Raw genomic sequence first — 57,671 nt, forward strand, 5'->3', positions numbered from 1 at the left:
GTTCCTGTTTTATGTGATATTGACGATACATTAACTTTAGATCCAAAAGCTGTCGATGCTGCTATAACCCCAAAAACCAAGGCTATTATGCCCGTGCATATGTGTGGCTCTATGGCCGATCTTGGTGCAATAAAAGATATCTGCGACAAACACAATCTAATTTTATTAGAAGATGCTTGCCAAGCTATTGGCGGGAGTTACGACGGTAAACCTTTGGGTAGTTATGGGGATTTAGGTTGTTTCTCTTTTGATTATGTCAAAACTGTTACTTGCGGTGAAGGCGGCGGGATTATTACAAACTCTGAAAAATATGCAGATCGCGCCCATATGTACCATGATCATGGACATGATCATATTGGTAATGATCGCGGTGCAGAATCTCATCCATTTTTGGGATATAACTATAGAATATCAGAATTAAATGCTGCTGTTGGTATTGCTCAACTTAGAAAATTGGATAGCACTATTGCAACGCAAGAAAAGAATTATACCATACTAAAAAATGCTTTACAAGAAATTTCTGAAGTCACTTATAGAAGAGTGCCTAAAACAGGTATAGAGAGCTATGCCTTTCTTAATATATTTTTACCTACAGAAGATCTTGCCAGAAAAGCTCATAAAGCATTAGGTGCCCACGGAGTGGATGCTTGTTTCTATTGGTTTGACAATAACTGGCACTACTACAAAAAATGGGAACATCTTTTAGAACAAAAATCTCTTAGTAAACTTTCTGAAGAGGTACGATCCGGCTTACAAAAGAACAATCGATCTTTTGAAGCTAGTGATGCCTGGATGGGTAGAACCGTTTCTTGCCTTATTAAGTTAAACTGGACAGAAGCCGAAGTTACAGAAAGAGGTACAAAAATGGTAGAAGCAATAAAAAGTGTCTTATAATAGAATCTCTTTTTAGTATTCTACATATTCAACAATCTCAAGGCCATACCCTATCATCCCAACACGTTTTTGTTGTACTGTGTTTGATACTAAACGAAGTTTATGTATGTTGATATCGTGTAATATTTGCGCTCCGATGCCAAAATCTTTGGTATCCATTACTATTTTAGGAGCTTTCTTAATATCTTTTCCATTTTGAAGTTCTTTTAGCCCTTTTAGGCGACCTAAAAGATTTAGAGATTGGCTTTCCTGATTGATAAAAATAATAGCACCTTTGCCTTCATTATTGATTCGTTTGAACATTGCATCCAGACGTTTATCGGCATTGTTTGTAAGCGTCCCGAGGATATCGTTATTAAACAATGTAGAATTCACCCTGGTAAGCACAGGCTCATTATCATCCCAACTCCCTAAAGTAAGTGCTATATGAATTTGATTGTTCGTGGTCTGTTTGTATGCTCTTAATCTATATTTACCAAATCGTGTAACGATATCAAAATCTTCTTTTTTCTCAATAAGTGAGTCGTGTTGCATTCGGTAAGCCACAAGATCTTCTATAGAAACCAGTTTAAGATCAAATTTTTTCGCTACCTCAACTAATTGCGGAAGACGTGCCATACTTCCATCCTCGTTCATAATTTCTACGATCACTCCTGCAGGTTTCAGGCCAGCAAGTCTAGCAAAATCGATAGCAGCTTCGGTGTGACCCGTTCTTCTTAAAACTCCACCCTCTTTTGCCTTTAACGGAAAAATATGTCCTGGACGCGCCAATTCATGCGGTTTGGTCTCCTTATCTGTTAACGCAAGAACAGTTTTTGCACGATCACTTGCAGATATTCCTGTGGTAACTCCTTTACCTTTTAGATCAACAGAAATGGTAAATGCAGTTTCCATCGGATCCGTATTATTGCCTACCATCATATTAAGTTTCAATTCATCGCAACGATTTTCGGTAAGTGGAGCACAAATAAGCCCTCTACCATAAGTAGCCATAAAATTGATCATTTCTGGTGTAACTTTTTCGGCAGCTGCAAGAAAATCACCTTCATTCTCACGATCTTCATCATCAACCACAATAATTACTTTTCCTTGTCGAATATCTTCTATAGCCTCTTGAATAGTATTCAACTTAATTCTTTTTGTGGTTTCGGTAATCTGCGACATAATTCTTAATCTTAAAAGTTATCTGCAAAGATATTTAAAAAGAAATCTATTTTTTGGATTTGGACGCTCGTTTTGCGAAGAAATCCCTGACTGGCTGAATAAAATTATCAAAACTAAAGATCCCTTGGTCTGTAGTAGCTCTACGAGTTAAGAAAATACTTAATGGAAATATGATAAAAGTAGAAAGCCATGATCCAATAAACGGTGGGATGCCTCCTTCTTCAGCACTATTTTTGGCAAAGATTCCTATAAAGTGATATGTCAAAAACAACACAACCCCGATTACGATTGGCAATCCCAAACCTCCTTTTCTAATTATTGCACCTAGTGGAGCCCCCACAAAAAATAGTAGTATGCAAGATATCCCAAGAGCATACTTATCGTGTAAAGACATTTCATATTTGTTTAGAAACCTTCTTTTTGTCGTCGTATTTTTTTCTAGTGTATTTATTTTTCTTGTAACCCCATCGGTATTGGTAATCGCGCTTTTATAAATTTGAATTTTTTGTGTGGTACTAAAAATGCTCATTAAATCCAAAGTGTCTTTGGATTCATTTTTTGAAACTTGTACCGTATCAATTTTCATGTTTCTATTTAATCCTTCGTATCCTATCCTTCTATTTACTTCTTCCCCAGTGCCTCTTATTTCATCATTTACTTGCATAGACAATGTATCAATCTCATGCCTTAGCCCATTTACATTAAGCATATTGTACCCCTTACTATACTGTTGTGCATCCATATCCACATTACCTAAAGAAGATAGGTCTATATTCAGAATATATTTTTCAAAATGCGTTTTGGCAAATGGTAATTTGTTTCTTCGCTTTGGAGACCTTTGCTGAATTTCATCATAATAGTTACCATCATTTAATACGAGTGTAATAAGATCTGAATTCACACTACCTTTTAACTCACCTTCTACTGCTTTAATAACTGTAAAGTTACCTGGTCTTGCAGCTTTTTTGTGTATAATAACATCTTTTAAGAACTGATCATTATCTCCATATTTTTCAGAAACCTTAATATTGATATCACCCAGATCATTAAACTGGTTCGGTGTAATTACCATAGCCGGTTTCACCTTTACAATATTCTTTCTTAGGTTAATAAATCTTTTTTCTGAACTGGGGATTACAGTATTAGAGAAAAGAAATGCGCCAATCCCAACAAAAAAGATAAAAATAGATAATGTACGCATGGCTCGTTGCAACGATATTCCAGAAGATTTCATTGCTGCAAACTCATAATTTTCTGCAAAATTTCCGAAAATCATAATAGAAGTAAGCAAAATCGTGAGTGGAAGTACCATTGGAATCAACCTAGGTGTCGCAAAGGTCAAAAACTTTATGATAACAGAGAAATCAAGATCTTTACCAGCCAGCTCAGAAATAAACAACCAAATGGTCTGCAATAAAAGAATAAACATAATAATTATAAAGAGCGGAAAAAACGTTCTTAGGAAAGAGGTTAAGATATATCGATCAAGAATCTTCACGTATTTTGTTTTTGAAAATTACTTTTTTGTAAAAGTAGTTTAAAATTAAAAGAACGCATGCAATTGAGCACCCGTTCTTATTATTTATAAGGAAAATATTATAGCTTTTTATATAAATAACTAATCTAATCTATTAATATAATAATTCTCATATTTTGACTCATCAAATACAAACAATGTCTCAGATAAAGGCTGATTGGTTTTAAAACTACTTACAGTAATTGTAACGTTAGTACCATTATTTTGCTTTTGAATCATTTTATAGATATGCTTGGTTTGTTTATCGACACCAAGTAATATTTCCTTCAGATCACTTTTAGAATCAATAGGAGTTAATTTTACATACTGTATTTTTCTTCCATTAACGCTCTGCACAATATCCATTTTATAGGTATATCCATCTTCATAAAAGGTCAACATTTTTGAAGGAGTAATACTATTTTCATCCTCTTCGCTTTGCGTAGAAATATTAATTTCTTCATCCTCAGGAACAATCACATGTAGTTTTTTGCCATCATACATTTGTTCGGTCCCCATTAGATTAAGAAGATATTTATTTCCTTGTAAAGTGACGTCTCCTCTTGTTTCTTGTGAAACATTTTCTGCTGGGTTATTAAGAGAGTACTTAAAGCCTATTACAATGTTATTATAGCTTTTCACTTTTTTTGAGACTTCATTAAGTAGTTCTTTTGCCGTTTGCGCTTGAACGGAAGTTAAACCCAATACAAATATGATTAATAGTGTTTTTTTTATCATTGTTTATTTTCTTCTTTTACTTTTCATTATCTAATAATTGTTGAAGCGAAACCAAATCATTAACAAGTACTTGTCTGGCCTTACTACCTTCAAAAGGCCCTACTACACCAGCTGCTTCTAATTGATCAATCAATCTACCGGCGCGATTATAGCCCAATTTCAGTTTTCTTTGTAGTAAAGACGCCGAACCTTGCTGTGCTGTTACAATAACTTCTGCTGCTTCATTAAAGAGTTTATCTCTATCCTTTTTATCTATATCAAGACTTGTGCCACTTTCTTCGCCAACGTACTCTGGAAGTAAATGAGCATCGGGATACGCTTTTTGGCTACCAATAAACTCTGTAATGCGTTCTACTTCTGGTGTATCAACAAAAGCACATTGTATCCTTATAATTTCATTTCCTTGAGTAAACAACATATCTCCTCTACCAATAAGCTGATCTGCCCCTCCTGTGTCCAAAATGGTTCGAGAATCGATTTTGGAAGTTACTCGAAATGCAATTCTTGCAGGGAAATTTGCCTTAATCATCCCGGTAATTACATTCACCGATGGTCTTTGGGTAGCTATAATTAAATGTATTCCTATAGCTCTTGCCAACTGCGCTAATCTGGCGATAGGAGTTTCTACTTCTTTACCCGCAGTCATTATAAGATCAGCAAATTCATCTACGACCAATACAATATAAGGTAAAAATCTGTGGCCATTTTCTGGATTTAATTTCCTGGCTTTAAACTTCGCATTATATTCCTTAATATTACGTACCATTGCATTTTTAAGGAGGTCGTATCTGGCATCCATTTCAATACATAACGAATTAAGCGTGTTAATCACCTTTGTATTATCGGTAATAATAGCTTCTTCTGTATCTGGTAGTTTGGCCAGGTAATGGCGTTCAATTTTGTTGAATAATGTAAGTTCAACTTTTTTGGGATCTACAAGAACAAACTTTACTTCAGCCGGATGTTTTTTGTACAATAATGAAGTTAAAATCGCATTAAGTCCAACAGATTTACCTTGTCCTGTTGCACCAGCCATAAGAAGGTGCGGCATTTTTGCCAGATCTACCACAAAAGTCTCGTTAGAAATTGTTTTACCAAGAGATAGAGGTAATTCCATTTCAGCATTTTGAAACTTCGAAGAGGCTATCGCAGATCTCATAGAAACAATAGTAGATTTCTTGTTTGGAACCTCGATTCCAATAGTTCCTTTACCAGGTATAGGGGCAATAATGCGAATTCCCAAGGCCGCCAATGATAAAGCTATGTCATCTTCAAGGTTTTTAATCTTGGAAATACGTATTCCAGCTTCAGGAACAATTTCATAAAGTGTTACAGTAGGACCGACCGTTGCTTTTATTTGTGCAATTTCAATTTTGTAATTCTTAAGGGTTTCTACAATACGATTTTTATTCTCTTCGAGCTCACCCTGATCTATTGTAATACTACCCGTTTGCCCTGTATAATCCTTTAATAAATTAATTCCAGGAAATTTATAGTTACCCAATTCAAGTTTAGGATCGAACTCGCCAAAATCCTTAACCAATTTTGCACTCAAATCTTTATCTCTAACCACTTCTTCTTCAGAAACTTTTTCGACCTCCATGGCAATATCCTCTGGGTTATCCTCAGATTTTATAATTAATTTTTCTGGGACGTCATTGTCTCTATTTTCGGGATTTCCGTAAAAATCATTGATTGTGGGGTTTAAAGTAATTTCATTCGTCTCAGATTCCTTTTTAATAAGGTCTTTCTTTACAACCTCTTTTTTCGGCTCTTCTTTTTTACCTATATCTTTTGATCTGGCAATAATTGCATCAATTCTTTCTTTAATACGACTAGATCCAGATTCTTCTTCTTGTTTTTCGGTTACTTTATGTCCATTATTATTAACTGTATTACTCGTAGATGTTGGTGTCGATTCAAAATCCCTAGCGATATCTTTTTGTGTACTTTTAATAGATGCAGTTAATCTTTCTGGAGTATATCGCAATCTCACCACTATATAAACAATAGCAAAGAAAGCCAATATTAATACTGTACCTATAAACCCAACATAATCTTGTAGAAAATCATTGGTTTCATATCCTACAACGCCGGCTAATAATCCACTTTCCTTTTTAATAAAACCAAGAACAACAGATATCCAAATCATTACCAATGTTCCCCAAAACCAAAACCCTGCAAGTTTTTTCTTGTTTAGGTCAAAAAATAAATAAATCCCGGTTAGAGAGGTCAAAACAGGTAGTATGAGTGATGATACGCCAAACCCCTTAAAAATAAAGAAATGACTTACCGTTGCCCCAAATTTACTGAGCCAATTTTTGGGTGAAGAAGCTCTATCATAAAATTGTGAAATTTCACTTTGATCTATCTTCCAATTGAAAAAAAACGAGATAAAAGCAAAGAACAATCCTATCCCCAAAAAGAACAAAAAACTTCCCAAAACTACTTTTTGTTGTCTTGATAAAGCTAATTTTTGTTTTAACGGAGTCTTTGGTTTTTTTGTTGTTTTCCTTTTTGTACTTACTCTTTTTTTAGCCATTTTTTGGATGTCTTATCGCAAAAATACGAATATCTATATTGGAACGTAAAAATGATGCAAAAATTTTCTTAATGCAAAATCGACTAAAAACATAAATAAGCGTTATTTCTGAAATTTTAGCACTTAATTTAATAAAGAGTTAACTATATAATTGATTGAAAATCATTATTTTAACAACGAAAGAACGAGAATCATTCCTACCTACACCAACGCACCAATCAAACAAATATGTTATTGTATTAACTATTCTGATTTTGAATAGATTAATTGTTCAAGTATTATCTGTAAACACAAGTCTAATTTGCTAAAATTAAATTAAAAACCATGAAAAAGATTCTATTATTACTAGTGATGTCTATGACATCGTTACTTTGTTTATCTCAAGATTCCTGGGATATTATCACCTTAAAAAACGGAAGTGTAATTGTAGGGAAAATTACTGAATTTAACTTTAATGAAAACTTAACCGTTCAGACAAAGGATGGTTATGGATATAGATTCAGAATGCAGGATGTTCAAAGCGTCACAAAAGAAAAGAAACAGGAACAAAACAGATTTAATAGAGTTACGCCAAATAATCAAAATATAAATCAAATTTCTTCAGGGAATCGATCAAATTACAATCAACAAAGCCAGGTACCCAATTACCAAAATGCTACAACCTTTTCTTCGGTTCCTGCGAATGTACCCTTAAACAATGGTAGCGCATTATCATCGCAACCACAAAATAACACCAATACCTATGAAACTTTGAATAGCAATCAAAATCTACAAAGAAATTATCAAGGAAATCCGAATAATTCCTTTAATAACCCATCACAGTTTCAAAACTATCAAAATACACAATCACAAACTCAATACCCTCAACCTATAACTAATCAAAACACTTCTAATCTTAGAAACAATCAATACCCTAATTCTAACTATAATAACCAACAAAACCCCAATAATCAAGCTGTAAGTGGCTATTATACCAATGACCCTGGCAACTCTCGTCAACAGGTTTTCTCGACTACAGCTACACCAATTACAGCTCCAATCCAGGCTAGAAAAGTACCCGAATCTGATATATTTACTAATGTTAACAACTATAGTAATTTAAAAAATGTTACTCCAAAGGTAGATTGTAATCAAGGGTTTGGAAATTTTGGTTTTGTGAATAGAACAAATAAAAACATTCTAGTGAGTATTCAGAAAAAACAAAAAGATGGATATTTTGCCGATTATAAAGAGATTTCTATAGGCCCAAACTCCAAGGGGTACTTTAACAATATTAAGGCAAATGATTATCCCTTTTTAGTAAAAACCAAAAAACGGCTGGTAGGAACCAATCAAAGTGAATATGTAATTTTGGGCAAGGGAAGCATACTAATACAAAAATGTAGAACCGAACATCTAAGTATCCAGTAATGAAACTAAAAAACATTAGTTAAACCTTTATTAAAAAGTATTCGAGAGTTTATAAGCTCTCGAATACTTTTTTTATCCAAAAAAATACGGAATATAGATTATGAATCCAATAATCATTGCAGTTATTGCTGCTATAAAAACAGCACCCGCTGCGACATCTTTTATAAAGCCAATTTTATCATGAAAATCAGGGTGAATAAAATCTGCTATGGCCTCTGCGGTAGTATTTACTCCTTCGATGCTCATAACCAAACCGATTGCAAAAATTTGCAAAATCCATTCGGTTGAAGTAATATCAAAGTAAAACCCCAGGACTGTCATAATTACAGCAATTCCTGTTTGAACCTGTATGCTGGGTTCTGTTTTTAAAAGTAATAATGCACCTTTGAAGGCATAACCACAACCACGTAGCCTGCCTATAATAAACTTTGAAACTTTACTCATTAATTTTAAGACAATATTTTTAATGCAGCCGTATAATCTGGCTCTTGAACAATTTCAGGAATTTGTTCTGTGTATAAAACGGACCCTTCTTCATCTAGGATAACAACTGCTCTAGAATGCAACCCCTGCATTGGTCCATCAATAATTTCTAAACCATAATCTTTACCAAATTGTCCTGTTTTGAAATCTGAAAGATTAATTACATCTTCTAGTCCCTCGGCAGCGCAAAAGCGTCCTTGTGCAAAAGGAAGATCTCTAGACACACACAAAACTTTTGTATTGTTTAAACTACTAGCTTCTTTATTAAAAGTTCTTGCAGAAGCTGCGCAAATACCAGTATCGATTGAAGGAAAAACATTCAATATCACTCTGGTTCCTTTATAATCTGATAATTTAGATATAGACAAATCGCCACTCACTAATTCAAAATCAGGTGCTTTTTGACCTATTTCGGGCAATGTACCATTGGTATGTATTTCGTTTCCTTTTAAAGTTATTGTAGCCATAATAAATGATTGTTATATTTTGAGCTTTAAAATTAATAAGATTAAATGGTAATTTTCATAAAGTTTTAAGAAAATAAAAAACCTTCCAGGTCGGAAGGTTTTACTTTTTCTTTTTCATGTATCAATGGATCCTAGAACCCTTTGCATAAAACTATTCAGAGCTTCTTTCTTTGGCGTTCCCTGTTTGATCATTTTATCAACTTCAAGGGCTCCATACATATTAGAGATTAACTCTCCAATAACATCCAACTCTTTATCTTTAAGTGAAGGCACCTCTGTTAATGCCTCTAGAGTTTCTATAGTTTCAACCACAAAATCTTCATCATTTTCTTCTATGAAACTGGTGAGGTGCTTAATTACTGGTAACTTCATCTACTAACTCTTTAAGAATATCAAATTTGTTTGTTTGTACCTGATTCATAAATGCTCCATCTTTAAAAGCGGCAAAAGTTGGAAGATTATCTACTGTAGCCATTTTTCTGGATTCAGGGTACTTTTCGGCATCCACAACAATAAAAACTGTATCGTTGTTTTCTAAGGCCAATTTTTTAAACTTTGGTTTCATAATTCGACAATTTCCGCACCACGATGCAGAATATTGCACCACTACCTTATTATTATCAGCAATAAGTTGAGAAAGATTATCTTCTGTTAATTCTTGAACCATTTGATCTTTTGAGTTAAATTAGGTGTAAAACTTCTTCAAGTGATATTCCTGAAGAAGTTTATAAAATCATTTTTATTAGTTTGAAGCTAAATAAGAAGCTACTCCTTCTCTATTAGCATTCATTGCCTGCTTTCCTTCTTCCCAGTTTGCAGGACATACTTCTCCATTTTTCTGAACGTGAGTATATGCATCTATAAGTCTTAAAAACTCCGCTACATTTCTACCAACTGGCATATGGTTCACACCTTCATGAAAAACCGTTCCTTCTTCATCGATCAAATACGTTGCTCTATAAGTAACATTGTCTCCTTCAACAGTAACAACCCCTGTTTCTTCGTTATATGTTTCATTGGTAATATCAAGAATACCCAAAGTATTAGATAAGTTACGGTTAGAATCTGCAAGAATAGGATATGTTACACCTTCTATACCTCCATTGTCTTTAGAAGTGTTCAACCAAGCAAAATGTACTTCAGGAGTGTCGCATGATGCACCAATAACTATAGTATTTCTTTTTTCGAATTCTTTTAACGCTTCTTGAAATGCATGAAGTTCTGTCGGACAAACAAAAGTAAAATCTTTTGGATACCAGAAAAGCAATACTTTTTTGTTTTTGTTCTTTGCTTCTTCAAGAACATTAATCTTAAAAGTATCCCCCATATCATTCATTGCGTCTACATCTAGATTAGGAAATTTTTTACCTACAAATGCCATGTTTTTTTAAATTTTGATATAATTAACTTATTTGTTTTGACGTCGCAAATATACATCTACTTATAGAACAAAATAGGGTGATTAATTTTTATTATTTATGTTTCAATAGTTTTTTCTAATCACATATTATTTTCCTATAAATCATACTTTATTCTTACAAATAGTTGTTTTTACTTACAAGAATTACGGATAAATTGCACTTTTTTTACGGTGAATTACACTTTCTTTAATCTATTTTTGTATTTTCGCCTATAGATACGATCCATTAATTATGTAAAAGTTGAAAAAAAATATTCAACATATAACTTTCTTATTTCTAATTGGTTTTACCCAAATCATTCAATCTCAATCTTCCCTAATTTCGGATAGCATATGGAGCTATATTAAAAAAGCCGAAAAATTACAAGAGGAGTATAAGTACGAAGAATCTCTAGAGATTGCTAAGGCAGCATTGCAAAATGCTCAATATAATAATGATGATAAAAGTCTTGGGTATATTTATAATATCATCGCAAAGAATTATGAAATTAATGACGACGATACTAAAGCAAGAAGTAATTATCGTCGAGCGATGACTCATGCAAGAAGTTCTAAGAGCGAAGTCCTTGAAACAGATTTATATAATAATCTTGCTCGTGTATACACAAAACATAATCTAACAAGATCCAAAGGTGTTGGGTATTACAAAAAGTCTTATGAATTTGCTGTAAAACTAAATGATACAGCCAGAATGATTAGACCACTTCTTAATCTGGGACAGTATTATATCTCAAGAAACGACTTTGATAGCGCTTATGAGTATCTAGCGCCTGCCAGAAAATTAATTCATGAAAAATCTCCCAACTTGGTTAAAACAAAACTAAATGGACTTTTAGGAAAGTATTTCCTGAATGTAAGGAGATATCAAGTTGCTGAAGAATATATAGACAGGGCAATTTCTTATGCAATTGGAGAGACAAAAAACAAAAAGAATAAAGATGAATTGACATCAACTTACTATGAAGAACTAGCATCAGCATATGAAACAAAGTCTGAATTATATCGCAAACAACAGGATTATCAAAATGCTTATTATTTCCAAAAAAAGCAATTTCAAAATATCCTACGGGCAAAAGAATTTAAACGATTAATAGAACTTCAACGTGCAAATATTGAGTATGAGGTTGACCAATATGAAGCAAAAATTAAAAAGGCCGAGTCTGAAAAGAAAGAAAGCGAATCAGAAGCATTAAAATGGAGGATTAGTATTATCCTTGGTGTTATTCTTATATTAATTTCGTTGGCTTTCCTTATTAGTTCATATAAAAATAATCTTCAGAAAAGAAAGTTGAATAATGACTTAATTGAAAAGAATAGAGAACTGATTAGTGCCAAAGAAACGGCAGAACAAGTATCTACCTTAAAATCTCAATTTATATCAACCGTAAGTCATGAACTTAGAACACCGCTTTATGGAGTTATCGGACTTACTTCGCTATTAATGGAGAATCCCGATCAAAAGAAAAAAAATGAGTACCTAGAGTCTCTAAAGTTTTCGGGAGACTATTTGCTGGCTCTTATTAATGATGTTCTTCAATTAAGTAAAATCGAAACTAATGAGGTAAAACTTGAAAAAGTTACTTTTGACATCAGGTCTTTGATTGAAGGAATCGTTAATTCGTTACATACAAAACAAAAAAGTAATAATAATACCGTACATATTGATATAGACAAGAAGATCACTACCACCTTACTAGGAGATTCTGTAAGATTGTCTCAAATTCTAATTAATCTTATTGGTAATGCTCTTAAGTTTACCAAAAATGGTAATATCTGGGTATCTGTAAAATGTATGCAAGCCAATGATGACAGTTATTTGTTACGATTTATTGTGAAAGATGACGGAATCGGAATCCCTAAAAACAAACAACAAAGTATTTTTGATAATTTTGCACAGGTAAAAAATGAAAATCAGGAATATGAAGGTACTGGTCTTGGACTGGCCATTGTTAAAAAACTAATTCATCTTCATAATAGTGAGATCAAAATAAAAAGTCAGGAAGGAAAAGGTTCTGAATTCTACTTCGATCTTAACTATGAAAAAGCAGTAAAGGAAGAGGAAATTTCTTTACAAATGGGAGAAACCTTAAGTATAGGAACAAGCAACTTCAATGTTCTTATTGTTGATGATAATAAAATTAACCAAATTGTAACTCAAAACATTCTAAAAAAGAAAGGATATACCTGTAATATTGCCAGTAATGGTATGGCCGCTATCGAAATGTTGAAAGTCGAAAAATTTGATCTTGTACTTATGGATATCAATATGCCCGAAATGAATGGACTCGAGGCAACCAAGGTTATTAGAACTTTTAATACTCACATTCCTATCATTGCATTAACGGCTGTTGAAGAAGGAGAAATTAGAAACCAGGCATTATCGGTAGGAATGAACGATGTGATTATAAAACCTTATGACACACAACAATTCTTCCAGACGATTATGAGAAACATCTCTAAAGTGAAAATGGCATAATTCCTTTAGTTTTCTGAGCACTAAAATTCTTAATATTTAACTTAATCTGTTAAATGCTGTTTCTTTTCTTTTGAATGTTTTAATTTTAGGAGCTAAAACTTCAAGGTTACCTAATATTATGAGTTCAAAAAAAATAGGTTTTAATACCATTTGTACTCATCTTGGCGAAATAAAAGATGAGCAATTTAAAGGAGCAGTTTCACCCATTTATTTATCTACATCCTATGCTTTTGAAGATGTCAACATAAAACGATATCCAAGATATTTCAACACTCCTAATCAAGAGGCATTATGTAAAAAAATAGCAGCTCTAGAAAAAGGAGAATCTTCATTGATATTTGGAAGTGGAATGGCCGCCATAAGTACCACCCTATTCGCTTTTCTAAAAAAAGGTGATCATGTAATATTACAAAGAGCAATTTATGGTGGAACGGCTAATCTGGTAAATGAAGAATTTGAAAAACATGGAATCGAATTCTCATACGTCGATACTCATTCTACTGAAAGTTTTCAAGAAAAAATCCAACCGAATACCAGGGTAATTTACATAGAAACACCATCCAATCCATTATTATCAATAGTAGATATTAATGCCGTCGCGATTCTTGCCAAAAAACACAGAATCACAACAATGATCGACAATACTTTTGCTTCACCGGTAAACCAAAACCCTATTGAATTAGGCATCGACATTGTCTTGCATTCTGCTACCAAATATCTTGGTGGGCACAGCGATATTTTGGCTGGCGCAGTAATTTCTACCGAAAAAAAAATAGATCAGATATTCCAAGTAGCCAAAAATTTTGGAGGTAGTCTAAGCGATTTTACAGTTTGGATGCTCGAACGTAGTATAAAAACTTTGGGGTTACGGGTAAAACGCCAGAATAAAAATGCAATGAAATTAGCCAAATGGCTTAACAAATTAGATGATATAACTACCGTTTACTATCCGGGTTTAAAATCTCATCCCGATCATAAAGTTGCCAAAAAACAAATGAAGGGTTACGGAGGCATGTTATCTTTTGAACTAAGGGAAGGCTTGGATGCGAGTAAGTTTCAAAAAGAACTACGACTAATAAAAAGTTCAATGAGCTTGGCTGGTGTAGAAAGTACAATTCTATCCCCTACTCTTACCTCTCATGCTCTACTTACTGCAGAAGAAAGAGAGTTACAAGGTATTCGAGATGGATTATTGAGATTTAGCGTAGGAATAGAAGAAAAAGAAGATTTAATGCAAGACATACTACAAGCTCTCGAAAAAATAAAAATTACAGCCCTTCAACACTAGAAATTTATGAAATTGGATATTCTTGCCATTGGAGCACACCCCGATGACGTAGAGTTAAGCTGCTCTGGGACAATAGCAAAAGAAGTAAGTAATGGTAAAAAAGTTGGAATACTAGACCTTACAAGAGGGGAACTAGGCACTAGGGGAACCAGCGAAATAAGAGATCTAGAAGCAAAAAGAGCTTCTGAAATTCTTGGTGTACAAATTCGAGAAAATCTTGGTTTTAAAGATGGTTTTTTTATCAATGACGAAAAGCATCAGTTAGAAATCATTAAGATATTAAGAAAATACAAACCCAATGTTGTTTTATGCAACGCTGTAGATGATCGACATATAGACCATGGAAAAGGAAGCAAATTGGTAAGTGATGCCTGTTTTCTTTCTGGGTTAAGAAAAATTGAAACTTTTTTGAACGGCAAACAGCAAGAAGCCTGGAGACCCAAACATGTTTATCATTACATACAATGGAAAAACATAGAGCCCGATTTTGTGGTAGACATTGGTAATCATATCGAAACGAAAATGGAAAGCGTAAAAGCATATGCTTCACAGTTCTATGATGCAGATAGCACACAACCTTCGACTCCAATATCCAGCAAGAACTTCTTGGATAGTATTAGGTACAGGGCAGCCGATTTAGGAAGAATTATTGGTGTAGATTACGCAGAAGGCTTTACCGTAGAACGCTATGTAGCAGTCGATTCTATTTTTGATCTAATTTAATTCAAAAAAATGTTTGCATAAATAGAGAAATACTTTATTTTTGCAAACCAAAATTACATGGTGGTTGTAGCTCAGTTGGTTAGAGCGCCTGATTGTGGTTCAGGAGGTCGTCGGTTCGAGACCGATCTTCCACCCAGAAAGTAAAGCTTCCCAGAAATGAGAAGCTTTTTTTGTATCGACTCGTCTTGATACATATTAAAAAATGTGCTAAAAAATAAGAAAAGCCCTTAAAAAAGGGCTTTTCTTATTTTAATCTGTTAAAGTGATCACTCTCCTTCGCTATCCGCGCCATCTACAACAATCCTTTCTAGTCTATTTGCAACTTCCCAAGCTGTATAGAATATTAATTGTGCACGTTTGGCCAGTAATTCGTATTCTATTTTATCTGGAGTATCTGTAGGCTTGTGATAATCCTCATGAACTCCATTAAAATAAAAAATACTTGGAATATTATGCTTAGCAAAATTATAGTGGTCGCTTCTATAATAAAATCGATTAGGATCATTTTTAGCATTGTATTTATAATCCAAATCCAAATTAACATACTTCGTATTCATTTCCTCACTAATATTGTGCAAATCTGTACTTAATCGATCACTTCCTATTAGATAGATATAATTGTTTTTATCCTCAGGTTCATGACTCTCGTCTATTCTTCCGATCATATCGATGTTCAGATTTGCAACGGTATTTTCAAGAGGAAAAACTGGATTTTCATCTGTATAATATCTAGAACCGTATAGCCCCTTCTCTTCTCCAGTTACATGTAAAAATAAAATTGATCTTTTTGGTCCCATTCCATCTTTCTTTGCTTTTGCAAAGGCTTGAGCAATTTCAAGTATACTTACCGTACCAGATCCATCATCATCTGCACCATTGTAAATATTTCCCTTATTATCTATTCCAACATGATCGTAATGTGCAGAGATTACAATTATTTCGTTTGGTTTCTCAACTCCTTCAATATATGCCAATACATTTTCAGAGGATTTTATGCCACCTCTAAAATAGCTTTCAGGGATTTCCTGAAAATAATCATCTTCGCCAAGCGGAGAAGGAATCCCCATTTCTTTATACTGCAACTTAAGATATTCTGCAGCTTTTTTTTGTCCCGGTTCTCCTGTATCGCGCCCTTCAAAATCATCTCCTGCAAAAGTGTATAAATATTCTTTTAATTCTTCGGCAGTAATAGTTTGTGCATAAGATGTCACTACAGATTCTTTGGTGATATCAGTATCCAACTGGGGTACCGAAGAAGAATTTTGAGAAGTACCACAACAAGAAACAACAAATGCACTAATTAGCAATAAGATATTTTTCATGTATTTTTTTTATTTATAAAGGCACAAGATACTGATTTCATCCCATATGATTTCAAGAATATTTTGCAACCATTAAAAAACTCAAAAATTATTTTGAAAATATTCTTTTTAGATACAAAAAAGGTTTTATATTTGCACCCGCAAAGGAGAAATGGCAGAGTGGTCGAATGCGGCAGTCTTGAAAACTGTTGAGGGTCACACCTCCGGGGGTTCGAATCCCTCTTTCTCCGCAAAAAGCCTTGTAAACATCTAGTTTACAAGGCTTTTACTTTTAATAAAAAAATACAAGATGAATATCTTGTCCTAAATACTTTGTTTTATTTTATTTTCAGTTTTTTCTTTAATAAAATAGAATTTACTGCATTTACGGTTTCCCGCATAATAAATTGCAAATCATTTTGTAACTTTAAGTAAAATTCCCCCTTTTACGCTAACAGAAACGACCCAATATTATGCCTTTTACTGCAGAACAATTCGGAATATTGGCCGAAAAAACCTTGCACTTTCTTCTTATTTTAAAAAAAAATGGACGAATAATCGCATTCAATAATAGATGTGGTATTCTTTTCCCTATTGAAAAAAATCAAAAAGCAGCCAAATATATTACAGACTATATCATAGATGAAGATGTTAAAGTTTTTAATCGATCAATTTCGTCTCTTAATGAAAAAAATTCGATTCTTAGTGAATCATTTAGTTTCGTAACTGAAGAACAAGGTGTACTCTCTCTGAAATTTAATCTAACCTTGTATAATGATTTAATTTATGCTGCTGGAATTGACACTACAGAAGAGTACAAAGAACACAGGGCTTTAATGACTATTTCAAAGCTTACCAAAACTGGCGCTTGGTATTACAACCCAAAGAACAATGAAATGTTTTGGTCTAAAGGATGTTATCTAATCAAAGATTTGGATCCGAAAACAGAAATGACTAGAGAGTTAGGAGCAAGTTTCTATCCCAAAGAAAATAGAGGACGCGTAGAAAGCTATCTTAGTAATCTTATTAAGACCAAAAAACCGTACCAATATACCGAGAAGATTATTACTCATAAAGGCAATGAAAAATGGGTAAAAGTGGTTGCGCACCCGGTTATCTATAAAAATGAAGTGATCTATGTAAACGGAACCATTGCAGATGTTACAGATCGCCACAATTATATAGAAAAACTGAAATACAATGAAGAAACCAAACACTTGGCACTAAAAGGTATTCGGTCAGGATTATTTGACCATCATATCGAAAAAAACGAAGTTTTTTATAGTGCAGATTTTAAAAAAATGCTTGGGCTACCACTAGATCAAGATTTTGTTCCGGAGGAAAAATTCAGAAAAATGATTCATCCGGAAGATGTAGATAATGCGCTTAAAAGACATTTAGACAATCTAAAAAAAACGGGATTTCAGTACTATAATTATTATCGGCTAAGTGATAAAAAAGGAAATTATAAACATTATGAAGTCCATGGTTTTCGAAGAAAGAATGAAAATGGAGAAACCATTAGAATGATTGGAAACCTTATTGACGTGCATCAAAAAAAAATAAATGAAAAAACTATTTCGGAAAACAAAAATAGATTACAAGCTATTGTCAATAATGGATTTGCCTACACCGTGTTGCTAGACATTAATGGAAAAATTTTAATTGCAGATAAAAAGTCTTTAAAAATTATTAAAAGAGATTTTAACGTTGACCCCACTCAAACCGATTGTCAATTTATCGATGTAATGCCTATAAACTTCAAAAGTTCGTTCACTCATAACTTTAATGAAGCCTTAAAAGGAAATACTATCAAAAAAGAAACAGAACGAATTACTGCCGAGGGAAAAACCCAGTGGCTAGAAACAAAATATACCCCAATTTTTGATGACGAATACAAAATCAACTCAGTATTAATAAGTTTTCATGATATTTCTGAGCGAAAACATGCACAAAAAGCGATTACTGAAGCCCATATACGCGAACAAGAGCTTAGCAATCTAAAATCCAATATCTTATCAAATTTTAGTCATGAGATAAGAACTCCTCTTAATGGCATAATGACCATCAGCAATTTAATACTTGAAAACAAATTCTCTGAAGATAAAAAGAAGTTACTTAAGTATCTTGAAGAGAGTAAAGATCGTCTTTTGGATACCATGAACAAGTTATCCAACTTTAGTGAAATACATGCGATACATGCTAATCTTAATTTTGAAGAAGTTGATATTAATTATGTGGTAGAAACCTCTTTTAGAGAACATAAATACATTGCAGACAGCAAAGGTTTAGACTACCAATTAAAGCTTGATTCCAATAGTCCGCAAGCAAAAATCGATGTTAATCTCTTCCGCCCTGCCCTAAATAATATTATACACAATGCTATCAAATACACCAAAAACGGACGTGTCAAAATAAGCATCAGTTCTGAAGTTTCGAAAAAAAACGTTTATATTTATGTTAAAGATTCGGGTATTGGAATAGATAAAAAGGATTTTGACAAAATTTTTGAACCGTTAATACAGGGAAGTTCAGGAATAAACAGGGAATATGAAGGAACCGGTATTGGACTAAGTTTATCTAAAAGGTACATCGAAATTTTAGGAGGGAGAATAAAACTGAAGAGCAAATTAAGTGAAGGAACAAAGTTTATTATAATAATTCCAAAATGCCTATGAATATTCTTTACGTAGAAGATAATAAAATAAATGCAATGGTAATGGACAAGATGTTGTCCAAAGATGATTCTAATGTTATTATTGCAGAAAATGGTTCGCAGGCACTTAAAGTTGTAAAAGAAAAAAGCCTTGACCTTATCCTTGTAGATATTAACTTGGGCCTAAATCAAATGGATGGTTGTGAACTGTTACAACGCTTCAAAAAGCTTGAATTACTTCAAAATATCCCTGTATTTGCAGTTACAGCATATGCCATGCCCGGGGACAAACAACGTTTCTTAAATTTAGGTTTTGACAACTACTTCTCTAAACCCGTAAACTTTGACAAATTATTATCGGTTATCTCCAAAATACGAAACAATTTGGGGACTACACAAATGAATTAAAAATTGAAAAATATAATATTTTAATTATCTAATCTGGCTAAATCGTATCCCTAATTGTTTTTCCAGATCTCTAATTATCTTTACCTCAGATTTTTGTACAAGAGCCAAGGACAACCCTGTTTTTCCCGCTCTCGCGGTTCTCCCGCTACGGTGCGTATAATATTCAATTTGATCTGGTAATTGATAATGAACCACAAATGCAAGATTTGCCACATCTATTCCGCGCGCTGCTACATCTGTAGAAACCAATAATTGAAGAGTTTTGTTCCGGAAAGCCCTCATAACTTTATCTCTTTCTTTCTGAGTCATTTCTCCCTCTAGTAAACCCACTTCATAGTTTTTGGCATTCAATTGCTTCGAAAGAGTACGCCCAGCTACTTTTGTCCTTGTAAATATAATTCCCCTGCTCCCCTTTTGCGTTTTCAGGAAATACGCAAGTGTATCTAACTTTCCAGATTCTTCACCTACTACAAATTGATGATCTATACCTTTATTAACAGCATCACTTTTATCTATAGAAACTCTAATAGCACTCTTGTTAACGTAAGTATTAATTATTTCGTTTAAAGATACAGGCATCGTAGCCGAAAAAAGCCAAACATTTCGATAACCTGTAGTTTTACTTAGAATTGTTGTCAAATCTTTTTTAAACCCCATACTTAACATTTCATCTGCTTCATCCATAACAATGGTTTTTATTCTTGAAATATCGACTACCTTTCTATCCACAAGGTCTATAAGTCTTCCAGGGGTAGCAACAACAATATGTGTAGGTCTGCTAAGTCTTGAAATTTGCCTTTCTATTTTTTCTCCACCATAAACCGACTCGGTAAAGATTCTATCTGTATATTTTGTAAACTTGAAGAATTGCTTAGCTATTTGCTGACCTAGCTCGCGAGTTGGTGCCAATACTAACGCTTGTATATGATTTTTATTGATGTCAATTTTGGAGAGTAAAGGAATACCAAAAGCCGCAGTTTTTCCGGTACCTGTTTGTGCCTTACCAATAAAGTCGACATCATTATTAATTAAAACAGGGATCGCCTGTTCCTGAATTTTTGTTGGAACCGTAATTCCTATTTCCCTAAGACCTTTGTTAAAATCCTTGGACACCCCTAACTCTAAAAATGTCATAACTTTATTATTTAAGTTGCAAAAATAACCGAATATCTTAACAACCTAAATAAACTTGAAGATTACTAACATTTTTAACAAGTAATGCTCATGAAGTAAATGAAGAACTGACGTTTAAGAGTTAATCCTTTCTTATGATAGTGATGTTTATTCATGCAAAAGCCTCCAGAGCAATTAAAATCTGTACCTTCATCCGAAGAAATAATATCAATTAACGCTAACTCTTCGTCGTGATCATTATCGTAATCCAGGTACAAATACTGAAGTTCTTCTTTGTTTATATCAGAAATGTACGAAAAATCCTTCTCGTTCGCTTCGCCCAGGGTTTCAAAATTTAAGTTTTCAGCATCTGATAAAAATTCTAAATCATGGTGTTCAGCGTGATATACATGCTCAGACTCAAGCTGAGCATTCCCTAAATGAGTTATTAAGAAAAAAACCAGTAAAAATGAGGAGTGTAGAAGTTTAGTCATATAAATCAATTTAAGTCTTGGGGTAATCTTTATTTTAGTTCAAAATTATAATCTTATGCAAGAAAAACAGTAAATTCCTACAATATGTTTCTTAATTTCATCGCTAAAATACATATATAATCGTTAAAAAGCAACACAAATTTGGTTTTTAACACTTAAAATTGAAAGATAACCTTCTTCTAATTAGAGAAATACCTTAAAACAACTTGATATCGGTTGCCGAATGATCAGGAAGGCGAAGTGAGGTTCCTAGATGTTGATTCAATTCTGTAATAAGATACCTTGATAACAGCGGGGATTCTTTTTCTATGTTTTGATGAACAAAAAAGTGAATATGGTTGATCCCTTGATCTTTCCATTTTTTTAATCGTTTAACCCAATCATCCAATCTGCTATAATCTGTTTCATGATTTGCTCCCACATATCTTACAAAAGCTTCATCATTGGTAAGTCTCATGTGAAGTAAGTCTCTTCTTCCAGCGGTATCCGTTATGATATTTGAAATAGTATTCTCTTCTAAGAGATTATATAATTCATTGGCAATAGTGTCGTCATTAAACCAATCTGTGTGTCTAAATTCTACAGCCAGTCTTACCTCTTTGGGCCATTTTTCAACAAACTTAACTACTCTATCAAAGTTTTTGGGCGCAAAATTCCCATGCATTTGTAAAAAAATGGTCCCTAATTTCTCTTTAAGATGAAGCACATTCGTAAGATACTGATCTACATAAGGTTGAACATCATCATTTAATCGTTTCAAATGAGATATATTCTGAACAAGTTTTGGGAAAAACTTAAAGCCTTCTGGTGTTTTGTTATACCATTTTTTAAATTGCTCTTCAGGAAAGATTCGATAGAAGGTCGCATTGAGTTCTATACTATTAAATTGTCTTGAGTAATACTCAAGTTCGTCCTTTGTTCCTCTTGGATAAAACCCTTTTAAATCTTGTCGATTCCATTTGGCACATCCCACATACACAGACAACCTATCTGTTGCATTCTTTTTTAATACTTCAGCAGTATTTGGGTGATCTGCCGGAATTGTAAAATCTACTTGTTCTGGATATTCTACTTTACCAAATTTCATACTTTTAAAGAAAAAGGTTAATTATATGTAACAAAAATATGATTCGATTGACTAATTTTATACTAACATCATAAAAAAATACGATAATGAACGTTTTAAAATCTATTTTGGTAGCTACGATTTTGGCTATCTCAACTTCTTTTTACGCACAAACGGCGGACGAAATTATAGACAATTACTTTGAGAATACTGGAGGAAAAGAAAATTGGGAGAAATTAGAAGGCCTTGAAATGATTGGTGTCATGAAAATGCAAAACATGGAAATACCCTTTGAGCAAGTTGCTACCAAAGACGGAAAACAAGTTGTAACTATTGAGCTTCAAGGAAGCCGTATGGTATGGTCTGCTTTTGATGGTGAAACGTCTTGGCAAAGAAATCAAATGACTATGGAAGCTGAGAAAAGTGACAATGAAGCTACCGAAAACATGAAAAAACAGACTAAAGATTTTCCAGACCCTTTCTTAAATTATAAAGAAAAAGGATATACAGTCGAACTTATCGGAAAAGAAACTATAGATGGAACTGAAACTTTCAAAATAAAAATTACTAAGGATCCTATTCTTATCAATGGAGAATCAAAACCAAATATCTCTCATTACTATTTTGATACTGAAAATTTTGTTCCAATAATAGTAGAATCAGAAATTAACGAAGGGCCAATGAAAGGCCAACTGGTAAAATCATCTCTAAGTGATTACCAAGAAGTAAATGGGGTTTATTTTCCATTTACGATAAGTAATGATTTCCAAACTCTTGGTTTTAAAGAAATCAAACTTAATCCAGAAATAGATGCTTCAGTTTTCGCTTTCCCTGAAAAAGCTGCTGAAACAAAAAAAGAATAAGTATTTAAATTGTAAAGATCCCCAGAAACGATTTTTGGGGATTTTTTATTCACAACAAATCAATCAAAGCAATCATGAATAAAAAAATTTTTATTGCAGTCTGTGGTATACTTTTTTCACTAGGCATGCAAGCTCAAGATATTGTTCTTAAAGGAAAAGAACTATTTGGTAACTTAGAGGCTCGACAAATTGGTCCGGCACTTATGAGCGGTCGAATTATTGACCTTGAAAATCATCCAACAAACAACAAAATAATATATGCCGGTACTGCAGGAGGTGGTGTTTGGAAATCTGAAAATGCGGGCGCGTCTTTTGTTTCTGTTTTTGATGACCACGCACAATCAATTGGTGCTGTTGCTATCGATCCCAGTGATCCAGACAATACTGTTTGGGTAGGTACCGGAGAAATTTGGACTAGAAATAGTGTTTCTATTGGTGACGGATTGTATAAATCTACAGATGGTGGTGCCAATTGGAAAAAGATAGGCTTCGAAAATTCTGAACGCATTAGTAGTATTGAAATTAATCCAAAAAACCCTAATGAAGTTTATGTAGGCGTTTTGGGAGCACTATGGGGTGATAGTGAAGACAGAGGAGTTTACAAAACCACTGATGGTGGTAAGACATGGGAAAAAATTCTTTATGTTAACGAAAAAACCGGGGTTAATGATCTTCTTATGGATCCAACAGATCCAAATACCTTATATGCAGCTATGTGGGAGTTTAGAAGAACAGCCTGGGGCTTTAATTCTGGTGGACCTAGTAGCGCATTATACAAATCTACCGATGCAGGAAAAACCTGGAACAAAATTCACAATGGGTTTCCAAAAGGTGATCTAGGAAGATTTGCTATTGCCATAGCTCCATCTAACCCAAAAACAGTATTTGCGGTAGTAGAAAGTAAAGAAGACAAAGGATTATACCGTTCTGATGATGCAGGTGCGAATTGGAAATTGCTAAATGGGGATTTTGGCCTGGTGGTAAGACCTTTTTATTTTTCAAGATTGGTAGTGCATCCAAAAAATCCTGATATCTTGGTAAAAGGTGGATTGTTTGGTTCTATCTCAAGAGATGGTGGAAAAACGTTCAAAAACCTTGGAAATATGCACGCCGACATCCATGATATAGTTTTTGATATTGACAACCCTGAAGCTATGTATGTAGGAACCGATGGTGGTGTATATAGAAGTTGGGATGGTGGAGCTACCATGGACATGGTTGATAATTTACCCTTATCGCAATTTTATCATATTAGTGTAGACAACGAAGAACCTTATAACATCTATGGAGGATTACAAGATAATGGATCCTGGTGGGGGCCTTCTTCATCACCAGGAGGAATTGAAGCAAGAGATTGGAAACGTGTTGGAGTTGGAGATGGTTTTAGAGTATTAAGACATCCAACCAAAAGAATTATCTATTCTGAAATGCAGGGAGCCCAAAATGTTTGGCGATATGATATCGATAAAAATTACACAAAAAATGTACAACCCTTATCCATAAAAGGTGAAGCCGATTTGCGCTTTAATTGGAACGCTCCAATGGCGATAAGTACTCACCAGCCGGATCGATTTTATATGGGTAGTCAATTTCTGCATATAAGTGAAGACATGGGAGATAACTGGAAAAAGATATCTCCAGACCTTACGACAAACGATCCGGCAAAACAAGATAAAGAATCAGGAGGAATCTCTACAGATAAATCTGGTGCAGAAACTCATACCACGATTTTTACCATAGCAGAATCACCGTTAGATGAAAAAATTATCTGGGTAGGTACAGATGATGGTAACGTGCAAATAACCAAAGATGGTGGTAAGTCATGGACCAACACGGTTGCAAATATTCAAGGGTTACCAAAAAACACTTGGGTTTATCACATTGAAGCAAGTTCTCATAAAAAAGGTGCAGCTTATGCCGTTTTCGATGGACATGCCTCGGGTGATATGAATACCTATGTTTACAAAACAGAAGATTTCGGACAGACCTGGAAATCTATTGCAACAGATGATATTGTAGGTTTTGCTAGAAATATCCAAGAGGATTATGTCAATGAAGATCTTCTATTTCTTGGTACCGAATTTGGTTTGTTTATTACTATAGATGGTGGAAAAAACTGGTCTCGTTTTACCAATAATATGCCTGCAACTGCTGTGCATTTTATTGATTTACAGAAAAAAACCAACGATTTGGTAATGGGCACACATGGCCGTGGGGTGATCATTATAGATGATATCTCACCACTACGACAAATGAGTCAAGAAGTACTTGCCAAAGATGTACATTTTTTCGATACCAAACCCTTCGTCATTAAAGAAGAAAGTGGTTTTGGTGGCGGTAGTACAGAACTTCAATTTGTAGGAGACAACCCGGGGTCGAACGCCAAACTTATTTACTATCTCAAGAAAAGACATACTTTTGGAAAAATGACATTAGTCATACAAGATCAAGAAGGTAACGAAGTTGCCAGCCTTGTCCCTGGAAAGGCCAAAGGAATTAATGTAGTAGACTGGAATTTCAGAAAAAAAGCACCAAAAGTGGCCGCTGGTAAAACATTTACCTTCGGCGGATTTACGGCACCGCGAATTATGGCTGGAGAATATAAGGTAGTACTTAAAAAAGGGAAAAAAGAGTTTGTAAGTTCAATAACTGTTCAGAATGATCCAACTTCCTTAATTTCTGCCGAAGAAAGAATTGCCCATCAAAAAACTACAAAAGAGTTATTTGATGATATGGAAGATCTAGCATATTTGGTGTATAGAATCGATCAAAACATCAAGAAATCTGAAGAACTGGCCAAAAATGATCCAGCTTCCAAAAAGGTAACCGCTGCCGTTATTGAAGAATTAACTTCATTGAAGGAAACTTTGGTGGTTACCACAGGAGATAATTATGTAAACGAAGCCGAACCTCAATTAAGAGAAAAGCTTTCTGAATTGTATGGTGAAGTTGCTGGTCAATTTGAAAAACCTTCTCGTTCACAATTAGAAAATCAAGAGGTACTCGAAACCAAACTAAGTGAAGCGAAGGCTACTTATGAAAAAATCACTAGCAAACAAGTTGCCAAACTGAATAAGTATCTTGAAAAGAACGGAAAAGCTCCTATCGAGCTTTTAGAAAAAGCCAAATTTTTAAGTAAATAAATTAGAAAATAAACTTCTTAAAAAGCTCCCAAAACGGGAGCTTTTTTTAATATAAAGTTAGTATTAACTTAATTCTAAGTATAAAAACAAAGCGTACTTTGAATCGAAGTTTACAGATTGTTTATAAGTAGTTCAAAACTCTAATTGTCCCCTTGAAATTTCAATTCAACAATTGCGTATTTTTAGTAAACCTTCTTTATTATGGAAAACAGGGAATCGAATTTGTTGGCTATGCGCCCACACTTATTAAATGCAAGAGTTTCTGAAAACATGACTAATGATGAACAATTTCAGAACAAAACCATTAGACCCATTGTAAAACTTCAAGGAGATTTATTAATTGCAGTATTTAAAAACTACATTAAAAAAAGGAAAAATACTTTTTACGAATTATCACTTGAAAAGAAATTGGCTTTTATAGAAAATGCCATACAAAAGGATATGAAGTTTAGGAATAGTCTTAAGGGAATGATTATCGGGCAATTTACTGTAGAAGAGTATGTAACGTATACTCAAAATTCATCGGCTTTAAATAAGAGAATGATGAATATTGTTAAAGAGCGCCTGCAAGACAACGTACAACTTTTGGAGTACCAGGTCGCTTAAAAAAAAAAGAAGCGTTGATTTTATCAACGCTTCTTTTTTTTTAATATCATTACGTACGCAAAATGTTTAGCCTTTTAAATATTCCAGAACATTTTCTTCTATTCTTTTCTCTACTTCAGAAACGTCTGCTTTTTTAAAAGGTTCTCCGGTAATGTTTTCATAAAGCTCGATGTATCTTTCAGAAACCGAATTAATATATTCATTAGTCATTTCCGGAATTTGTTGACCTTCTTTACCTTGAAAACCATTGCTTATTAACCATTGTCTTACAAATTCTTTAGATAATTGTTTTTGTGGCTCTTCATTTTGCTGCCTTTCTTCATAACCTTCAGCATAAAAATAGCGTGAAGAATCCGGAGTATGGATCTCATCTATTAGAACAATTTTACCATCTTTTGTTTTTCCAAATTCGTATTTGGTATCTACCAAAATCAACCCTCTTTCAGCAGCAATTTCTGTACCTCTTTGAAAAAGTTTATGTGTATAATCTTCAAGAATTACATAATCCTCTTCAGAAACAATACCCTTTGATAATATTTCTTCTCGAGATATATCCTCATCATGCTCTCCATTATCGGCTTTGGTAGAAGGCGTAATTATTGGGTCTGGAAACTTATCGTTCTCTTTCATACCATTTGGCATTGGTACACCGCATAATATTCTCTTTCCCAACTTATATTCTCTGGCAGCATGTCCCGATAGATATCCTCGTATAACCATTTCAACTTTAAAAGGCTCACAAAGATGTCCAACAGCCACATTGGGGTCTGGAGTAGCCACCAACCAATTAGGAACCAAATCCTCGGTGGCTTTCATCATTTTTGTAGCAATTTGGTTTAATATCTGCCCTTTAAAAGGAATTCCTTTGGGCATCACAACATCAAATGCAGACAATCTATCTGTCGCAATCATCACCAAAACCTCATCGCCTACATTATATACTTCTCGTACTTTTCCTTTATACACCGATTTTTGATTAGGAAAATTATAATTAGTACTTGTAATTGTATTCATTTATATGCTTTGTAAGTTTTTTGAATGGGTAAATATTTTAAAACATATTACTTTATCGTAAGGTTTTAAAATTATCTTGCCCCAATTTATCCATTTCTGTTTTCAATTTCTTTATAGGCCGCAATAACCTTTTTCACAAGTTTGTGACGAATTACATCTTTGTCATCCAAATGTATAATTCCGATCCCCTGAATATTTTTAAGTACCAAGATTGCTTCCTTAAGTCCCGAAGTAACCCTTCTAGGCAAATCAATCTGACCGGGATCTCCTGTAATAATAAATTTGGCATTCTTACCCATTCGAGTCAAAAACATCTTCATTTGAGCATGCGTGGTATTCTGGGCTTCGTCGAGAATTACAAAGGCATTATCAAGGGTTCTACCTCTCATAAAAGCCATAGGTGCAATCTGAATAATTCCTTTCTCGATAAAGCTCTCGAGTTTCTCACTTGGAATCATATCACGTAAAGCGTCATATAAAGGTTGCATATACGGATCCAGCTTTTCTTTTAAGTCCCCAGGTAAAAAACCAAGATTTTCACCGGCCTCAACTGCGGGCCTGGTTAAGATAATACGCCGCACTTGCTTTTCCTTCAGCGCCTTTACGGCCAAGGCTACTCCAGTATATGTTTTTCCGGTACCGGCGGGGCCTATGGCAAAAACCATATCATTTTTATTAGATGACTCTACAAGCTTTCTTTGGTTTGCAGTTTGAGCTTTTATAATCTTCCCCCCTACACCGTGTAATAATGTTTCCCCGCTATTTGCAGAAGTTTCATAATCTGCTTTACTTTCACTAGTAAGAACACGTTCAATTATGTTTTCATCAAGTTTATTGTATTTCCCAAAATGTTCAAGAAGCATATTAAGACGAGTATCAAACTCTTCGAGCATGTCTTCATCTCCATAAACTTTCATTTTACTACCTCGTGCTACAATTTTTAACTTCGGAAAGTATTTTTTTAACAATTGAATGTTGCTATTCTGAAGTCCGAAAAACTCTCTCGGATTAATCTCTGTAAGTTCAATTATGAGTTCGTTCAAAAGCTATATTAATTTTAGTATGAATTGTTTTTTGGATTGACTAAGTTTGTTGTCCCGAAAGCATTCGGGCATATTTTAGATTTTTCAAGGGGAAACAAAAACGAAAATTTAAAACAAATCAAAATTATATGTATGATTATAGTACTGCCTGCAATAAAAATGTAATATTAAACAGTATTATTTTCTTTTTTGAAGCCAAAAGAAAAACTTTTAATAACTTCAAAACAAATTTACATATTTTTAAGCGCTTACAATTAAAAGATATTAACAATTATTGTACATGCCGATTATCACATTAACTACAGATTTTGGAATCAAAGATCATTTTGTGTCTGCGGTTAAAGGAGCAATTTATTCGGAGTTACCCGATGCCAAAATTGTCGATATCTCGCATGAAATCTCTCCTTTTCATATTACAGAAGCTGCCTATATCATTCAAAATGCTTACAAAAGTTTTCCGAAAGGAAGTATTCATATAGTTGGGATCGATAGTGAACTTAATCCAGAGAATAAACATATTGCCGTAAAACTAGATGATCATTATTTTATTTGTGCTAATAATGGATTGATCTGTTTAATAACTTCCGAATTTAATCCCGAAAAAATAGTTGAGATTAATATTCATGATGCTATTGTCTCAAATTTCCCCGTGATGGATGTATTTGTAACAGTAGCATGCCATATAGCCCGCGGCGGAACACTAGAGGTAATAGGAAAAACAATTTCTGAGATAAAAACGATTAAAGGGATTACTCCTATCGTAAATGTGGGCAATAAACAAATTGTAGGTAGTATAATCTACATAGATAACTATGGAAATTTGGTTACCAATATTACCCGTAAACTTTTTGAAGAAATAGGAAAAGGAAGAGACTTTAAGATTACAGCGCGAACAGCAGTTTTCGAAAATGTTTATGAACGCTATAGCGATGCAATCAATTTTAATATTGAAAAAAGTAAACGAGAAGAAGATGGAAAAAAATTAGCGGTTTTTAATTCTTCAGGATATCTTGAATTGGCGATTTATAAAAGTAATCCTAAAACGGTTGGAGGTGCTTCAAGCCTTTTTGGTCTTCATTATCGAGATACAGTAACTATAAGTTTTGAATAAGCACAAAGACAAACGTATAAAATGATCACACGAATTGTAAAAATGGGATTTGTCCCAGATAAAATAGAAGCTTTTTTGGAAGTTTTTGAGCAAAACAAAGATAAAATAAGAGGTTTTGATGGTTGCATGCATGTCGAATTATTGCGAGATATACACCAATCGAATCAATTTTTCACCTATAGCCATTGGGAATCTGAAGAACACCTCAATAACTACAGAAACTCTTCGTTATTCAAAGGTGTTTGGGCGAATACAAAAAATAAATTTAGTCAAAAACCCGAAGCATGGAGCGTAAACCAAATATAAACTCAAAACCTGAAAAACTTTAAATATATATGTTCGCATTAATACGAAAAGAAATAAATACCTTTTTTGCTTCTGCTGTGGGATATTTGGTGGTAGCCGTATTTCTAATTCTTAACGGACTTTTTCTTTGGATATTTAAAGGACAATACAACATTCTAGATAGTGGTTTTGCCGACCTCTCCCCTTTTTTCCAGATAGCTCCATGGGTATTATTATTGCTAATTCCGGCAGTAACCATGAGAAGTATAGCCGAAGAGAAAAAGCAAGGCACACTAGAATTACTTCTTACAAAACCAATAAAGCCTTGGCAACTGGTTTTAGGCAAGTATCTTGGGAGTTTAGCTTTAATCATTCTTACCTTAATTCCGAGTTTTCTATATATAATTACAATTCATCAATTAGGTAAACCCATTGGAAATCTTGATATTGGCAGCACAATTGGCTCCTATATTGCTTTGATTTTACTTGGTGCTTCTTACACGGCTATTGGTATATTCGCTTCATCAATTACCAAAAACCAAATCATCGCTTTTTTAATCGCTTTGTTTCTATGTTTTACAGTTTACTTTGGTTTTGGAGGCCTTGCAGACTATGTTGACTATGTTTTGGAACAACTAGGCATGCAATTACATTTTGAACGTATGAGTCTTGGTGTTATTGATACTCGCGATGTTTTTTATTTTCTTGGAATTATATTTTTATTTATAGTACTTACCATAATTTCAATTAGAAAAATTACAAAAGGTAAAAAGGTAAAAGTTATTGTACTTACATTGATTGCAGTTGTAGTTTTGAATCTTATCGGAAACTCCTATTATAGTCGTTTTGACCTAACACAAGATAAACGTTTTACCCTTTCTGAAGCGACCCAGAATCTGGTTTTGGAAACTCCAGCTCCAATAGTAATCGAAGTGTTACTAAAAGGCGATTTTCCATCAGAATTTAAGCGCCTTCAATCTGAAGTAAAACAACTTTTGGAAGAGTTTAATGCCATCAACCCTAATGTTCAATACATCTTTACCAATCCTTTGGAAGAAGAAGTGTTACGTGACGAAACAATTAATCAATTACAGCAATTTGGGCTTACACCAATGGAAGTTAGTGTTCAGGAAAGTGGAAAAACAGAAATTGAAACTATTGTACCTTGGGCAATTCTTAGTTTTCAGAATCGAAGCGTAAAAGTTCCTTTAGTCAAAAACACTATTGGTGCTACTTCTGAAGAAAGAGTAAACAATTCTATACAACAACTAGAATATGTTTTTGCCGATGGGCTTACCAAATTATTGAATCCAAAAAAATATAAAATTGCAGTATTAAAAGGTAATGGTCAATTACCTGATGCCAAAATTGCAGATTTTATCAGAACGCTACAAGAGTACTATTTTGTAGGTGCTTTTACACTGGATTCTGTAGCTGGCAGTCCACAAAAAACATTACAAGGTCTTCAAAAGTTTGATATGATTATCAATGCCAAGCCCACACAGGCCTTTTCAGAAAAAGAAAAGTATGTCCTGGACCAATTTATAATGCACGGTGGAAAATCGCTTTGGTTACTAGAGTCCACAACAATGGAGATTGATAGTTTAATGAATCCCGAAGGATCTTCAGTTGCATTAATGCAAGACCTTAGACTTGGTGATGCCTTATTTTCATATGGGCTAAGAGTAAATCCTGTTTTGGTAAACGATCTTTACTCTGCTCCTTTGGTATTGGCGTCTGGAGAAGGAAATGAAACCCAATTTACACCTTATCCCTGGTTTTATGAATCCTTAACAAAAAGTAGTAGTGATCATCCCATTGTGAAAAACATTGAATCTGTAAAATTTGAATTTTCAAATCAGATTGATACATTAAAAAACAATATAAAAAAGACAATCCTACTCACAAGTTCGGAAAAATCTAAGCTAGAAGGTGTTCCCAAAGAAATTCGTCTGGATATTATTCGCCAGAAACCCGACATGAACAGCTATTCTGAAGGAGCGCAAAATCTAGCTGTATTACTAGAAGGCAGCTTTAAATCAACCTATAAAGACCGAATAAAACCTGTAAAAATTGATTCTCACAAAGACAATAGTATTGAATCCAAAATGATTGTTATTGCCGATGGAGATATCATTAAAAACCGAATTCGAAAAGGACAACCATTAGAATTAGGTTATGATCCCTACCTCAACCTAAAATATGGGAACAAAGAATTTTTGCTCAATGCCGTAAACTACCTTCTTGATGACTCTGGTCTTATCGAAGTGCGAAGCAAAGAGATAAAAGTACCATTTTTGAATATTGAAAAAGTAGTAGATACAAGAGTATCATGGCAAATAGTTAACATCCTGGTACCCTTATTATTACTTGGGCTATTTGGATTTGTGTTTTCTTTTCTCAGAAAAAGAAAGTATAAAGAAAGTGCTTAAATTTCTATTTTTTATATTTGATAAGCACTAAATCTTAAAAACAAAAAACCTATCAATCCTGAAAGTTTAAATATTGTTCTAAAAACAGAAGATCTTTCTATTGGCTATCATACCAAAAAGGAACTTAATGTAGTCGCTGCCGATATTAACCTTAAACTATATGAAGGAGAATTGGTAGGATTGGTTGGAGCCAATGGTATAGGAAAATCTACTTTGCTTCGAACATTATCCAGAGTACAGCCCGCTTTGCATGGCAATATCCATTTGGCAGAAAAGGAACTTACCTCTTATAAACCTCTCGAACTTGCTTCAAAGTTGAGTATCGTTTTGACCGAGCAAATTGCTTCAAAAAATATTACTGTTCAAGAATTAGTTGCCCTGGGCAGGCAACCTTACACCAATTGGGTTGGTAAAATGACCGAAGATGATATTGATAAAGTTAGAAAAGCCATAGAAGTTACTCATATTGAAGATCTGGTAACCAAAAGGTGTTTTGAGCTTAGTGACGGACAGCTTCAAAAGGTATTAATTGCTCGCGCCATAGCCCAGGATACTCCTTTTATTATGCTAGATGAACCCACTACTCATTTGGATGTATATCATAAGGCTTATATTTTAAAACTATTAAAACGTCTGGCATTCGAAACCAAGAAAACCATACTTTTTTCTACTCACGAAATTGATTTTGCTATTCAGCTTTGTGATAAAATGATTGTAATGAATAAAGAAGGTTTTGAATTTGGTCGTCCCAAAGAACTGGTTCAGGCAAGGGCATTTTCTGGGCTTTTTCCCGAGGATTTGATCATTTTTGATCATAAATCCGGCAGGTACAAGGTAAGAGGATAACAAAAATATGTGAAAAAACCGTGTTTTTGAGCATTTCATCGATCAAATTCGCATATTGTGGAAAAACTGTAAAAATTTGCTGTGTTATACTTAACTGTTTTAATGGTGAAAACAATACTTTTACCCAAATTATTAAAACCAATTCTATTATGAACAAAATCTCGAAAATCAAATCGATCTTATTAATACTTGTAGCCTCTACAGTTATTTTTAGTTGTAGCTCTGACGATAATATGGATATTGAAGGAGGAAGTGGAGAAACTGCTTATGAATTAATTGTAAATACAACCAATGTGGGTAATACCGCAGAACGTGATCTCAAAATCACAACAACCTCACTTAATGCCAGTGAAAAAGTCAATGTAACTTTTACGGCAGACGAACCTATGAGAAGATTATACATTGCCAAAAGTGAAAATGGCGGTGCTATAGAACCTTTTGTATTTACCAACCAAGAAGTAGATGAAAAAGCAGATGGATCTGTAGATCTAAAAAGTGATAACAAAACGACATTTACCTTTAATATTGATTTTGACACCCCAACTACTACCGATGGAACAATTACTTATATCCTGTGGGCTACTACCGGAAGAGGTGATTTTAGAGATGTAACAAAAAGAAATGCAATCGGAGATTTCGATTTTGGAACAATCACAATTACAGCAGGAAACGGAGCAGTTGGAAATGGTGTAAAATCATATACACAAACAATCCTAGCTGCACCTCTTGACAATGAAGCTTCTGAGACTTTTATGTCTGTGCTAGATGGTAAAAAATACAAGATTTTAGATGGTGAAGAATATGCAGCTCTTTGGGATTTTGGATACTACTATGGAGCTAGCGGAAAAGCTTCTTTCGCTTCTGTAGCTAATTACCCAGCACTTTTTGACACAAATGGTGATGGGCTAGCAAACGCTGCTGTTTCTGAACTTACCGGCGTTGCTCAAGAAGAATTAAATAATTTTTATATCAAAAAGGGTAGTGCATTAGATTTTGACACAGTAACTTCAAGAGAAGATTTAAATTCTATTGCTATTCCAACTACAGAAAGAGTTAATGATCTGGCAATAGGAGATGTTTTAGAATTTGTAGATAACTATGGCAACAAAGGACTTATTAAAGTTACTGCCCTTACACCTGGAGACGGAAGTAATGGTAAAATCACATTTGATATAAAAGTACAAACATCGTCTATAACCGATTTCAAACCATAACACTTTTTTAGTTAACACTAACCGTTAATTACTATTTGAAGCTATCTGTAAAAGGATAGCTTCTTTTTTGTTTAGGAGTCAATTTAGAATCTTTATCTTTGAATAAACAAAAGATTACATGTCAGAATACACACCAATCCTTATTTCTGTTGGCGTAATTATAATATCTGTTTTAGTAGGTTTTTTTATTGGTAAGTATGTTGCTTCCTTAAAAATAAAAAGTGAACAAAATGCGATAACCGAAAAAGCAATATTACTTCAGTCGCAGTTTGAAGAATTTAAAAAAAACTCAGAAAAAATTGTTTCTGAAATCACCCAGGAGCGTGAAGAAATTCGAAGAGAAAAAGATTTTTTAAATACCGAACTTACACGCCGTAACGCCGAGTTTGAAAATCTACAACTCAAAAACAAGGAACAGAAAAATGAAGTAGAAAAACTTCAGGAAAAATTCTCGAAAGAGTTCGAGAACCTTGCTAATAAAATATTGGATGAAAAATCAAATAAGTTTACAGAGCAAAACAAAGAAAACATCAAAAACATTTTAACCCCTCTTCAGGAAAAAATCAACACCTTCGAAAAAAAAGTAGAACAAACGCACAAAGAAAGTATTGATTATCATGCAGCCTTGCGTCAACAAATTCTTGGACTCAAAGATCTTAACGAACAAATGAGTAAAGAAACCACCAACCTTACAAAAGCCCTAAAAGGCGATAGCAAAATGCAGGGGAACTGGGGTGAATTGGTACTTGAACGCGTACTTGAAAAATCGGGCTTAGAAAAAGATCGGGAATATTTTGTCCAACAAAGCTTTACAAAAGAAGATGGCGAACGCGTTTTACCCGATGTAGTAATCTATCTTCCAGATAATAAAAAAATGGTGATCGATTCAAAAGTAACCCTTACCGCTTATGAACGTTATGTAAATGAAGATGATGAAAACAATAAAGCGAATTATTTAAAGGAGCATATTAATTCTTTGAAACGACATGTAGATCAACTTTCTAGTAAGAATTATCAAGATTTATATGATATAGAATCCCCAGATTTTGTATTACTTTTTGTACCTATAGAACCAGCTTTTGCTATAGCAATTAATCAAGATAACAAATTGTATAACCAAGCTTTCGAAAAAAACATTGTCATTGTTACTCCCTCGACTTTATTGGCCACATTGCGAACCATTGATACGATGTGGAACAATGAAAAACAGCAACGAAATGCCATTGAAATTGCCCGTCAGGCGGGAGCTCTATATGATAAATTTGAAGGTTTGGTCAAAGATCTTACAGGTGTTGGCAAAAAAATAGACGATGCCAAAAAAGATTATTCGGCAGCTATGAATAAATTAGTCGAGGGACGAGGAAACCTAATTACTAGTGTCGAAAAACTTAAAAAAATGGGGGCAAAAGCTAAAAAATCGTTACCAGAGGCCATTATAAAACGGGCCACCGAAGACAATGAAATTTAAGGTATTATGGAACCTAGTTTTACAGAGATTATCTATTACATTTTTTTTGGACTGCTTACCTCATTGGGGCAAGTATTTATTCTTGCAATTTGCCTGTACTACACATTTAAAATTGGAACCAAACCGGATAGCATATTATTATTACTAGGCAGTGTTATTTGGTTATTATGCAGTATAACTACTCGTGTTGGTGTCCTGTATGCCAAAGTATGGGGCAGTGAATTGTATTTAACATTCACCTATGTCTTGCAAGGTTTTTTATTTTTGGGGTCTCTTCTTTTTGTAATCGGTTTCTTTTTATTAATTAGAAGAACCTTATCTGGCTTAAAAAATGAAAATTAAAGAACTTACATTATACACCAATCACCTGGATGAACAGTATGATTTCTACATAAAAAAAATAGGTTTAGAAATGATTCATAAAAGTCCAGAGAGATTTGAGCTGCAAGTAGGAACTTCAATCCTTACTTTTATAAAAAGTAATCATTGTACTCCATATCATTTTGCCATCAACATTCCTTCAAATAAAGAGATAGAGGCACTTAACTGGTTAAAAAAAAAGGTTACCATTTTAAAGGATAATGATGATGAAATTATAGATTTTACTGCCTGGAATGCAAAAGCAATGTATTTTTATGATTATGACAAAAATATAGTGGAATTTATTGCACGCAAAAACCTTAATTCATGTTCAGAAGAAGTTTTTGGAAGCGAAAGTCTCTTAGAAATTTCAGAAATTGGTGTAGCTACGACTAGCGTAATCGAAAAGTTTGATTTTTTAACCAAACAAATCTCACTTTCAAAATATAGTGGGGACTTAGATCGATTTTGTGCCATTGGTTCAGAAAATGGTTTGTTTATTTGTATCGATAAGAGCAAAAAAGATTGGTATCCTAATAGCGATAAAGCCTTTTCCTCAGAATTTGATATTGCAATCGAAGTCGAAGGTAAGCCGCTAATTCTAGAATATAAAAATGATCGCTTCACACTACTTAATTCATAGTATCATGATGAAAACAAAAAACAACTTACTTTTTCTTGTTTTACTTATCACACATGTTTGTATTGCGCAAACTATTTATTTTCCTCTTCGCGGAAGTTGGGAAGAAAAAAAGCCTTCAGAATTTGGTATAGAAACAAAAAAACTTCAAGATGCCGTAGTGTTTGCAAAAAACAACGAATATTCTGGGGCCAAAGATTTAAGACAAGCCATTCTTAAAGGATTTGAGAGAGAACCCTATCATCAAATACTTGGTCCGACCAAAAAAAGGGGAGCTGCCGCAGGTTTAATTATCAAAAACGGGTATATCATAGCAAAGTGGGGAGATATTGAACGTGTTGATATGACTTTCAGTGTAACCAAAAGCTATCTATCTACGGTAGCTGGTCTTGCTTTTGATAATCAATTGATCTCTTCTCTGGACGCTCCAACTTACAAACATCTTTGGGATCGCACTTTTGATGGTAACCACAATAGGAAAATAACATGGCGCCATTTACTTACTCAATCATCGGACTGGTCTGGTCAATTATGGGGAGGTTATGATTGGGCAGATCGCCCGCCTAAGGAAGGAAACATAGACGATTGGAAAAATAGACCCCTTAATGAACCAGGAACTGTTTTTGAATATAATGACGTTAGAGTCAATCTATTGGCGTATTGCTTGCTAAATGTTTGGAGAAAACCACTACCACAAGTACTAAAAGAAAAAATTATGGACCCCATTGGTGCTTCTACAACTTGGAGATGGTTTGGATATGAAAATTCGTGGGTAAACATTGATGGAATAAAAATGCAATCGGTAAGTGGTGGTGGACACTCTGGAGGCGGATTGTTTGTGAACACCTTAGATCATGCCCGATTTGGTCTCTTATTTTTAAACAACGGTAACTGGAATGGAAAACAATTGTTATCTAAAAAATGGATCGAAGAAGCAACAAAACCGTCACTAGCAAATTCTAACTATGGGTTTATGTGGTGGTTAAACCAAAAAGGAACTAGACATTGGGAAGGGCTTCCCGAACATTTATATTATGCAGCAGGTTTTGGTGGCAATTTTATCGTAATTGATCATAAACGAAATCTAGTAGTCGTTACAAGGTGGCTAGAACCAAACAAAATAGATGAATTCATCACCAACCTTTATAAAGCTTTATAATTCATGAAGAAGATTTTGGCCATAATCATAGTTGTAATCCTAGCATTGTTTGCCGGATGGTATGCGTTTGTTTACTTTGCCAGTTATAGTAAAGGTACACGAAGTGGTGAACTAATAAAATTCAGTAATAAAGGAGTAATTGTTAAAACCTGGGAAGGAGAAATTAGTCAGGGAATTTCGGGAGCGCAAATATTCAGTTTTTCTGTTGAAGACAAAGAAAAAGATGTAATCAAGAAGTTAGAAAAATTCCAGGGAAGATATGTTAAATTAACCTATATAGAGCGTTTTGCAAAAATCTCCTGGCTTGGGGATACCAAATATTTTATTGTTGATGTTGTAGAAGAAGAATCACCACATTTTAGAAATAAATAATATGAGCAAAAAAAAACACAAAACCAATAGAGAGTCGAGAGTAATCATATCAGAACTTATGCTTCCTTCTCATTCTAATTTTAGCGGAAAAATACACGGAGGCTATATATTATCCCTAATGGATCAAATAGCCTTTGCTTGTGCATCAAAACATTCTGAAGCGTATTGTGTTACTGCAAGTGTAGATAAAGTCGATTTTCTAAAACCTATAGAAGTAGGTGAACTAGTGACTATGAAGGCATCGGTAAATCACGTAGGAACCACGTCTATGGTAGTTGGAGTGCGCGTAGAATCAGAAAATATTCAGACTGGTGTAATCAAACACTGCAACTCCAGCTATTTCACTATGGTTGCCAAAAACCCCGAAGGGAAGAGTATTCCAATACCTGGCCTTATTCTGGAGAACAAAACTGCTATTCGACGTTTTGTAAGAAGCATTATTCGTAAAGAAGATGCCAAGGCCAGACGAGACCGTTTTAAAGCCTCAGAATTTGAGCTTGAATCTCATTTGGAAATTCTTGAAAAGTATAATGTAAAGATAACACTGAAAAATTAAATCTATACTTATATCATTTCTGAAACGTTATAAAACTAATTACAAGGAATCTTTGTATATTTCTATAAAAAATCCCCAAGCTATGAAAAGCACGCTCAGAAATTGTCTGTTAGTTTTGATTGCCGTCCTATGTTTTAATTGTAGTAGCGATGATAGTTCGGATCCAATGTCGGGTCCAGATCCTGATCCAGATACAAACCCAAACCCAGATAAAATTACTACCTATAATGCAGATGTAAAGGCAATTATAGATGCGCAATGTGTACGCTGCCACACCGATCCACCCGTGGAAGGAGCTCCCTTTCCTATGCGCACGTATCAAGAGACACTTATTGCAGTAGATAGAGACCTTGTATTACGAATGATTTCAACCAGTATCAACAATGTTATGCCACCGTCAGGAAGGTTACCTCAAGAAACTATAGACATTATTTTGGATTGGGAAGCAGACGGTTTTTTGGAAGAATAACTATTTATTGCTTACAGCATCCTGACCTTTGTAAAATCGTCTTATTGCCATATCATTTTCACTATATATTTTGATGAGATAATATCCCTTACGCAATTCTGAAACGTCCACTTCTCTATCAAGATGAAGTTTTTTTTCCATTCTTATGAATCCTGCCTTATCAATAATTTTAAGGTGCAGAGAATAATTAGGTTTGTTAGTTTCAATTCTTATAAACTCTGAAGTTATTGATGGTTTAATATCAAAAGAAAAAACTTCATTGTTTGTAGATGAAGGATTACTGTTGTATAAATCCTTAGAGTGGGACATCGAAGTTACAATAAGAAAAAAAGCGAATAATAATTTCTTCATGATATATGTTTTATAATATTAATAATACTTTCTGCTAAAAAAAAGAAATCTATATTTAATAGATATATAATCAATAAATAATAATATTACTACAATATATTAATAGATTTACTATCAAAAAGTTAATAAACATACAAATGGGATAATATTTAACACCTTTTTAGAAAAGCTTATGAAAAAACCAGGTAAGAATACCTGGTTTTCTAAAATTCTATATTATTTATATAAGACTCTTTCTTACTTGCTTAAATACATTTTTCGTCTCGAATATAGGTCGTAAAATTGATCATCCTTAAGATCATCGATAAACAGGATGCTTTCTCCAGTACTCTTCATTTCTGGCCCCAACTTTTTATTCACATTAGGGAATTTATTGAACGAGAATACTGGCTGCTTAATTGCATATCCCTCTAGATGAGGTTTAAAATCAAAGTCGGTTACTTTTTTCTCACCTAGCATTACCTTCGTTGCATAATTTACATACGGCTCTCCATAAGCTTTTGCAATAAAAGGTACTGTTCTAGATGCTCTTGGGTTTGCCTCGATAATATAAACGGTATCATCTTTTATCGCAAACTGAATATTTATCAATCCGACGGTATTTAGTGCCAGTGCAATTTTGTGAGTGTGATCTTTAATTTGTTGCATCACAAACTCTCCCAAGTTAAATGCTGGTAAGGTAGCGTTAGAATCTCCAGAATGAATCCCACAAGGCTCGATATGCTCCATAATACCAATGATATATACATTTTCGCCATCACAAATTGCATCCGCTTCTGCTTCAATAGCACCGTCTAGATAATGATCCAACAACAACTTGTTATTTGGTATCTTACGAAGTAAATCCACAACATGCTCCTCTAGCTCTTGCTTATTAATTACGATTTTCATTCCCTGACCCCCTAGTACATAAGACGGTCTTACAAGAATCGGGAAATCTAACCTATCGGCAACTTCCAATGCTTCATCTGCAGTTTCAGCAGTATCAAATTCTGGATAAGGAATGTTATTCTCCTTCAAAAGTTTTGAGAAGCTACCTCTATCCTCTGCAAGGTCTAGAGATTGAAAACTTGTTCCTATGATTTTAATTCCGTAGCGATCTAATTTTTCAGCTAGTTTTAGTGCCGTCTGACCTCCTAACTGGACAATTACACCCTCTGGTTTCTCATGTCTTATGATATCATAAATATGTTCCCAGAATACAGGTTCAAAGTATAATTTATCTGCAGTATCAAAATCTGTAGAAACTGTTTCTGGGTTACAGTTAATCATAATGGTTTCATATCCACACTCGGCAGAGGCTAAAACTCCATGCACACAACAGTAATCAAATTCTATACCTTGCCCAATACGGTTGGGACCAGATCCTAAAACTACTATTTTCTTTCTATCACTTACTTCACTTTCGTTTGCAACAGATATTGTTCCATCGGGTGTTTCTATTTCTGCTTCAAAAGTGGAGTAGAAATAAGGAGTTTCTGCTCTAAACTCTGCAGCACAGGTATCTACCAGTTTATACACCCTTTTTATTCCCAGTTCATCTCTCTTATTATATACCTCACTTTCATAGCAACCTACCATATGTGCGATTTGTCTGTCAGCAAAACCTTTTTGTTTCGCCTCTAGAATCAAATCTTTGGTAAGTGATTGTATCGTATATGTAGAGATTTCTTTTTCAAGATTGTGTAATTCTTCATATTGTTTTAAGAACCACATATCAATTTTGGTGATTTCATGAATTCTGCTTAACGGAATTCCCATCTGAATCGCGTCATAGATTACAAATACCCTATCCCAACTAGCATAGGTTAATTTTTCTATAATCTGATCATAGTTTTTGTATCCTTTTCCATCAGCTCCAAGACCATTTCTTTTAATTTCTAAAGACTGCGTAGCTTTGTGCAATGCTTCCTGGAAAGATCTACCAATGGCCATTACTTCTCCTACCGCTTTCATTTGTAGTCCCAAAGTTCTATCTGACCCCTCGAACTTATCAAAATTCCAACGCGGTATTTTTACGATTACATAATCTAACGTAGGCTCAAATAAAGCCGAAGTTGATTTTGTAATCTGGTTGTCCAACTCGTCTAGATTATATCCGATAGCTAGTTTGGCTGCAATCTTTGCAATTGGGTACCCCGTTGCCTTAGACGCCAGAGCGGAAGATCTCGATACACGTGGATTGATTTCGATCGCAATAATATCTTCTTTATCATCGGGACTCACGGCAAATTGCACATTACATCCCCCTGCAAACTCCCCTATGCTGCGCATCATATGAATGGCCATATCCCGCATGCGCTGATATGTTTTATCACTTAATGTCATTGCAGGTGCTACCGTAATAGAATCACCAGTATGAATCCCCATAGGATCCATATTTTCAATAGCACAAATGATGACTACATTATCATTGGCGTCTCTCAAAAGTTCCAGTTCATATTCTTTCCAGCCAATCAATGCCTTATCGATCATTACTTCATGAATCGGAGAGGTTTCTAATCCACGAGTTAACAGTTCATCAAATTCCTCTTCTTTATACACAAAAGATGCTCCTGCTCCACCAAGCGTATAAGAAGCCCTAATTACTAAAGGAAAACCAAACTCTTGTGCAATCTCTTTACCTCTAAGATAAGATCCTGCTGTAGCTTGTGGTGCCATCCCGATTCCTATTTTAAGCATAAGCTCTCTAAACTGCTCTCGATCTTCGGTAATATTAATGGCATCAATATCTACTCCAATAATTTCAACATCAAAATCCTTCCAAATTCCTTTTTCATCGGCTTCAATACATAAATTTAAAGCTGTTTGGCCACCCATTGTTGGTAATACCGCATCTATTTCAGGGTGTTTCTTTAGAATTTCAATAATAGACTTGGTATTCAACGGTTTAAGATATACATGATCAGCCATCGAGGGGTCTGTCATGATCGTAGCCGGGTTAGAATTGATAAGAATAGTTTCAATTCCGTCTTCTCTCAAAGAACGTAATGCTTGCGATCCCGAATAATCAAATTCACAAGCTTGTCCAATAATAATAGGTCCGGATCCAATAATCAATATACTCTTAAGTTCTTCTCTTTTTGGCATGTAATTAAAATTGTGTTGTGTATAATAATTCTTTTTCTAATAGATATAAAAAAAGGCGTTACTCATGAAGTAACACCTTTAATATTTTTTGAACACCTAATCATTAGTGCTTGTGTCTTAATTCTGAAGAAACAGATAACTTCTTTCTACCTTTAGCTCTTCTACGAGCTAATACCTTTCTACCATTAACAGATGCCATACGCTCTCTGAAACCGTGTTTGTTTTTTCTCTTTCTTTTCGATGGTTGAAACGTTCTTTTCATTGCTATCTATCCTTTATATATCTTCTTAAAATTGTCCTTATCTCATTTTTGAAGATCTCTCTTCAAAACTGCGGGCAAATATACAAAGACTTTTTACTTTGACAAACCGAAATATCAAAATATTTTTATTTGTTTTTATTAACTTTGCCGCGACTTTAAAATAAAACACTTCAATGTACAACAAAAATATAAAATTAGTAATAGCAGCATTAATTATTGGATGGGCCGTATGGCAGATAATAGAAGGATATATTGGAAATGGTATTATGCTAATCCTGCTTTCCCTAATTTTTGTGTTTTTATACTTCAAAAACGAAATGATTCTTCTTGCTTTTTTGAGATTGCGAAAACAAGATTTCGCCGGAGCAAAAAAGTGGTTAGATAAAATCAAAAACCCAGAAAGTGCTCTTACCACCAAGCAACAAGGATATTACAACTACCTTTTGGGTATTATGTTATCGCAAACTAATATTACCCAGGCAGAAAAGTATCTTAAACGAGCTATTAAGTTAGGGTTGTCTATGAATCAAGATCTTGCTGTAGCAAAACTAAACCTTGCCGGTATTGCCATGACCAAACGTCGAAAAAGAGAAGCTCAAACTCTTTTAACCGAAGCCAAGAAATTAGATAAACACAACATGCTGAAAGATCAAATTGCTATGATGAAACAGCAGATGAAAAAAATCTAGGCACACTAATTGCTTTAAGTATTACGTTATCAAGTAAAAGTTTGGAACATTAAACCCTTTAAGCCAAATAGTTTTGAGACTAAGTTTTCAACCCAAAAACTGTTTTTTTGAAGAGTTTATAGTACTTTAGCGATTGTAATTAATTAATAATGAGAAATTTTTTAATAATAGGAATACTCTTTTCATTTTGCAACAGTTTGTTTGCACAACAAGAAGTGAAAATCCCGTTTTCTTCGGCAATATCTGCTCATATTGTAAAATATAATATGAAAATGGATGAAGCCTATAGAGAGAATGATCTAGAACGCGCCACATTTTTGTTTGATTCGCTTGTTGCCAATCATCTTAACGGAACCTATCTGGATAATTTCACAGTAAACAACCTAAAGGAAGATCCTGTAACTTTTGAAGAGTATGAAAAACCTATGTTTCTCATCACATATGCGGCATGGTGTGTACCCGGAATTGGAGAAATTCCTGCTCTTAACGACCTTGCCGATAGATTTCACGACCAAATAGATTTTGTTGTTCTTTTTTGGGATACTAAAGAAAATTTAAAAGCAAAGAGTAAGGAATATAACCAGCATATTAAATTAGTTTATGTTGATGAAAAAACGAATCAAGATTCGCACATTGTAAATAAATTAAAACACGCTCTTGGGTTTCCAATGATGTACTTTGCCAATGAAGAGAAAAAAGTTCTGAATATTCAAAAAATTGAAACACATCACTCTAGCGAGACCCTAAGTAACTCTTACAACATTCATTTCAATTCGTTATCAAAAGGTGTATCATTAATCATAGCCGATCTTGATGCCCGAGGATTATTAAATGAGGATGGAACTGCTGATTTAGAAAACCCAGACGAAGATGAGGATGAAGGAAACACAGGTAGAAGAGGCAAAAAAGAAAAAAAGAAAAAAGAAAAAGTTGGTGAGGATGGAAGAACCGACGAGGAAAGAAGAATCGACGAAGAGTATGAAAAGTATAAACGTGAAAAAGATTCTTTAAGTAAACTTAAACGTCGTAACAGGTTTTAATAACATTATTTACCTAGAATCATTTTTAACGCCACCAACAACAATACGCCTCCGAATATTTTTTTAAGTAATGCCTGATTAATGGAAATGGCAAGTTTACTTCCCAAGTAACCTCCAACAATAAAGGTAATGGCAATAATGACCGCATACTTCCAATTTACGTGCCCCTCGTTATAATAGTTATACGCAGCTAATAAAGTTACTGGAACGGCCAAAACCGCAAGACTCGTTCCTTGCGCCTGATGTTGAGAAAAGTTTAGCCACAAAATCATAAGCGGAATCATCACAACACTACCTCCAATACCAAGAGTCCCGCTAAAAAAACCAGCCAATAATCCTATTAAAATTAATGAAATAAGTACTGTTGTGTTCATGCCATTTATAATTAAACAGCTAACATAAGTAAAAAAAAGGAATTAATTAAGTTAAGAGAATCCTTTGTATTACTGTCCTACTCCCGTTTTATAATATCCATCCCTAGGAATTTTCACAAGATATTCTTTTCCTGTAGAATTATTTAGGTGAGTCTCTCTTAACCAAGGATTATGAAGCTTTAAGATTTTATAATTAATATCATATTGCTTAGCAAATGCATTAAAATCAGTAATAGGTTCATCTACCAAAACATTAAACGTCGGAATATGCTTATACAAATCTTCTTCTTTAAAATTGAACCCATAATTTTTTGGATTACTTAAGATTTCTTTCACAGCTACAATCCTAAAAACATATCTTCCAGTTTCTTCGCCTAATAATAAATCGTAATAGGTCTTTGCATCTTGTCGTTCCATTTGCCTAAGGATCCCTGCCCTACCTGCATTATAAGCAGCTGCAGCCAGAGTCCATGAGCCAAATTTTTCTTTAGCTTTCTTAAGATATTTACAAGCAACTTCAGTAGATTTTTCGATATGATATCTTTCATCCACATTTTGATTAACTTCTAAGCCATATTCTTTTGCCGTACCCTTCAATATCTGCCAAAATCCAGTTGCCCTAGCAGGAGAGACGGCTTGCGTCAAACTACTTTCGATAACAGCAAGGTATTTAAAATCATCAGGGACACCTTGTTCTTTAAGGATTGGCTCTATAATAGGAAAATACTTATTTGCCCGTTTAAAAAGCAGAAGACCATTAGATTGCCAGTATGTATTCACCAACAACTCTCTATCCATTCTTTCTCTAATATCGGGATTTGAAATAGGAACCAATTCACCAGCAAAATTAAGATTATCTGGCATAGGTATAGCGTAGACATTATAGTCATTAACTAACTTTTCTTCTAATACTTCTTGTGCTGGAGTTTTTTGAGGATTATCCTGGGTAGCATTAACTAAAATTCCAAAAGTGAACAATACACCTAAAAAAACTAAAACTTTTTTAATCATCTTCATCGTTACAAGTAGATTTTATTGGGGGAAAATAAAATTTATGTTACAATATAACGTAAAAAGTTAGACTAATGCAAGTTATCATTGATAATTTCGGGTAAATTCTTATTAAACCACCGTGCTCGATTAACAATCATTACATGAGTACCCTTATCAACTGTAATACAATTCTTTATATTTGAAATAGGAAAAACAATGTCTCTATCACCATGAATATGAACGAGTCTATTAGGACATTTTTCCTGATCCCAACACACCATTTTTTCAATAGCCCAGTCAAGATATGTTTTATCGTTTACAGATAAGTATTTTTGATACATAGCCGCTCTTTTCTTGGCAAATTCACCAAAAGCCAGTTTTTCCCAGTTGTCTATTTTAGAAACCAATGATGTTGGTAAAAGCTTGTACAGCTTTGTTTTTCGCGCAAGTTTCATGCGTCTTGGTAATTCATGTTTACTTTTTACACTAGAAATGATAATTACTTTTTTAACATTAAGATATTTGCTCATTTCCTGCACTACAACGCCACCAAAAGAGACTCCTACCAAAACCGCATTATCATGTTTAATTTCTAAACACATTCTTTTGGCATACTCCCCCATTGATTCTTTCTTGTTTGGGATTTTCCAGGGAACCATGTAGGTACTAAAATGGTCCTCTGGCAATCGGATGTTTTCAAAAATTGAAACATCGGCCGCCATCCCTGGAACAAAGTAAACATGGCTAACTTCCTGCAACATAGGTATTTTAACAATGAAATTTCAGTTTAAAGCACTAATTTTAGTATCTTTGCCTATCAAAATTATGGTATTCCTTTTTTCTAAGAAAGGAAATCCTGAGTTAAATTTTTATAAAAAGGGAATTTTAACTAACAAATCTTAGTTAGGCACATTTAAGTAAACACATTTGAACTGGAAGCTCATTGTAATAGTTCAGTATGTTCTAAGTAAGGTGACGTTAGGTATTGGGGTTGCCCCCTTGTGTATGACTTAAAGATCACATAATTTAAAAAAATATGGAGAACATGAGTGATGTTGAATTAGAAATCATCGACAATGAATTTCTAAGACAATTCGAAACTACAATTGAAGATCAAAAAGCAAAGATCGAGTACGCCCAACAGGAGAGGAAAATTTTCTTAACCAAACTTATCATGAGCGAAGACCAAATTGAAAAAGGCCTTCATGAAGATTTTATAGTTGCCGTATTTAATATTATTGAAGAAAGAAATATAAGACTAGTCCCTACAAGTCCTATCATCGCAAAGTTTATGCGAAAAAACAGGAGGAAATACAAGAATTTACTCCCCGTAGGAATTAACATCTAGTATCTTAAAATAGTATCACTGATAAACCTGCAGGATTGCAGGTTTTTTTATGCTTTTATTTTTTGGGTAACGAAATCAAATCGCACCATCCCATCATCATCAATATCTCTTAACTTTACTCGATGTAATGCATTAACATACGATGGATCCCAAGGCATTTTTACTTTCACATAATTTTCTGTGTAACCATGAATATAGCCCTCTTTATTTTCAGATTCGAAAAGCACAGTTCTTTCAGTTCTTAATTGGCCTTCATAAAAAGCCCTTCGCTTTTTGACCGACAACCCCCTTAACATCTTACTACGTTTTTTACGTACATCATGAGGTACTACTCCATCTAATTTTGCAGCAATCGTATTATCTCTTTCAGAGTATGTAAACACATGTAAGTACGAGATATCCAATGCCGATAAGAAATTATAGGTATCAAGGAAATGATCATCGGTCTCTCCAGGAAAACCAACGATAACATCTACTCCAATACAGGCATGTGGCATTACCTCTTTTATTTTGTGTACCCTGTCTACATATAAGTCGCTCAAATATCTTCTTCTCATTAACTTGAGAACTTCATCACTACCTGATTGCAGTGGGATGTGAAAATGAGGAACAAAAGTCCTTGATTTTGAGACAAAATCAATGGTTTCATTCTTTAACAAATTAGGCTCTATTGATGATATTCGTAACCGTTCTATTCCTTCTACATCATCAAGGGCCTTCACAAGCTCAAAAAAAGTGTGCTCATGTTTTTTATTTCCAAACTCGCCTTTACCATAATCACCAATATTCACTCCTGTAAGTACAATTTCTTTTATCCCTTTCTCTGAAATCTCTTTAGCATTTTTAAGCACGTTGTTTAAAGTGTCACTACGCGAAATTCCTCTTGCCAAAGGGATGGTACAATAAGTGCATTTGTAATCGCAACCATCCTGCACCTTCAAAAAAGCTCTGGTTCGATCACCAATAGAGTAGCTACCTACATAAAAATCGGCTTCTTCAATTTCACAAGAATGTACTTCTCCAAAATCATTCTTAGAGAGATCATTAATATAATCTGTGATTTTAAATTTTTCGGTAGCCCCCAAAACCAGGTCTACACCATCTACCGCGGCTAGCTCTTCGGGTTTAAGTTGTGCATAGCACCCTACCGCTGCAACAAAAGCATTTTCATTTATCTTTAAAGCCTGTTTTACAATGGTTTTGAACCTTTTATCTGCGTTTTCGGTAACCGAACAGGTATTAATAACATATATATCTGCTGTTTCGGAAAAATCAACACGATCAAAGCCTTCATTGGTAAATCCTCTGGCTATTGTTGATGTTTCCGAAAAATTCAGTTTACAACCTAATGTATAAAAAGCTACTTTTTTTCTCATAAAACTACATCCTATTTCCGCAACGACAGAAATCTCTTTATATTTATCCTTTACTAGTGCCTAAGAATTATAAACTAAAAAAGAATATTTTTTTAAGGGTGCAAATATACCAACAATAATTCGTTTACTAAAATTGAGAATTCAACATTTTATTTCTGTAATTCGTTATTTAACAATAGCTTACTTGTTTTTTTCTATACTCTCTTGCGGGCGGTCGTCGCAAAAGAATCAAGATCACGAAGTATTCAGATACAATCACTTCGAAAACGTGAGTTCCCTGGACCCCGCATTTGCACGCGATGTTCCCAATATCTGGTCTACCAACCAATTATTTAATGGATTGGTGCAACTAGATGACTCCCTACATATCATTCCGGATATTGCAAAAAGATGGGAAATTTCGGAGGATGGATTACAGTATACTTTCTTTTTACGGAATGACGTGAAATTTCACAAACATTCAAAATTCGATACCAAAGACAGCACGCGGCTGGTTGTTGCCCAAGACTTTGTTTACAGTTTTGATCGGCTAGTAGATCCAAATGTTGCTTCTCCCGGGAACTGGGTTCTTAAAAACGTAAAAGGCTATAAAGCAATACATGATACCATTTTTAAAATTAATTTAAAGAAGCCATTTCCCGCATTTTTGGGACTTATGAGTATGCGATATTGCTCGGTAGTACCCAAAGAAGTGGTAGACTTCTATGGGAATCAATTCAGATCAAACCCAGTGGGCACAGGACCTTTTAAATTTAAACTCTGGGAAGAAAATATCAAACTTGTCTTCAGAAAAAATGAATTGTACTTTGAAAAAGACAGTAAAGGAAACCCACTACCCTATCTTGAAGCAGTAGCCGTTACCTTTTTACCCGATAAACAAAGTGAATTCTTACAATTTGCCCAAGGAAAACTGGACCTATTAAACAGTCTAGATGCCTCCTATAAAGATGAGCTACTCACACCAACTGGGAAATTACGTAAAAAATATCAGGACAAAATTCATATAAGCAAGGGCCCCTATTTAAACTCAGAATATCTCGGCTTTTATCTCGATACCGAAAAAGATGAAATTAAATCCGAATTACTTCGCAAAGCCATTAATCATGGTTTTGACCGCGAGAAAATGATTACCTATTTAAAAAATGGCATTGGTACCCCAGCAGTACATGGCTTTATCCCCAAAGGAATTCCAGGGTTTGCTAATATCCAAGGATACGAATACAGTCCAGAAAAAGCCCGAATGTATATTAAGAAATACATTAAACAAACGGGAAACAAAAACCCCACCATACGCATTGCTACAGACTCCAATTATCAAAGCATTTGTGAATTCATACAACGAGAACTTGAAAAAGTAGGACTTACTATTATTGTCGATGTAATGCCTCCATCTACCATACGAAAGAAAAAATGGAGCGGTGAATTAGAAGCTTTCCGAGCCAGTTGGATTGCAGATTATCCGGATGCAGAAAACTTTTTATCTCCCTATTATAGTAAAAATCATACACCCAATGGTCCAAACTACACGCATTTTAAAAATGAAACTTTTGATAGATTATACGAAGAAAGCTTTTTGATTACCAATGCCGGCACCAGGGAACGACATTATGCAAAAATGGATTCGATCATTATGGCCAATGCACCTATTGTTCCTTTATACTATGACGAGGTCGTACGATTTACTCAAAAAAATGTAAAGGGACTTACCAACAACCCGCAAAACTTCTTGATCCTGAAACGGGTCTGGAAGGAAAAAACAGCTAAATAACTTGAAACAAGAGCACTAAACTTAATTACAACAGTTTTATTTGCACTTAACCGATATATTTTTTATATATTCGCTACTCATTAATTAAATTTTAACATTTTCAATTAACCCAAATCCTATGAAAAAACTTAATTTATTTTTGTTTTCATCTCTTCTTTTAGGAGCAATTTCTTGTGGAAGTGATGACGAATCTCCTGCAGATTTAACCCAAGTAGACCCTAATCCGGTAGAAGATATGGTTATTGATGTAAACACCGCATCTCAGGGAATCTCTGTAAATGGTGCAACTCGAGTGACCGGAAACGCTCCTACTCCTAACGGGAATATTTCTTTTGAAACTAGCGCTACAGAACAATCTGCATTTTTATCAAATGGTTTTGACATACGTTTAAATGTTCCTGACACATACGCAGGTGCATATCTTCAGGTAGTAGAAAACGGTACTGCTGCTTCAGATTATTTAGACATCCCTAATCTTGCTTTTGGAGCTAGCAATGCAACCCGAACCAAAAAACACGGGATGTTCAAAAACACGCCCGCAAAAATGAATGATAATGAAGTAACTATTGATGTAAACTTCGCTGAAACGTTACCTCCAGGACAATTCTGCTACTTCCTTTGTATTTATGACGACGCTGGTAATATAAGTGAGCCAGTTGAAGTATGTGTAGAAGTTGAAGCTTGGGGAGGAAACAACAACCTTGTTGGTACCTGGAACTACACAAAATCCGTTGAAGAAGGTGTAACAACAAATATTGGGGATGCTGATTGTGAAGCTTATGAACAATTTGGATGTAATAATAATGAAACTATTACTATCGAAGATGCATACTGTTTTACATTAAATTCTTTGCCTATTATATTTAATGCAGATGGAACATATTCATTTGAAGAAAAATTTTCTGTTCGTGATATTGATTTCAACGCTACTGCCGAAACCTGTACTCCTACATTCAAAGAAGAAGATGAAACATATTCTTCTAGAGGTAACTGGGCATATGACGAAGAAGAAAAGAAACTTACGTTAATAGAGTTCTCTTATGTTGAAACAAGCAACGGAGAAACATTTGAAGGTACCGAAGAAAACGGATACGTTATTTTTAGCGGTACAATCACGTTAAGTGGATCTGAGTTGGTAATCAGCGAGACATTTAATGAAGACGGTATAGAGCTTACTGATCAGTATTTCTTTACAAAACAGTAAAAACAAACTAACCATACCCATAAGAAAAGCCGGCAAAAGCCGGCTTTTTTATTTTATATCATTAAGAATTACTTACTCCCTACGCCAATGTTTTGTTTCTTCAAAAACATGCTCCAAGATTTTACTTTCCTGATCGGTAAATTCCATATTTCTGCGTGCCATTACTACTTTGGCCACTTCAAAAGCTTTTTTGGTAAGATAGGTAGTAAAACCACCGCTACCGCCCCAGCTATAGCTAGGAATAAAATTACGCGGGAAACCGCCACCAAAAATATTAGCGTTTACTCCTACCACTGTACCGGTATTAAACATCGTATTGATCCCACATTTTGAATGATCTCCCATCATGAGACCACAAAATTGCAGTCCGGTTTTGGCAAAACCTTCGGTTTCGTAGCTCCATAAACGCACCGGAGCATAATTGTTTTTAAGATTCGATGTATTGGTATCGGCACCCAGGTTACACCACTCTCCAAGTACAGAATTACCTATAAACCCATCATGCCCTTTGTTTGAATATCCAAAAATGACTGAGTTATTGACTTCTCCACCAACTTTAGAATGCGGCCCTACGGTAGTTCCTCCATAAATCTTGGCACCCATTTTTACCGTGGCATGGTCACAAAGCACAAAAGGACCTCTTATGATACTTCCTTCCATGATTTCGGCATCCTTACCTATATAAATAGGTCCGTTGCTGGCATTAAGCGTAGTAAATTCCAAACTTGCCCCTTCTTCAATAAAAATATTTTCGGGAGCAATGACATTGTTACTTTCGGGTATGGGCTGACTTTTTCTACCCTCAGTTAACAATGCGAAATCCTGAAGTATCGCCTGTTCATTTTTTGAAAAAATATCCCAGGTATTTTTAACGGTTAATACTTCTCCTTCATGCTGAAACACTTCATAACTATCAAAATCTACCTCTTGATCCTCCTTTACATAAAACGCAATCGGCTCATCTTTATCAAAAATCGCCTGGTTGGGCCCTAAGTCCTTAATTTTTTTAACAAGATTTTTGTAAGGTAAGTACGAAGCATTGATCATGATATTCTCTTCCAGCTCTACCATGGGAAACTTCTCGCTCAAATACTCCTCAGTTACCGTAGAGGTAGTATAGCAAAGGTGCTTTTCCCATTTTTCTCTAATGGTTAAAATCCCGATTCTTATTTCGGCAACGGGTCTGGTATAGGTAAAAGGAAGCAATGCATTACGTGCTACCCCATCAAAAAGAATGTAATTCATATGATCTAAAAAGTTATGCTTCTAAACAGCGCAAAAATAAGGACGTTTATGATAAAAATAATGCAGTTGGGCTATTTTATTTGGAAATTATTAATTCGTTGTACCATGAGGTTACTAGAAGGGTCTTTCCAGTGTATGCTGCCCTTCGAGAACCTCAGGGCTAGTACTGTAGATAATACACTAATTATCATTTGCCCGAAACGGAGTCGCAGGGCAAAGTAATATTACAAAAAAAGCCCTCCCAATTGGGAAGGCTTTTGTATGTGTTTATAAACAAATTACTTTTTGAACTTCGCATATTTGTTTTTGAACTTGTCGATACGTCCTGCGGTATCGATAAGCTTTGATTTTCCTGTATAGAATGGATGAGAAGCTCTAGAAATTTCTAATTTTACTAGCGGATACTCTACACCATCAACCTCGATAGTTTCTTTAGTATTCGCTGTAGACTTCGTCAAAAAAACTTCGTCATTAGACATATCTTTAAAAGCTACTAATCTATAATTTTCAGGGTGAATACCTTTTCTCATCGTTTTATCTTTTCTGTTTTTCGAGGGGCAAATTTACGATTAATTTTTAAATGTCAAAAGATTTTTTACAAAGAAATTAGTTTTCGCTTATAGCTTTGAATAATAGTTCTGTTATCCACAAAACCTATGTACATACATAATTAAATTTAAGAAGATTCATTACCCGGTGCAGGATCTCTTCTTAACCAATCCCAAACAGCACAAGCAAGACTATTGCCACAACCCTCTGAAGTCTTCTGCAATTTACTACTTACACCCTGTTTTAAATATTCATATTGATCAGCAATACGCAAAAATTCTTCTCCAGTCATGTTAAGTTCTTCGAGTTGATAATATAGATCCAAAAAGGTTTGAGATTGATCCCCTAAAAATTCTTGAATTAAGATTTCTACTTCTGATCCACTAAGGTTACCTTCCGTAGTCTTTTGAGATAATGATTTCAAAAATTTTTCAAACTTGCCTGTTTTAACCGCACTTTTGTTCAACTCGATAAGTGTCTGTTTCACTAGCAATTCCTTCTCTCCCTGTGAAATCTCTAAACTTTCTTCATCTCGGGTACATGAAGTAATCCCAATGAAAGAAAAGATAAGAGTAAAAAGTAATAATTTTTTCATAAACAGTGATTTTGTTGTTATTTACTCAATTTTAAAAATTGGGGTATTTAAAATATTTTTTCGGCGCTACTTTAGGATTTTTCATCATCTTTTGATCTAAAATCCCTTATTCCAATCGATTGCATTTTTAAGTCATCTCTCCCCAGAACTCCTTATTTTATACAATCTTTCGCCTTATTTTAATTACGGAAAAACCGTAAAGTATTTGGTAAATATACGATAAAAATGTAAATTAACCCGATAAAATGCGAATTTTATTATTACTGTAACATTTTTTTATATTTGTAGACTGATGTTTTATTAAACAAAAAAGAAACAATTTTGCATATGGAAAAAACTACTATTTCTACTAAAAAGTATATTTTAACCCAAGGGCTAATTCTCGGTTTTATTTGGGTTCTTTATGGTTTTTTCCGTCTTGTAACGGGCACTAGAGATACTGCGAATTGGGCTTTTTCTATCTTTGAATTATCCCTTTATATTGGATTCATATTTTATAGTATCCACAAATACAAATCCAGTAACGGAAGCTTTTTAACCTTATGGCAGGCATTAAAGGTTGGTTTTGGAATTGCCTTTATCAGTATCATCATGCAAAAAATCGGTAATATTTTCTTTATAGAAGTAATTCCACCTGAAACTATTCAAGAAATATTTAATTCAACAGATAAGGCACCAGTAAAAGAATTGCAAGAACGGAATAAAACAGTGAGTAACGAAAATGATTATCTTATAGCTATGTTTTTTAGTTTAATTTTCAATTTGGTTATAGGTTTCATCATTTCTCTTTTTGCCGGAGCCATCATGCAAAAAGACCCAGATCCTTTTGATTAAGAAAATCTAAAACATCATGATTTTCTTTTCCTTTTTCAAAACACATAAATTAAAACTGTAACAATTTAGTATCTTTATATACTTATGGTTTATACATAACCAAAACTTTTATTTATGGAAACTGAAAAAGCTTCGTCTAAAAAAATCATTATCAACTATGGGCTCATCCTGGGGTTGGTGTCTGTCTTGTTTGGGGCAATCATCTATGCCACAGGAATGTATAAAGACCCACATTGGTCCATAGCGATCCTAAGCTTTTTAATCACTATTGGTGTTCTTGTTTATGGTATCAAGGCTTTTAAAACTTCTAATAATGGTTTTTTAAATCTATCTGATGCCCTAAAAGTGGGCATCGGTATCGCTCTTATAAGCGGCCTTGTCTCTAGTGTATGGAATCTTACCCTAACTACAGTGATAGAACCCGATTATACACAGCAGGTAATGCAGGTGCAAAAAGACAAGTACCTGGAAAGTTCACCAGACCTAACACAAGAGCAAATAGATCAAATGTTTGCCATACCCGAAAAAATGCAAAGCCCACCTATAGCCTTTGCCTTGGGGATTATCGGCAGTTTATTTATAGGCTTTATCATATCCCTAATCGCTGGGCTTATAATGCAAAAGAAACAGGAAATATATTAGCTTCTATAAATCTATAAAGAAGTAATATATATATAATAGTATAATTAATGGATTGTAAATTTTACAATCCATTTTTTTGATTTTAAATCTTTGAATGTAGGGTATTTACGTTCTGTTATTCAAAAAAAGACTTTAAAAAAACTATCAATTTTACATACCTTCATACTATAAATCGATTTTTGTTAACAGTTTACCGATTAAATGCTTTTTTTAAAAACTTAGAAAACAGCTCTTTTTCTTCTAATCACCTAATTTTCTATCAAATAATTAGGTCATGGAAAGAAAAATACAACATGTGGTTTTGATCGATGATAACAAAACAACCAATTTTTTAAACACCTATTTGATGCTTAAATCGAAGCGGTTTGCAAAAATTGAATCTTATACTGAAGCCCCAGAAGTGCTACATATGTTGCAGAATACTCCTTCGTTTGAGCCCGATCTTATCTTTCTGGATTTAAACATGCCTATTATGACTGGGTGGGAATTCCTGGCAGAATTCCAGAAACTGGTCCCCAAAAAAAGATCAAAAACAAAGATTTTTGTCCTTACTTCTACTATTTGTAATGAATGGAAATCCCGTATCACTCCAAATAATTTAGAAGAATACCTAATAAAACCGCTTAATTTGGATCTTATTGAGTCCCTGTGCTTCAAACATTTTGAATCTACTTATTATATTTAAGAGTATCTTTTTTCTGTAATGGATAAACCTCTGTAAGAAAAAAGACTTATAATTGCATATGGATTTATCTGTGGTCATACCGCTGCTTAATGAGCAAGAATCACTTAACGAATTATACGACTGGATCGCCAAAGTGATGCAATCAAATTCATATTCGTATGAAATCATCTTTATAGACGATGGTAGTACCGATGGCTCGTGGGAGACGATCCAACAACTATCACAAAAAGATGATCATGTAAAAGGGATTCGTTTTCTTAAAAATTTCGGGAAATCGCAAGCGCTTCATGCTGGATTTAAAGAAGCCCTGGGTGATGTAGTCATCACTATGGATGCCGATCTACAAGATAACCCAGAAGAAATCCCAGAGATGTATGATTTGATCACCAAAGATGATTATGATCTTATCTCGGGTTGGAAAAAGAAACGCTATGACTCTGTCATAGCCAAAAACCTACCTTCAAAACTGTTTAATGCCGCCGCAAGGCGAACTTCGGGCGTAAAATTGCATGATTTTAATTGCGGGCTCAAGGCTTATAAAAATATTGTAGTCAAAAATATCGATGTGCATGGCGAGATGCATCGATACATCCCTGTGCTTTCAAAAAATGCAGGATTTTCCAAAATTGGCGAAAAAGTAGTATTGCACCAGGCACGAAAATATGGTAAGACCAAATTTGGGATGAGTCGTTTTATTAATGGTTTCCTGGATCTGGTCACGATCTGGTTTATGTCTCGTTTTGGGAAGCGCCCCATGCATTTTTTTGGGTTGATTGGTACCCTTTTGTTTATCGTTGGGTTTTGTTTTTCGCTATACCTAGGCATTGACAAACTTTTTATCGAGACCGGCGGACGTCTTATCGCACAACGACCTGAATTTTATATT

The 57,671-nt window shown here is 34.3% G+C and carries 56 protein-coding genes and 2 tRNA genes (2 of these 58 only partly in view); 33 read left to right on the forward strand and 25 right to left on the reverse strand.

Going from position 1 to position 57,671, the window contains the following annotated elements; translation table 11 throughout:
- Positions 1–894, forward strand: partial view of a DegT/DnrJ/EryC1/StrS family aminotransferase gene (locus U6A24_RS11335; RefSeq protein ID WP_324180088.1) — the 3' portion only. Its footprint begins 297 nt before the window's first position; 894 of the gene's 1,191 nt are visible here — the last part of the coding sequence; its start codon lies off the left edge, out of view; the stop codon is at positions 892–894.
- Between the two features lie 12 nt (positions 895–906).
- On the opposite strand, the gene ribB is transcribed toward U6A24_RS11335, so the two are convergent.
- From ribB to U6A24_RS11355, 4 genes are all read right to left on the reverse strand, one after another.
- The gene (gene ribB, locus U6A24_RS11340; protein ID WP_324180089.1) at positions 907–2,058 is read right to left on the reverse strand and encodes a 3,4-dihydroxy-2-butanone-4-phosphate synthase; all 1,152 of its coding nucleotides are present in this window, start codon (positions 2,056–2,058) and stop codon (positions 907–909) included.
- Positions 2,059–2,104: 46 nt separating this feature from the next.
- Complete coding sequence (locus U6A24_RS11345) at positions 2,105–3,556, reverse strand: LptF/LptG family permease (protein WP_324180090.1); 1,452 nt, start codon at positions 3,554–3,556, stop codon at positions 2,105–2,107.
- Between the two features lie 120 nt (positions 3,557–3,676).
- Positions 3,677–4,312, reverse strand: coding sequence for a LolA family protein (locus tag U6A24_RS11350; protein ID WP_324180091.1), 636 nt, complete (start codon positions 4,310–4,312; stop codon positions 3,677–3,679).
- A 16-nt stretch (positions 4,313–4,328) separates the two neighbouring features.
- Positions 4,329–6,854: an FtsK/SpoIIIE family DNA translocase gene (locus U6A24_RS11355; RefSeq protein WP_324180092.1), complete on the reverse strand. Its 2,526-nt coding sequence runs from the start codon at positions 6,852–6,854 to the stop codon at positions 4,329–4,331.
- A gap of 324 nt (positions 6,855–7,178) precedes the next feature.
- Between U6A24_RS11355 and U6A24_RS11360 the strand changes: the two genes are divergently transcribed.
- Positions 7,179–8,264 carry a hypothetical protein gene (locus U6A24_RS11360; RefSeq protein WP_324180093.1) on the forward strand — a complete coding sequence of 362 codons (1,086 nt, stop codon included), beginning with the start codon at positions 7,179–7,181 and terminating at the stop codon, positions 8,262–8,264.
- Between the two features lie 72 nt (positions 8,265–8,336).
- Here U6A24_RS11360 and U6A24_RS11365 read toward each other — a convergent pair whose 3' ends face one another.
- From U6A24_RS11365 to U6A24_RS11385, 5 genes are all read right to left on the reverse strand, one after another.
- Complete coding sequence (locus U6A24_RS11365) at positions 8,337–8,708, reverse strand: diacylglycerol kinase (protein WP_324180094.1); 372 nt, start codon at positions 8,706–8,708, stop codon at positions 8,337–8,339.
- A 5-nt stretch (positions 8,709–8,713) separates the two neighbouring features.
- The gene (gene tpx, locus U6A24_RS11370; protein ID WP_324180095.1) at positions 8,714–9,214 is read right to left on the reverse strand and encodes a thiol peroxidase; all 501 of its coding nucleotides are present in this window, start codon (positions 9,212–9,214) and stop codon (positions 8,714–8,716) included.
- 114 nt (positions 9,215–9,328) lie between these two features.
- Complete coding sequence (locus U6A24_RS11375) at positions 9,329–9,586, reverse strand: DUF6952 family protein (RefSeq protein ID WP_324180096.1); 258 nt, start codon at positions 9,584–9,586, stop codon at positions 9,329–9,331.
- Complete coding sequence (locus tag U6A24_RS11380; protein WP_324180097.1) at positions 9,567–9,881, reverse strand: thioredoxin family protein; 315 nt, start codon at positions 9,879–9,881, stop codon at positions 9,567–9,569. The genes U6A24_RS11375 and U6A24_RS11380 overlap by 20 nt, the downstream gene beginning before the upstream one ends.
- Positions 9,882–9,956: 75 nt before the next feature.
- Complete coding sequence (locus U6A24_RS11385; protein WP_324180098.1) at positions 9,957–10,595, reverse strand: peroxiredoxin; 639 nt, start codon at positions 10,593–10,595, stop codon at positions 9,957–9,959.
- 280 nt (positions 10,596–10,875) lie between these two features.
- Between U6A24_RS11385 and U6A24_RS11390 the strand changes: the two genes are divergently transcribed.
- The 4 genes from U6A24_RS11390 (at position 10,876) to U6A24_RS11405 (ending at position 15,256) form a co-directional block, all read left to right on the forward strand.
- Positions 10,876–13,110 carry a tetratricopeptide repeat-containing hybrid sensor histidine kinase/response regulator gene (locus U6A24_RS11390; RefSeq protein WP_324180099.1) on the forward strand — a complete coding sequence of 745 codons (2,235 nt, stop codon included), beginning with the start codon at positions 10,876–10,878 and terminating at the stop codon, positions 13,108–13,110.
- Between the two features lie 118 nt (positions 13,111–13,228).
- Positions 13,229–14,398, forward strand: coding sequence for a trans-sulfuration enzyme family protein (locus U6A24_RS11395; RefSeq protein WP_324180100.1), 1,170 nt, complete (start codon positions 13,229–13,231; stop codon positions 14,396–14,398).
- 6 nt (positions 14,399–14,404) lie between these two features.
- Positions 14,405–15,121, forward strand: a complete 717-nt coding sequence (gene bshB1, locus U6A24_RS11400) for a bacillithiol biosynthesis deacetylase BshB1 (RefSeq protein WP_324180101.1) — start codon at positions 14,405–14,407, stop codon at positions 15,119–15,121.
- A gap of 59 nt (positions 15,122–15,180) precedes the next feature.
- A tRNA-His gene (locus U6A24_RS11405) sits at positions 15,181–15,256 on the forward strand.
- 131 nt (positions 15,257–15,387) lie between these two features.
- Here the strand turns inward: U6A24_RS11405 and U6A24_RS11410 are convergent.
- Complete coding sequence (locus U6A24_RS11410) at positions 15,388–16,443, reverse strand: M28 family metallopeptidase (RefSeq protein ID WP_324180102.1); 1,056 nt, start codon at positions 16,441–16,443, stop codon at positions 15,388–15,390.
- 145 nt (positions 16,444–16,588) lie between these two features.
- Here U6A24_RS11410 and U6A24_RS11415 point away from each other — a divergent pair.
- The 3 genes from U6A24_RS11415 (at position 16,589) to U6A24_RS11425 (ending at position 19,486) form a co-directional block, all read left to right on the forward strand.
- Positions 16,589–16,673, forward strand: a tRNA-Ser gene (locus U6A24_RS11415).
- 222 nt (positions 16,674–16,895) lie between these two features.
- A complete protein-coding gene (locus U6A24_RS11420; protein ID WP_324180103.1) occupies positions 16,896–19,100 on the forward strand; it encodes a sensor histidine kinase in 2,205 nt (734 codons plus the stop codon).
- On the forward strand, positions 19,097–19,486 hold the full coding sequence (locus U6A24_RS11425; protein ID WP_324180104.1) for a response regulator: 390 nt from the start codon (positions 19,097–19,099) through the stop codon (positions 19,484–19,486). Before U6A24_RS11420 ends, U6A24_RS11425 begins: the two co-directional genes overlap by 4 nt.
- Positions 19,487–19,510: 24 nt before the next feature.
- On the opposite strand, the gene U6A24_RS11430 is transcribed toward U6A24_RS11425, so the two are convergent.
- The 3 genes from U6A24_RS11430 to U6A24_RS11440 form a co-directional block, all read right to left on the reverse strand.
- Positions 19,511–20,620: a DEAD/DEAH box helicase gene (locus U6A24_RS11430; RefSeq protein WP_324180105.1), complete on the reverse strand. Its 1,110-nt coding sequence runs from the start codon at positions 20,618–20,620 to the stop codon at positions 19,511–19,513.
- 74 nt (positions 20,621–20,694) lie between these two features.
- A complete protein-coding gene (locus U6A24_RS11435) occupies positions 20,695–21,093 on the reverse strand; it encodes a hypothetical protein (RefSeq protein WP_324180106.1) in 399 nt (132 codons plus the stop codon).
- 196 nt (positions 21,094–21,289) lie between these two features.
- A complete protein-coding gene (locus U6A24_RS11440; protein WP_324180107.1) occupies positions 21,290–22,180 on the reverse strand; it encodes a DUF72 domain-containing protein in 891 nt (296 codons plus the stop codon).
- Positions 22,181–22,266: 86 nt separating this feature from the next.
- Here U6A24_RS11440 and U6A24_RS11445 point away from each other — a divergent pair, with 86 nt between their 5' ends.
- The 3 genes from U6A24_RS11445 to U6A24_RS11455 all read left to right on the forward strand — a co-directional run bounded on the left by U6A24_RS11445 (position 22,267) and on the right by U6A24_RS11455 (position 26,771).
- The gene (locus tag U6A24_RS11445) at positions 22,267–23,022 is read left to right on the forward strand and encodes an outer membrane lipoprotein-sorting protein (RefSeq protein WP_324180108.1); all 756 of its coding nucleotides are present in this window, start codon (positions 22,267–22,269) and stop codon (positions 23,020–23,022) included.
- Positions 23,023–23,096: 74 nt separating this feature from the next.
- Positions 23,097–26,165, forward strand: a complete 3,069-nt coding sequence (locus tag U6A24_RS11450; protein ID WP_324180109.1) for a WD40/YVTN/BNR-like repeat-containing protein — start codon at positions 23,097–23,099, stop codon at positions 26,163–26,165.
- A gap of 201 nt (positions 26,166–26,366) precedes the next feature.
- Positions 26,367–26,771: a glyoxalase gene (locus tag U6A24_RS11455; protein WP_324180110.1), complete on the forward strand. Its 405-nt coding sequence runs from the start codon at positions 26,367–26,369 to the stop codon at positions 26,769–26,771.
- A gap of 66 nt (positions 26,772–26,837) precedes the next feature.
- On the opposite strand, the gene U6A24_RS11460 is transcribed toward U6A24_RS11455, so the two are convergent.
- Positions 26,838–27,785, reverse strand: a complete 948-nt coding sequence (locus tag U6A24_RS11460) for a phosphoribosylaminoimidazolesuccinocarboxamide synthase (RefSeq protein ID WP_324180111.1) — start codon at positions 27,783–27,785, stop codon at positions 26,838–26,840.
- A gap of 86 nt (positions 27,786–27,871) precedes the next feature.
- Complete coding sequence (locus tag U6A24_RS11465) at positions 27,872–28,828, reverse strand: PhoH family protein (protein ID WP_324180112.1); 957 nt, start codon at positions 28,826–28,828, stop codon at positions 27,872–27,874.
- Between the two features lie 280 nt (positions 28,829–29,108).
- Between U6A24_RS11465 and U6A24_RS11470 the strand changes: the two genes are divergently transcribed.
- From U6A24_RS11470 to U6A24_RS11525, 12 genes are all read left to right on the forward strand, one after another.
- Positions 29,109–29,939, forward strand: coding sequence for an SAM hydrolase/SAM-dependent halogenase family protein (locus tag U6A24_RS11470; protein ID WP_324180113.1), 831 nt, complete (start codon positions 29,109–29,111; stop codon positions 29,937–29,939).
- Positions 29,940–29,960: 21 nt separating this feature from the next.
- The gene (locus tag U6A24_RS11475; protein ID WP_324180114.1) at positions 29,961–30,245 is read left to right on the forward strand and encodes a putative quinol monooxygenase; all 285 of its coding nucleotides are present in this window, start codon (positions 29,961–29,963) and stop codon (positions 30,243–30,245) included.
- 29 nt (positions 30,246–30,274) lie between these two features.
- Positions 30,275–32,656, forward strand: a complete 2,382-nt coding sequence (gene gldG / locus U6A24_RS11480) for a gliding motility-associated ABC transporter substrate-binding protein GldG (protein ID WP_324180115.1) — start codon at positions 30,275–30,277, stop codon at positions 32,654–32,656.
- 99 nt (positions 32,657–32,755) lie between these two features.
- Positions 32,756–33,502 (forward strand): ABC transporter ATP-binding protein, encoded by a 747-nt coding sequence (locus U6A24_RS11485; RefSeq protein WP_324180378.1) that lies wholly within the window; start codon positions 32,756–32,758, stop codon positions 33,500–33,502.
- A 149-nt stretch (positions 33,503–33,651) separates the two neighbouring features.
- Positions 33,652–34,716, forward strand: a complete 1,065-nt coding sequence (locus tag U6A24_RS11490) for a hypothetical protein (RefSeq protein WP_324180116.1) — start codon at positions 33,652–33,654, stop codon at positions 34,714–34,716.
- A gap of 118 nt (positions 34,717–34,834) precedes the next feature.
- Entirely contained in the window at positions 34,835–36,184 is a 1,350-nt protein-coding gene (rmuC, locus tag U6A24_RS11495; protein WP_324180117.1) for a DNA recombination protein RmuC, read from the forward strand.
- A 6-nt stretch (positions 36,185–36,190) separates the two neighbouring features.
- Complete coding sequence (locus tag U6A24_RS11500) at positions 36,191–36,526, forward strand: hypothetical protein (RefSeq protein WP_324180118.1); 336 nt, start codon at positions 36,191–36,193, stop codon at positions 36,524–36,526.
- A complete protein-coding gene (locus U6A24_RS11505; RefSeq protein WP_324180119.1) occupies positions 36,516–37,187 on the forward strand; it encodes a VOC family protein in 672 nt (223 codons plus the stop codon). The genes U6A24_RS11500 and U6A24_RS11505 overlap by 11 nt, the downstream gene beginning before the upstream one ends.
- A 7-nt stretch (positions 37,188–37,194) precedes the next feature.
- Entirely contained in the window at positions 37,195–38,343 is a 1,149-nt protein-coding gene (locus tag U6A24_RS11510) for a serine hydrolase domain-containing protein (protein ID WP_407654036.1), read from the forward strand.
- 3 nt (positions 38,344–38,346) lie between these two features.
- Complete coding sequence (locus tag U6A24_RS11515; RefSeq protein ID WP_324180121.1) at positions 38,347–38,715, forward strand: 6-phosphogluconate dehydrogenase; 369 nt, start codon at positions 38,347–38,349, stop codon at positions 38,713–38,715.
- Position 38,716: 1 nt separating this feature from the next.
- Complete coding sequence (locus tag U6A24_RS11520; protein WP_324180122.1) at positions 38,717–39,271, forward strand: acyl-CoA thioesterase; 555 nt, start codon at positions 38,717–38,719, stop codon at positions 39,269–39,271.
- Between the two features lie 82 nt (positions 39,272–39,353).
- On the forward strand, positions 39,354–39,740 hold the full coding sequence (locus U6A24_RS11525) for a hypothetical protein (RefSeq protein WP_324180123.1): 387 nt from the start codon (positions 39,354–39,356) through the stop codon (positions 39,738–39,740).
- On the opposite strand, the gene U6A24_RS11530 is transcribed toward U6A24_RS11525, so the two are convergent.
- The 3 genes from U6A24_RS11530 to rpmH form a co-directional block, all read right to left on the reverse strand.
- On the reverse strand, positions 39,741–40,091 hold the full coding sequence (locus U6A24_RS11530; protein ID WP_324180124.1) for a hypothetical protein: 351 nt from the start codon (positions 40,089–40,091) through the stop codon (positions 39,741–39,743). It lies immediately after the preceding gene.
- A gap of 237 nt (positions 40,092–40,328) precedes the next feature.
- The gene (carB, locus tag U6A24_RS11535) at positions 40,329–43,181 is read right to left on the reverse strand and encodes a carbamoyl-phosphate synthase large subunit (protein ID WP_324180125.1); all 2,853 of its coding nucleotides are present in this window, start codon (positions 43,179–43,181) and stop codon (positions 40,329–40,331) included.
- A 103-nt stretch (positions 43,182–43,284) separates the two neighbouring features.
- On the reverse strand, positions 43,285–43,443 hold the full coding sequence (rpmH, locus tag U6A24_RS11540) for a 50S ribosomal protein L34 (RefSeq protein ID WP_073314535.1): 159 nt from the start codon (positions 43,441–43,443) through the stop codon (positions 43,285–43,287).
- Positions 43,444–43,616: 173 nt separating this feature from the next.
- Here rpmH and U6A24_RS11545 point away from each other — a divergent pair, with 173 nt between their 5' ends.
- Positions 43,617–44,132, forward strand: coding sequence for a DUF2892 domain-containing protein (locus U6A24_RS11545; RefSeq protein WP_324180126.1), 516 nt, complete (start codon positions 43,617–43,619; stop codon positions 44,130–44,132).
- Positions 44,133–44,281: 149 nt separating this feature from the next.
- Entirely contained in the window at positions 44,282–45,172 is an 891-nt protein-coding gene (locus U6A24_RS11550; RefSeq protein WP_324180127.1) for a TlpA family protein disulfide reductase, read from the forward strand.
- Positions 45,173–45,177: 5 nt separating this feature from the next.
- On the opposite strand, the gene U6A24_RS11555 is transcribed toward U6A24_RS11550, so the two are convergent.
- The 3 genes from U6A24_RS11555 to U6A24_RS11565 form a co-directional block, all read right to left on the reverse strand.
- Complete coding sequence (locus U6A24_RS11555; protein ID WP_324180128.1) at positions 45,178–45,546, reverse strand: sulfite exporter TauE/SafE family protein; 369 nt, start codon at positions 45,544–45,546, stop codon at positions 45,178–45,180.
- A gap of 69 nt (positions 45,547–45,615) precedes the next feature.
- A complete protein-coding gene (locus U6A24_RS11560; protein ID WP_324180129.1) occupies positions 45,616–46,563 on the reverse strand; it encodes a lytic transglycosylase domain-containing protein in 948 nt (315 codons plus the stop codon).
- A 65-nt stretch (positions 46,564–46,628) separates the two neighbouring features.
- Positions 46,629–47,300 (reverse strand): alpha/beta hydrolase, encoded by a 672-nt coding sequence (locus U6A24_RS11565; protein ID WP_324180130.1) that lies wholly within the window; start codon positions 47,298–47,300, stop codon positions 46,629–46,631.
- A 284-nt stretch (positions 47,301–47,584) separates the two neighbouring features.
- Here U6A24_RS11565 and U6A24_RS11570 point away from each other — a divergent pair, with 284 nt between their 5' ends.
- The gene (locus U6A24_RS11570; protein ID WP_324180131.1) at positions 47,585–47,887 is read left to right on the forward strand and encodes an N-acetyltransferase; all 303 of its coding nucleotides are present in this window, start codon (positions 47,585–47,587) and stop codon (positions 47,885–47,887) included.
- 47 nt (positions 47,888–47,934) lie between these two features.
- Here the strand turns inward: U6A24_RS11570 and mtaB are convergent, their stop codons facing one another.
- Complete coding sequence (mtaB, locus tag U6A24_RS11575) at positions 47,935–49,263, reverse strand: tRNA (N(6)-L-threonylcarbamoyladenosine(37)-C(2))-methylthiotransferase MtaB (RefSeq protein WP_324180132.1); 1,329 nt, start codon at positions 49,261–49,263, stop codon at positions 47,935–47,937.
- Between the two features lie 139 nt (positions 49,264–49,402).
- Here mtaB and U6A24_RS11580 point away from each other — a divergent pair, with 139 nt between their 5' ends.
- Positions 49,403–51,031, forward strand: a complete 1,629-nt coding sequence (locus U6A24_RS11580) for an ABC transporter substrate-binding protein (RefSeq protein WP_324180379.1) — start codon at positions 49,403–49,405, stop codon at positions 51,029–51,031.
- Positions 51,032–51,149: 118 nt separating this feature from the next.
- Positions 51,150–52,235, forward strand: coding sequence for a hypothetical protein (locus tag U6A24_RS11585; protein WP_324180133.1), 1,086 nt, complete (start codon positions 51,150–51,152; stop codon positions 52,233–52,235).
- A 72-nt stretch (positions 52,236–52,307) separates the two neighbouring features.
- On the opposite strand, the gene U6A24_RS11590 is transcribed toward U6A24_RS11585, so the two are convergent.
- The 3 genes from U6A24_RS11590 to U6A24_RS11600 all read right to left on the reverse strand — a co-directional run bounded on the left by U6A24_RS11590 (position 52,308) and on the right by U6A24_RS11600 (position 54,624).
- Positions 52,308–53,480: a GlmU family protein gene (locus tag U6A24_RS11590; protein ID WP_324180134.1), complete on the reverse strand. Its 1,173-nt coding sequence runs from the start codon at positions 53,478–53,480 to the stop codon at positions 52,308–52,310.
- A 278-nt stretch (positions 53,481–53,758) separates the two neighbouring features.
- On the reverse strand, positions 53,759–54,010 hold the full coding sequence (locus tag U6A24_RS11595) for a type B 50S ribosomal protein L31 (protein ID WP_248327257.1): 252 nt from the start codon (positions 54,008–54,010) through the stop codon (positions 53,759–53,761).
- Between the two features lie 146 nt (positions 54,011–54,156).
- Entirely contained in the window at positions 54,157–54,624 is a 468-nt protein-coding gene (locus tag U6A24_RS11600; protein WP_324180135.1) for a hypothetical protein, read from the reverse strand.
- A 327-nt stretch (positions 54,625–54,951) separates the two neighbouring features.
- Between U6A24_RS11600 and U6A24_RS11605 the strand changes: the two genes are divergently transcribed.
- From U6A24_RS11605 to U6A24_RS11620, 4 genes are all read left to right on the forward strand, one after another.
- Positions 54,952–55,458 carry a DUF4199 domain-containing protein gene (locus tag U6A24_RS11605; protein ID WP_324180136.1) on the forward strand — a complete coding sequence of 169 codons (507 nt, stop codon included), beginning with the start codon at positions 54,952–54,954 and terminating at the stop codon, positions 55,456–55,458.
- A 114-nt stretch (positions 55,459–55,572) separates the two neighbouring features.
- Positions 55,573–56,100, forward strand: coding sequence for a DUF4199 domain-containing protein (locus U6A24_RS11610; protein WP_324180137.1), 528 nt, complete (start codon positions 55,573–55,575; stop codon positions 56,098–56,100).
- 274 nt (positions 56,101–56,374) lie between these two features.
- Positions 56,375–56,785, forward strand: a complete 411-nt coding sequence (locus U6A24_RS11615) for a response regulator (RefSeq protein ID WP_324180138.1) — start codon at positions 56,375–56,377, stop codon at positions 56,783–56,785.
- Between the two features lie 58 nt (positions 56,786–56,843).
- Positions 56,844–57,671 carry the 5' portion of a glycosyltransferase family 2 protein gene (locus U6A24_RS11620; RefSeq protein WP_324180139.1) on the forward strand. It continues 120 nt past the right edge of the window, so 828 of the gene's 948 nt are visible here — the first part of the coding sequence; its start codon is at positions 56,844–56,846; its stop codon lies off the right edge, out of view.

It is taken from the genome of Aquimarina gracilis (assembly GCF_035285365.1).
Taxonomy (GTDB): Bacteria; Bacteroidota; Bacteroidia; order Flavobacteriales; family Flavobacteriaceae; genus Aquimarina; species Aquimarina gracilis.

Bases quoted from the DNA above. Each gene is read 5' to 3' on its own strand.
- U6A24_RS11615 (WP_324180138.1), top strand. From the start codon at position 56,375: ATGGAAAGAAAAATACAACATGTGGTTTTGATCGATGATAACAAAACA.
- U6A24_RS11460 (WP_324180111.1), bottom strand. From the start codon at position 27,785: ATGAATACAATTACAAGTACTAATTATAATTTTCCTAATCAAAAATCG.
- U6A24_RS11600 (WP_324180135.1), bottom strand. From the start codon at position 54,624: ATGAAAAAATTATTACTTTTTACTCTTATCTTTTCTTTCATTGGGATT.
- carB (WP_324180125.1), bottom strand. From the start codon at position 43,181: ATGCCAAAAAGAGAAGAACTTAAGAGTATATTGATTATTGGATCCGGA.
- U6A24_RS11440 (WP_324180107.1), bottom strand. From the start codon at position 22,180: ATGAAATTTGGTAAAGTAGAATATCCAGAACAAGTAGATTTTACAATT.
- U6A24_RS11425 (WP_324180104.1), top strand. From the start codon at position 19,097: ATGAATATTCTTTACGTAGAAGATAATAAAATAAATGCAATGGTAATG.
- U6A24_RS11515 (WP_324180121.1), top strand. From the start codon at position 38,347: ATGAAGAAGATTTTGGCCATAATCATAGTTGTAATCCTAGCATTGTTT.
- U6A24_RS11555 (WP_324180128.1), bottom strand. From the start codon at position 45,546: ATGAACACAACAGTACTTATTTCATTAATTTTAATAGGATTATTGGCT.
- ribB (WP_324180089.1), bottom strand. From the start codon at position 2,058: ATGTCGCAGATTACCGAAACCACAAAAAGAATTAAGTTGAATACTATT.
- U6A24_RS11385 (WP_324180098.1), bottom strand. From the start codon at position 10,595: ATGGCATTTGTAGGTAAAAAATTTCCTAATCTAGATGTAGACGCAATG.
- U6A24_RS11350 (WP_324180091.1), bottom strand. From the start codon at position 4,312: ATGATAAAAAAAACACTATTAATCATATTTGTATTGGGTTTAACTTCC.
- U6A24_RS11430 (WP_324180105.1), bottom strand. From the start codon at position 20,620: ATGACATTTTTAGAGTTAGGGGTGTCCAAGGATTTTAACAAAGGTCTT.
- U6A24_RS11375 (WP_324180096.1), bottom strand. From the start codon at position 9,586: ATGAAGTTACCAGTAATTAAGCACCTCACCAGTTTCATAGAAGAAAAT.
- U6A24_RS11420 (WP_324180103.1), top strand. From the start codon at position 16,896: ATGCCTTTTACTGCAGAACAATTCGGAATATTGGCCGAAAAAACCTTG.
- gldG (WP_324180115.1), top strand. From the start codon at position 30,275: ATGTTCGCATTAATACGAAAAGAAATAAATACCTTTTTTGCTTCTGCT.
- U6A24_RS11435 (WP_324180106.1), bottom strand. From the start codon at position 21,093: ATGACTAAACTTCTACACTCCTCATTTTTACTGGTTTTTTTCTTAATA.
- U6A24_RS11525 (WP_324180123.1), top strand. From the start codon at position 39,354: ATGAAAAGCACGCTCAGAAATTGTCTGTTAGTTTTGATTGCCGTCCTA.
- U6A24_RS11560 (WP_324180129.1), bottom strand. From the start codon at position 46,563: ATGAAGATGATTAAAAAAGTTTTAGTTTTTTTAGGTGTATTGTTCACT.
- rmuC (WP_324180117.1), top strand. From the start codon at position 34,835: ATGTCAGAATACACACCAATCCTTATTTCTGTTGGCGTAATTATAATA.
- U6A24_RS11455 (WP_324180110.1), top strand. From the start codon at position 26,367: ATGGAAAACAGGGAATCGAATTTGTTGGCTATGCGCCCACACTTATTA.
- U6A24_RS11590 (WP_324180134.1), bottom strand. From the start codon at position 53,480: ATGAATTACATTCTTTTTGATGGGGTAGCACGTAATGCATTGCTTCCT.
- U6A24_RS11505 (WP_324180119.1), top strand. From the start codon at position 36,516: ATGAAAATTAAAGAACTTACATTATACACCAATCACCTGGATGAACAG.
- U6A24_RS11520 (WP_324180122.1), top strand. From the start codon at position 38,717: ATGAGCAAAAAAAAACACAAAACCAATAGAGAGTCGAGAGTAATCATA.
- mtaB (WP_324180132.1), bottom strand. From the start codon at position 49,263: ATGAGAAAAAAAGTAGCTTTTTATACATTAGGTTGTAAACTGAATTTT.
- U6A24_RS11595 (WP_248327257.1), bottom strand. From the start codon at position 54,010: ATGAGAAAAGGTATTCACCCTGAAAATTATAGATTAGTAGCTTTTAAA.
- U6A24_RS11475 (WP_324180114.1), top strand. From the start codon at position 29,961: ATGATCACACGAATTGTAAAAATGGGATTTGTCCCAGATAAAATAGAA.
- U6A24_RS11380 (WP_324180097.1), bottom strand. From the start codon at position 9,881: ATGGTTCAAGAATTAACAGAAGATAATCTTTCTCAACTTATTGCTGAT.
- U6A24_RS11610 (WP_324180137.1), top strand. From the start codon at position 55,573: ATGGAAACTGAAAAAGCTTCGTCTAAAAAAATCATTATCAACTATGGG.
- U6A24_RS11470 (WP_324180113.1), top strand. From the start codon at position 29,109: ATGCCGATTATCACATTAACTACAGATTTTGGAATCAAAGATCATTTT.
- U6A24_RS11395 (WP_324180100.1), top strand. From the start codon at position 13,229: ATGAGTTCAAAAAAAATAGGTTTTAATACCATTTGTACTCATCTTGGC.
- U6A24_RS11360 (WP_324180093.1), top strand. From the start codon at position 7,179: ATGAAAAAGATTCTATTATTACTAGTGATGTCTATGACATCGTTACTT.
- U6A24_RS11410 (WP_324180102.1), bottom strand. From the start codon at position 16,443: ATGAAAAATATCTTATTGCTAATTAGTGCATTTGTTGTTTCTTGTTGT.
- U6A24_RS11570 (WP_324180131.1), top strand. From the start codon at position 47,585: ATGAGTGATGTTGAATTAGAAATCATCGACAATGAATTTCTAAGACAA.
- bshB1 (WP_324180101.1), top strand. From the start codon at position 14,405: ATGAAATTGGATATTCTTGCCATTGGAGCACACCCCGATGACGTAGAG.
- U6A24_RS11565 (WP_324180130.1), bottom strand. From the start codon at position 47,300: ATGTTGCAGGAAGTTAGCCATGTTTACTTTGTTCCAGGGATGGCGGCC.
- U6A24_RS11550 (WP_324180127.1), top strand. From the start codon at position 44,282: ATGAGAAATTTTTTAATAATAGGAATACTCTTTTCATTTTGCAACAGT.
- U6A24_RS11445 (WP_324180108.1), top strand. From the start codon at position 22,267: ATGAACGTTTTAAAATCTATTTTGGTAGCTACGATTTTGGCTATCTCA.
- U6A24_RS11605 (WP_324180136.1), top strand. From the start codon at position 54,952: ATGGAAAAAACTACTATTTCTACTAAAAAGTATATTTTAACCCAAGGG.
- tpx (WP_324180095.1), bottom strand. From the start codon at position 9,214: ATGGCTACAATAACTTTAAAAGGAAACGAAATACATACCAATGGTACA.
- U6A24_RS11530 (WP_324180124.1), bottom strand. From the start codon at position 40,091: ATGAAGAAATTATTATTCGCTTTTTTTCTTATTGTAACTTCGATGTCC.
- U6A24_RS11355 (WP_324180092.1), bottom strand. From the start codon at position 6,854: ATGGCTAAAAAAAGAGTAAGTACAAAAAGGAAAACAACAAAAAAACCA.
- U6A24_RS11450 (WP_324180109.1), top strand. From the start codon at position 23,097: ATGAATAAAAAAATTTTTATTGCAGTCTGTGGTATACTTTTTTCACTA.
- U6A24_RS11500 (WP_324180118.1), top strand. From the start codon at position 36,191: ATGGAACCTAGTTTTACAGAGATTATCTATTACATTTTTTTTGGACTG.
- U6A24_RS11545 (WP_324180126.1), top strand. From the start codon at position 43,617: ATGTACAACAAAAATATAAAATTAGTAATAGCAGCATTAATTATTGGA.
- U6A24_RS11510 (WP_407654036.1), top strand. From the start codon at position 37,195: ATGAAAACAAAAAACAACTTACTTTTTCTTGTTTTACTTATCACACAT.
- U6A24_RS11585 (WP_324180133.1), top strand. From the start codon at position 51,150: ATGAAAAAACTTAATTTATTTTTGTTTTCATCTCTTCTTTTAGGAGCA.
- U6A24_RS11490 (WP_324180116.1), top strand. From the start codon at position 33,652: ATGAACAAAATCTCGAAAATCAAATCGATCTTATTAATACTTGTAGCC.
- U6A24_RS11365 (WP_324180094.1), bottom strand. From the start codon at position 8,708: ATGAGTAAAGTTTCAAAGTTTATTATAGGCAGGCTACGTGGTTGTGGT.
- rpmH (WP_073314535.1), bottom strand. From the start codon at position 43,443: ATGAAAAGAACGTTTCAACCATCGAAAAGAAAGAGAAAAAACAAACAC.